37 protein-coding genes and 1 riboswitch (1 of these 38 running past the window's edge) are annotated in these 57671 nt (G+C 36.5%); of the genes, 23 read left to right on the forward strand and 14 right to left on the reverse strand.

Annotated elements, in window-relative coordinates; all coding sequences use genetic code 11:
- Window positions 1–293 precede the first annotated feature (293 nt).
- Window positions 294–1778 (forward strand): hypothetical protein, encoded by a 1485-nt coding sequence (locus AC3WOM_RS11295; protein WP_492446793.1) that lies wholly within the window; start codon window positions 294–296, stop codon window positions 1776–1778.
- Between the two features lie 48 nt (window positions 1779–1826).
- On the opposite strand, the gene AC3WOM_RS11300 is transcribed toward AC3WOM_RS11295, so the two are convergent.
- Together AC3WOM_RS11300 and AC3WOM_RS11305 are read right to left on the reverse strand one after the other, a co-directional pair.
- The gene (locus AC3WOM_RS11300) at window positions 1827–3011 is read right to left on the reverse strand and encodes a CaiB/BaiF CoA transferase family protein (protein WP_492446794.1); all 1185 of its coding nucleotides are present in this window, start codon (window positions 3009–3011) and stop codon (window positions 1827–1829) included.
- Window positions 3012–3498: 487 nt separating this feature from the next.
- Entirely contained in the window at window positions 3499–4407 is a 909-nt protein-coding gene (locus AC3WOM_RS11305; protein WP_492446795.1) for a CAP domain-containing protein, read from the reverse strand.
- 222 nt (window positions 4408–4629) lie between these two features.
- On the opposite strand from AC3WOM_RS11305, the gene AC3WOM_RS11310 reads away from it, so the two are divergent.
- Entirely contained in the window at window positions 4630–6198 is a 1569-nt protein-coding gene (locus AC3WOM_RS11310) for a sensor domain-containing diguanylate cyclase (protein WP_492446796.1), read from the forward strand.
- Window positions 6199–6719: 521 nt separating this feature from the next.
- On the forward strand, window positions 6720–11114 hold the full coding sequence (locus AC3WOM_RS11315) for an S-layer homology domain-containing protein (RefSeq protein ID WP_492446797.1): 4395 nt from the start codon (window positions 6720–6722) through the stop codon (window positions 11112–11114).
- Window positions 11115–11666: 552 nt separating this feature from the next.
- On the opposite strand, the gene AC3WOM_RS11320 is transcribed toward AC3WOM_RS11315, so the two are convergent.
- The 5 genes from AC3WOM_RS11320 to AC3WOM_RS11340 all read right to left on the reverse strand — a co-directional run bounded on the left by AC3WOM_RS11320 (window position 11667) and on the right by AC3WOM_RS11340 (window position 17411).
- Entirely contained in the window at window positions 11667–12467 is an 801-nt protein-coding gene (locus AC3WOM_RS11320; RefSeq protein ID WP_492446798.1) for an alpha/beta hydrolase, read from the reverse strand.
- Window positions 12464–13456 carry an ABC transporter substrate-binding protein gene (locus tag AC3WOM_RS11325; RefSeq protein ID WP_492446799.1) on the reverse strand — a complete coding sequence of 331 codons (993 nt, stop codon included), beginning with the start codon at window positions 13454–13456 and terminating at the stop codon, window positions 12464–12466. The genes AC3WOM_RS11320 and AC3WOM_RS11325 overlap by 4 nt, the downstream gene beginning before the upstream one ends.
- Before the next feature lie 168 nt (window positions 13457–13624).
- Complete coding sequence (locus tag AC3WOM_RS11330; RefSeq protein ID WP_492446800.1) at window positions 13625–14689, reverse strand: helix-turn-helix domain-containing protein; 1065 nt, start codon at window positions 14687–14689, stop codon at window positions 13625–13627.
- Window positions 14690–14724: 35 nt separating this feature from the next.
- Window positions 14725–16356: a helix-turn-helix domain-containing protein gene (locus AC3WOM_RS11335; protein WP_492446801.1), complete on the reverse strand. Its 1632-nt coding sequence runs from the start codon at window positions 16354–16356 to the stop codon at window positions 14725–14727.
- A 98-nt stretch (window positions 16357–16454) separates the two neighbouring features.
- Window positions 16455–17411: an ABC transporter substrate-binding protein gene (locus AC3WOM_RS11340; RefSeq protein WP_492446803.1), complete on the reverse strand. Its 957-nt coding sequence runs from the start codon at window positions 17409–17411 to the stop codon at window positions 16455–16457.
- 315 nt (window positions 17412–17726) lie between these two features.
- Here AC3WOM_RS11340 and AC3WOM_RS11345 point away from each other — a divergent pair, with 315 nt between their 5' ends.
- The 7 genes from AC3WOM_RS11345 to AC3WOM_RS11375 all read left to right on the forward strand — a co-directional run bounded on the left by AC3WOM_RS11345 (window position 17727) and on the right by AC3WOM_RS11375 (window position 26938).
- Complete coding sequence (locus tag AC3WOM_RS11345; protein ID WP_492446804.1) at window positions 17727–18893, forward strand: MFS transporter; 1167 nt, start codon at window positions 17727–17729, stop codon at window positions 18891–18893.
- 127 nt (window positions 18894–19020) lie between these two features.
- Window positions 19021–20019, forward strand: a complete 999-nt coding sequence (locus AC3WOM_RS11350; RefSeq protein ID WP_492446805.1) for an AraC family transcriptional regulator — start codon at window positions 19021–19023, stop codon at window positions 20017–20019.
- On the forward strand, window positions 20016–21614 hold the full coding sequence (locus AC3WOM_RS11355) for a helix-turn-helix domain-containing protein (protein WP_492446807.1): 1599 nt from the start codon (window positions 20016–20018) through the stop codon (window positions 21612–21614). Before AC3WOM_RS11350 ends, AC3WOM_RS11355 begins: the two co-directional genes overlap by 4 nt.
- Before the next feature lie 101 nt (window positions 21615–21715).
- A complete protein-coding gene (locus AC3WOM_RS11360; protein ID WP_492446808.1) occupies window positions 21716–22654 on the forward strand; it encodes an ABC transporter substrate-binding protein in 939 nt (312 codons plus the stop codon).
- Window positions 22655–22928: 274 nt separating this feature from the next.
- Window positions 22929–23300, forward strand: coding sequence for a hypothetical protein (locus AC3WOM_RS11365; RefSeq protein WP_492446810.1), 372 nt, complete (start codon window positions 22929–22931; stop codon window positions 23298–23300).
- A 23-nt stretch (window positions 23301–23323) separates the two neighbouring features.
- A complete protein-coding gene (locus tag AC3WOM_RS11370; protein WP_492446812.1) occupies window positions 23324–24844 on the forward strand; it encodes an AraC family transcriptional regulator in 1521 nt (506 codons plus the stop codon).
- 165 nt (window positions 24845–25009) lie between these two features.
- Window positions 25010–26938, forward strand: coding sequence for an AraC family transcriptional regulator (locus tag AC3WOM_RS11375; protein WP_492446814.1), 1929 nt, complete (start codon window positions 25010–25012; stop codon window positions 26936–26938).
- A gap of 73 nt (window positions 26939–27011) precedes the next feature.
- On the opposite strand, the gene AC3WOM_RS11380 is transcribed toward AC3WOM_RS11375, so the two are convergent.
- On the reverse strand, window positions 27012–28235 hold the full coding sequence (locus AC3WOM_RS11380) for an MFS transporter (protein WP_492446815.1): 1224 nt from the start codon (window positions 28233–28235) through the stop codon (window positions 27012–27014).
- Between the two features lie 346 nt (window positions 28236–28581).
- Between AC3WOM_RS11380 and AC3WOM_RS11385 the strand changes: the two genes are divergently transcribed.
- Window positions 28582–29412 carry an ABC transporter substrate-binding protein gene (locus tag AC3WOM_RS11385; protein ID WP_492446817.1) on the forward strand — a complete coding sequence of 277 codons (831 nt, stop codon included), beginning with the start codon at window positions 28582–28584 and terminating at the stop codon, window positions 29410–29412.
- Between the two features lie 64 nt (window positions 29413–29476).
- Here AC3WOM_RS11385 and AC3WOM_RS11390 read toward each other — a convergent pair whose 3' ends face one another.
- Both AC3WOM_RS11390 and AC3WOM_RS11395 read right to left on the reverse strand, forming a co-directional pair.
- Window positions 29477–30424 (reverse strand): helix-turn-helix transcriptional regulator, encoded by a 948-nt coding sequence (locus tag AC3WOM_RS11390; RefSeq protein ID WP_492446818.1) that lies wholly within the window; start codon window positions 30422–30424, stop codon window positions 29477–29479.
- Between the two features lie 160 nt (window positions 30425–30584).
- Window positions 30585–31886 carry a hypothetical protein gene (locus AC3WOM_RS11395; protein ID WP_492446819.1) on the reverse strand — a complete coding sequence of 434 codons (1302 nt, stop codon included), beginning with the start codon at window positions 31884–31886 and terminating at the stop codon, window positions 30585–30587.
- A 452-nt stretch (window positions 31887–32338) separates the two neighbouring features.
- Here AC3WOM_RS11395 and AC3WOM_RS11400 point away from each other — a divergent pair, with 452 nt between their 5' ends.
- The 3 genes from AC3WOM_RS11400 (at window position 32339) to hepT (ending at window position 34772) form a co-directional block, all read left to right on the forward strand.
- On the forward strand, window positions 32339–33571 hold the full coding sequence (locus tag AC3WOM_RS11400) for an EAL and HDOD domain-containing protein (RefSeq protein ID WP_492446820.1): 1233 nt from the start codon (window positions 32339–32341) through the stop codon (window positions 33569–33571).
- 384 nt (window positions 33572–33955) lie between these two features.
- Complete coding sequence (mntA, locus tag AC3WOM_RS11405) at window positions 33956–34375, forward strand: type VII toxin-antitoxin system MntA family adenylyltransferase antitoxin (RefSeq protein ID WP_492446821.1); 420 nt, start codon at window positions 33956–33958, stop codon at window positions 34373–34375.
- Window positions 34368–34772 (forward strand): type VII toxin-antitoxin system HepT family RNase toxin, encoded by a 405-nt coding sequence (hepT, locus tag AC3WOM_RS11410; protein ID WP_492446854.1) that lies wholly within the window; start codon window positions 34368–34370, stop codon window positions 34770–34772. Before mntA ends, hepT begins: the two co-directional genes overlap by 8 nt.
- 161 nt (window positions 34773–34933) lie before the next feature.
- Here hepT and AC3WOM_RS11415 read toward each other — a convergent pair whose 3' ends face one another.
- Window positions 34934–38008, reverse strand: coding sequence for an ATP-binding protein (locus AC3WOM_RS11415; protein WP_492446822.1), 3075 nt, complete (start codon window positions 38006–38008; stop codon window positions 34934–34936).
- Between the two features lie 117 nt (window positions 38009–38125).
- Here AC3WOM_RS11415 and AC3WOM_RS11420 point away from each other — a divergent pair, with 117 nt between their 5' ends.
- Window positions 38126–39286, forward strand: a complete 1161-nt coding sequence (locus AC3WOM_RS11420) for a response regulator (RefSeq protein ID WP_492446823.1) — start codon at window positions 38126–38128, stop codon at window positions 39284–39286.
- A 167-nt stretch (window positions 39287–39453) separates the two neighbouring features.
- Here AC3WOM_RS11420 and AC3WOM_RS11425 read toward each other — a convergent pair whose 3' ends face one another.
- Window positions 39454–41325 carry an S-layer protein gene (locus AC3WOM_RS11425; protein WP_492446824.1) on the reverse strand — a complete coding sequence of 624 codons (1872 nt, stop codon included), beginning with the start codon at window positions 41323–41325 and terminating at the stop codon, window positions 39454–39456.
- Between the two features lie 252 nt (window positions 41326–41577).
- Here AC3WOM_RS11425 and AC3WOM_RS11430 point away from each other — a divergent pair, with 252 nt between their 5' ends.
- From AC3WOM_RS11430 to thiC, 4 genes are all read left to right on the forward strand, one after another.
- Complete coding sequence (locus AC3WOM_RS11430; RefSeq protein ID WP_492446825.1) at window positions 41578–43728, forward strand: methyl-accepting chemotaxis protein; 2151 nt, start codon at window positions 41578–41580, stop codon at window positions 43726–43728.
- 143 nt (window positions 43729–43871) lie between these two features.
- Complete coding sequence (locus AC3WOM_RS11435) at window positions 43872–44804, forward strand: AEC family transporter (RefSeq protein ID WP_427539714.1); 933 nt, start codon at window positions 43872–43874, stop codon at window positions 44802–44804.
- Between the two features lie 176 nt (window positions 44805–44980).
- Window positions 44981–46732: a methyl-accepting chemotaxis protein gene (locus tag AC3WOM_RS11440; protein ID WP_492446826.1), complete on the forward strand. Its 1752-nt coding sequence runs from the start codon at window positions 44981–44983 to the stop codon at window positions 46730–46732.
- Window positions 46733–46797: 65 nt separating this feature from the next.
- Window positions 46798–46912, forward strand: a riboswitch (TPP riboswitch).
- Between the two features lie 139 nt (window positions 46913–47051).
- The gene (gene thiC, locus AC3WOM_RS11445; protein ID WP_492446827.1) at window positions 47052–48830 is read left to right on the forward strand and encodes a phosphomethylpyrimidine synthase ThiC; all 1779 of its coding nucleotides are present in this window, start codon (window positions 47052–47054) and stop codon (window positions 48828–48830) included.
- 122 nt (window positions 48831–48952) lie between these two features.
- Here thiC and AC3WOM_RS11450 read toward each other — a convergent pair whose 3' ends face one another.
- Entirely contained in the window at window positions 48953–50458 is a 1506-nt protein-coding gene (locus AC3WOM_RS11450) for a catalase (RefSeq protein ID WP_492446828.1), read from the reverse strand.
- Between the two features lie 438 nt (window positions 50459–50896).
- Complete coding sequence (locus tag AC3WOM_RS11455) at window positions 50897–52357, reverse strand: helix-turn-helix domain-containing protein (RefSeq protein ID WP_492446829.1); 1461 nt, start codon at window positions 52355–52357, stop codon at window positions 50897–50899.
- Window positions 52358–52614: 257 nt separating this feature from the next.
- Between AC3WOM_RS11455 and hutH the strand changes: the two genes are divergently transcribed.
- The 4 genes from hutH to AC3WOM_RS11475 all read left to right on the forward strand — a co-directional run.
- Window positions 52615–54129, forward strand: coding sequence for a histidine ammonia-lyase (gene hutH, locus AC3WOM_RS11460; RefSeq protein WP_492446831.1), 1515 nt, complete (start codon window positions 52615–52617; stop codon window positions 54127–54129).
- Between the two features lie 21 nt (window positions 54130–54150).
- A complete protein-coding gene (hutU, locus tag AC3WOM_RS11465; RefSeq protein ID WP_492446832.1) occupies window positions 54151–55821 on the forward strand; it encodes a urocanate hydratase in 1671 nt (556 codons plus the stop codon).
- Window positions 55818–57089, forward strand: coding sequence for an imidazolonepropionase (gene hutI / locus AC3WOM_RS11470; protein WP_492446834.1), 1272 nt, complete (start codon window positions 55818–55820; stop codon window positions 57087–57089). Before hutU ends, hutI begins: the two co-directional genes overlap by 4 nt.
- 253 nt (window positions 57090–57342) lie before the next feature.
- Window positions 57343–57671 carry the 5' portion of a GntR family transcriptional regulator gene (locus AC3WOM_RS11475; protein ID WP_427539738.1) on the forward strand. It continues 388 nt past the right edge of the window, so the window shows 329 of its 717 coding nt (coding positions 1–329); the start codon lies at window positions 57343–57345; the stop codon falls past the right edge of the window.

Here is a 57671-nt window from a genome sequence, read left to right on the forward strand (position 1 = left end):
TGGAACGGAAATCACCTTCATTTTGACTAAATATTCACAAAGAGTCCCTTGACTATTTAATTTTTCAACACTATGAACCCATCTATTAGAAGTTACTATCTAATAGATGGGTTTTTTTGTTGTTGCATTTAGTCGAATTCTGTTGTCGTATTCTTTAGGCATAACATGATTTTTTTAGCATATGTTGGATAAGATTTGTTATATTGAAGAAAGAGAATTAACTTAGGTTGTTAGTATTTTATATGATAGGGGAAGATATCTGTTGGGTGAATTTAATAGGGGGCTCCAATTGTATGCTGTTGGATTGTGATGAGCAGTTATTCATGGCATATAAGCATAGTGGTGAAAAGGGTGCTGAAAAATTGCTGTCAACATGGTTGGAGGCAGAGAACAAGTTACAGGCAGACCCAAAAATATTAGGTTCTGCACTTTCACCAAATTTATTTTTAGTGAATGAGGAAATGGCGATGAACATTGCTTTTTCAACTGCGAGGAAATATTGGGGTCATGTAACTACTGATGCGCAAGCTTTTTTTGATAAACAAGGAATGGATGCTAAGTTTGTACATGATCGTCTGAATGATTTTTTTTATACGCAAAAAGGGAAAGAGTCCTTTTTTGAGCAGCTTTTTGCACAGCATACAATGGACTTTGAGCGGTTAATATGGTTAATATTTGGGAAACGGATGCAAATTACAATGCCAGTGAACAAACTCCAAACTATATTTTTATATAAATTAAACAATGAATATTTTGTGCATATGATTTATAAAGAACATACTCTATTTTGGCATTGGTTGTTTATGAAAAAGATTTATTCACTGTTTATCCACAAACCTTTAGAACAATTCACATTTATTCATGAAATGCTTGGTCATTTTGAGCGATCTGCAAGAAAAACTTATACACATGTGAATAACTTTGTGAATAATTACAAAAAAATTCTGGATAAGTGTATAACTTATGTGGATAACTACAATTCGACGTGCTTAGAAAAAAAACAGTTACATCTTTACCAAATTGTTGTGCATTACCGGTTAGCTGAAGGGGATAATCGCTGTGTTAAGTCATTAATTACTGCTTTTGAAGCGGATTGGCGTTATTCAATGTATGCTTTGACAGAGAAAGAAAAGGTGTTGATTGCCTACCTTCTGTTTCATATAGCATATCAGGAGAAGAATGATGAATTGGTTATCCAGTACGGAGAATATTTATTAGAGGATGAGCGACTTAATAATTATGCAATAGAGATTATGCTTGAATATAAAGAATTACTGCCTAATCGTAAGCCTACACCTCCAGCTATTATCAAAAATTATGAGCTGAATTTTCTAGAAAATTTGTATGCCATTTTGCTTGACCATTACGTAAGAACCGCGCGTTATCAAGAGGGATTAACACTTTTAAAGGAGCATGTACTTGCATCCAATAAAAAAATACATGCAGCATTAGTGCAGAAAAACTATAGTAATGAACAATTTATTGCGATTGAGGCTTATGTTCAGCAAGATATAGCTTTACATGTTAATAATTCATTACAGCATATCGGCTTATCTGTTGAAGAATGGCGTAGAAATTACCGTCAACCAGAAGCTTCCTATTATTTTGTAGCACAGAGCGCATCCCTCCATATATTGAATATTTTAAAAGTCTTATTTATAACAGAGCAGTATGAGCTTTTTGAGAAATTGATAGAAATTTATAAAAAATACTTACTTATTGATGATCATTTTGAAAGTTTACGAGTGTTTATAAGTGCATATGTAGAGCATGAATAGTTAAAAAGAGTGTCTAGTGCATATTTACACTAGACACTTTTTTTATATTTATTCTAAAACGCCCTTGTCTTTTAAATCAGTAATTTCTTCTACACTAAAGCCAAGAGCAGATAACACTTCCTCATTATGCTCTCCAAGTTTGGCACCTACATGTCTATATTCTGGTTGAGCTCCGTCAAATTTAAAGGCAGATGCAATTTGTTTTTGCATCGTACCATCGTATTTGGGAATATCAACAATCATGCTGCGAGCCTTTAGCTGTGGGTGCTCGCATGCTTCAGGAAAAGTTAAAACGGGTTCCACGCATCCCTCAAAATCCTCGTTGAACACTTCTAGCCATTCATTATAGGTCTTTGATAAAAAAGCATCATGAACAGCTTCTTTAAAACGAATTTGTGTATAGTATGAGTCATTAAAAGTATTATCAATGAGCTCAGGAATATCAAGTGCTTCACATAGCAGCTTGCGGAATTGAGGCTCAAGGCTTCCTACTGAGAAAAATCTGCCATCTTTTGTTTTGTAAAAGTCATAGTAGCTGCCACCATTTAAAATTTCCTGCTCTGGCTGAGGCACTCGTCCACCTCCAATGTATGCAGCTCCATACATAGCATTAAGTGAAAATACAGCATCTGTCATACTAATATCGATATATTGTCCTTCACCTGTTTTTTCACGATGTAATGCAGCAGCTAGTACGCCGATTGCAGCATGCATGGTGCCTCCTGCAATATCAGCTAGCTGAATTCCCATTGAAACTGGTTTTTTATCCTTATGGCGAGAGTAGTCCAGTAAACCAGCTAATGATAAATAGTTATTGTCATGTCCTGGACGATTGCTATAGGGTCCCGTTTGACCATAACCTGTAATTGCACAATAAATAACCTTTGGATTTATTTCCTTAAGTGCCTCATAGCCGATGCCCAGTCGTTGCATAACGCCAGGGCGAAAACCTTCGATAATAACATCGTACTCATTAACGAGTGACTTAACGATTTCCACAGCCTCTGGCGATTTTAAATTTAACGTTAATGACTTTTTAGAACGATTTAAATGTTGGTGTATATATGCCTCATGGTCGTCATCATAAGGAGGCATGATTCGTGTTAAATCCACACGCTTCGAAGATTCTACGTGAATAACCTCCGCACCTAAATCGGCAAATATCATTGTCGCCATTGGCCCTGGTAGTAATGCAGAAAAATCGAGAATTTTTAACCCCTTTAAAATACCCAAATCTCCCAACCCCTTTTTGTGTAGGCTGCTAACGCCATCTATGCTAAGAGGCCTAGCAACGCTTTTCTCTTAATCCCATTTGTAAAAAAGCCTGTATTATATCTGTATTAATACAGAGTTGTTTAAATTTATCAGTATTATAACAGAATAAGCAATGGCTTGACTATGCTAAATTTTATTATAAAATAATTAGTCTGAAAATTATATGTCAGAATAACAATAAAAGTAAAAAAATTTTGAATATAGATTTTCTGTCAAATTTCAGAAAATAACAACCTTTTGTTTGAAAATTCCGTTAATTATGAGACGAAAAAATCTCTATGCAATAGATTACACATAGAGATTTTATATTGTTTGAGAAATATTATGTCATTGAAAATCAAGGTGAGTATAGCTCTTCTGCAAATCAAAGGGTTGGTTTCTGTTCCGACAAAGCAAGTAGTCTGGAACGGAAGTCACCTTAATAGTGTAGAAAAAGTGTACGCTATTACTTTGAATAGAAATTCACTGTAAAATAAGGGGAACCATTGTTTTTAAAGCAGATGCCAACAAAAACATGCGTAAACTCTTTTCTTAAAATATTCCTACGATGCCCTATAGAATTCATCAGTGCCTCATGAGCAAAAATGCTGTTGCTTTGACCAGATGCGATATTTTCACCATACCAGAAATAATTTACACTACCAGCAGTAAGTCTATCATTAGAATGATTACCAATATGATCCTCATGGCTAAAAAATTGGTGAGCTATCATATTACTACTATGCTGGCGAGCTATAGGATTGTATCTATTGTCATAAATAAGTGGTTGCAATCCTTCTACGGCTCGTTCATGATTAATGAGTTCAACCATTAAATCTTCAAATCCTGTACGTAATTCATTTGAAGGTTTTCCATAGAAGCCATTTTTATTTAATTCTGTAGCAGCATGGATCCAAAGAACAGAACGAACTATATTGTTTTTGTGTAAGTCATAGAAAAAAGTGACATAGTGCTGATTGATTAAATAGGTACCATATGCTTCTTTGTCTGTACAATCAAGATAATTTAGCAAATAACTTGTATTTTGATAGTGAATAGCTTTGAGAGGAGACCCATATATTTTAGTAACCTCTGTTCGATTAGTACCTATTTTGATACCAAATACACTATGCCCTAACCTTGTTTCGTATCCACCAACGACTTGAGAATTATGCCTTCCTACAAGAGAAAATAGGGAATCGTCCGTCTCTATTCGATGCCATTCCATTTTGTATTCACTTTGAAAGCTACTATTTGAGAAATTTTTTTGCGTAAATGCACTCGAATAAGCTTTTTTATTTAAGCTGATAGAGGCATTAGCCCATAATCCTATACCAAAGCCCAATAAAATTGGAGCTGTTTTATGAATCAACATACTTCAATCCTCTTCTGTTAAAGTAATAAATCTATCAGAAAATAGCGTTTTATTACTATAAAAATACTACATTTTTTATTAAAAAACGAGAGGATAAATTTTGGCACTTACACTATAATGTTACTTTAGATATAATATAGCTTTAAAAAAATACTGTTTCGACAAATTATTTCTAATAAAATAAGAAAATGTACTTATTTACGAAAAATAGGGGTGTGAAAGTTGAAATCAAATCAGTTAAAGTTAAAACATTTAATTATGGGAGTAGCAATGGCTGCCTTTTTCTTGACAAGTATTGGCAGCATCTGGAGCGGTTACCGAATGAATGTTGACTCGATTAAAGAAAACACATTAGAAACGAATCGAGTGTATGCACAAAAACTAGCATCTACCGCAGATGCCTACCTAGAGGAAGCTTTTCAAATTTTAGGTTATAGTGCTGGCAATATGGGTTCAAAGATGAATGATGGAAAGGCATTAGATCAGGAAACGGATCGTTTGAAAATGCAAAATAGTATGTTTAACTCTGTCGTTATAACGAATGCAGATGGTCGTGTACTTTCTATCTCACCACCCTCTATCGAAATAAAGGGTGAGGTTTTAACATCAGTTGGTGCTAAAGAGGCTTTAACTAAAAAGGAGCCGCTTATCTCTAAACCTTATGAGGCGATTACAGGACGTCTAATCATTTTTATATCTTATCCTATATTCTCAGCGTCGAATGAATATCTAGGAATGGTAGCTGGAACTATTTATTTAAAGGAACAAAATGCCTTTAATACTTTATTGGGAGAACATTATAGTCATGATGGCTCTTATGTATATGTAGTAGATGAAGATGGTCGAGTAATTTACCATCAGGACCCAAGTAGAATCAATGATATTGTTACTGAAAATAAAGTTGTGAAAGCTGTGATTTCTGGGAAGAATGGAGCACAGCTTGTCGAGAACACAAAAGGCATTGAAATGCTTGCTGGTTATAGTGCAGTATCTTTAGCTGGGTGGGGAGTTGTCTCTCAAAGACCTTTAGATGTAGCACTAGCACCTTCGTTTGATCGGGTACAGGATGTGGCGATAAAATCCATACCACTTATGCTTGTTTCAATCTTTATTGTACTTTGGGCGGCAGCGCGTATCGCTAGTCCTTTACAGCAACTAGCTACTTTAACAGAGGAGAGTCTAGATACTAAAAATGTTGAAGGGCTAAAATCAGTTAAAGGCTGGTATTTTGAAGCGTATTCTTTAAAAAGTGTCTTAATAAGGAGCTTATCATTTTTACATGGACAGGTAATGTTTTTCAAGGATCAATCAACCACTGATCCACTGACAGGGGTAACAAATCGACGTACGATGGATGCAATGCTAGCAGAATGGCAAGTAAACAAGTTACCTCACGCTATCATTATGTTGGATTTAGATCATTTTAAAAGTGTGAATGATACATATGGTCATGCTGTGGGGGATAAGGTTTTGCAATTCTTAGCGAAAAATATGGAAGCTGTAGCTCGAGAAGGAAATGTGTGTTGCCGCTATGGTGGTGAGGAATTTGTTATGCTGTTACCTAATACTACAGCGGAGGAAGCTGCTTCAGTTGCAGAGAAGCTGCGAAATGTTTTAGCTAACACGATTAGTCCTTGTGGCCGACCCGTGACATTATCGGCAGGGGTGGCTGTCTATCCTCAGATGGCTGACTCGACTGAAGCATTATTTGAAGCTGCTGATGGGGCACTGTATCTTGCTAAGCAGGCAGGGCGTAATCAAGTAATGGTAGCGGGACAAGAAAATCAGTGAAAAATTTATGACATATAGGCATACATTGTTATTTTTAGGGTAGATGATTAATGTAGAAATCATTTGGGCAAGCTACTCTTAAATGATTTGACTTATAACCTCTAAATCATATTCAAATAATATGCAAACTCGGGACACATCTCTTGATCGACTTGACAAGACGTAAGGTTATCCCCCTTTCCCTTATGACAATTACAAGAACGACTAGATGCATGCCTATATATCGTTAAAGCCAAGAGAGCACCGATGCTCCTTGGTTTTTTTGTGCAGGCATTTCATTAGACAATGAATTATGCTCATAGGGATATGAAGGTCGCCCAATTGTGGAGGGTAAATGCACAAAGAGACGTATTCACTACTCAAACGTACACTTTAAATTCACAAAGCACCGATTAATGCACGACTTTCTACTAGTATTTTAGAATTAACTATGAAGGTTTTCTAATTACCTGTCGATATAAAGGGTATGATGAAATTGATATTTGTACGTATCAAAATCAATAAGTGAAAGGATGAGTGGGATGGATAAAACAAAAATCCAAAAAGTGAACAAAGCACTTATTGCAACTGTCTTTGCTACTAGCGGAATTGCTTTAGTAGTGCCACCACCGCAAAAGGCAGAAGCAGCTACTTCACCGTTTAAGGATATCGATCAATATTCAAGTCACTATGATAATATTTTAAAATTACATTCTCAGGGTGCAATTAGCGGGTTTCCAGATAATACCTTCCGACCAAATCAAAATGTAACAAGAGGTCAGGCTGCTAAAATGCTGGCAACTGTATTAAAGTTAGACTTGAAAAATGTACAGGACCCTTATTATAAGGATGTTCCAAAAGGTAGTGAATATTACAAATATGTAGCGGCACTACAAAATGCAGGGATCATGTCAGGATATTCAAATGGAACATTTATGCCAAATGAAGTAATTACGCGTGGTCAATTAGCTAAAATGCTGGTGCTTGGATTTAAATTTGAGGTAGCTTCAAATTATAATCATAGCTTTCAAGATGTTAATAGCCAAACAAGTAATGCCATTTATATTCAAACGTTAGTAGATTTAAAAGTTACAGATGGAACTACGCCAGTTACATTTTCTCCATTTAATCCAGTAACACGTGGTCAGATTGCCTCTTTCATTGTTCGCGCACAAGATAAAAAGGGTAATGCGTCCTCTTACAAAATTACGGGTGTTGAAGATGATGTAGTCTACATAAATGCTGAGCCTTACACTGTACCTGAAAATTTAGCAAACGTTTTTAATGAGTATAATGCACCGGTTTTACAGGGAGCAATTATTGAAGGTAATTTATCCGGGAAAACCATTCAATCTGTATCTAAGTTAACATTGAATGCAAGCGGCACAAGTTCGAAATTTTTAGATTTTGATGGTGAGTATGGTTCATTTGGTGCAACCATCGTAGTCAATGGAAACTATATTGGATTTTCTAATATTACATTGACTGGCACTATGATAGTAAACGAAACAGTGCGTCCGTCCTTACATTTAAATGTTACCGGCTATAAGCCATTATCGATTGGGCGCGTAGCAAGTACTAATTTCTCATTTATCAACTGGTCTAATCCGGAAAATTCCAATGGGGAAAGCTCGTCCTCATCCAATAGCAATTCATCGTCTGATCTTCAAAATTGGACAAATCAAAATTCAGAGAAGAACCCTGATAAAAACAAACCATTTGAAAACTGGTCTAAAGAAAAAGTGACCATGAAAAATGTTGAAAAACATCTTGAATTTTATAACAGTACTGTATCACGTTTAGTTGTATCTCAAAGTGGTACAAAAATTGAAACGAATACTAAGCTACCACGTGTGGATATTATCGGAAGTGTTCGAGAATTTGAGATTCAAGGTGATATCGGAACACTAAACCTTGATACAGAAACAAAGCTGACAATATACGGAGATAGCAATATCGACTGGATTAACTACAATAGCTTTACAGATTTAGAGCTTTATATAGACGGTCGAGTAGGTACACTGTATGTGGATAATGCATACGGCTGGGTGGATATTGGTGACTACACGTATATTGACAAAGTTATTATACCGAAGGGTGAATCGCCAAATAATATCTTCGATGATTTCCTAGAGGATAAAGATAATATTGGCAGTATTACAGATCCAGATGGTAAACCAATCGATAAGGATGATATTGAAAACCAAAAGCCTGCTGATAAAACTAAGCCTGTCGTTAATATCACAAAAGTATCTGTATTGAATGGTAGTGATGTACAGGTAGACTTTACTTCAGATAAAGTCGGCACATATTACTATATAGTTCGAGAAAAGGATGCTGATCCACCAACAAAACGAGAAATGGTTGATCGTGTTTCTACTGATAATGTTGCAAGTGGAACAGGTTCGGCTATATTAAATAACAACACCTTTAAAGTTACCAATCTAGGTGAGAAAAAAGAATATGTTATTTATATCATGGTCGTTGATGGTGCGAAAAATGTTTCTGACCTTAAATCAGAATCCTTCCAGATGAAGGATGCATCACCACCAGTAGTAAAATCTCTAAAAGTGAATCCTTTACATGGTGGAAAACGAGCTGAGTTTACATTTACAGCAAGCGAGCCAGGGGACTATTACTACTATGTTCGGAAAAAGACGACTGCAGCTGATCCAACAACTGCAGATATAGTAGCAAAGCCAACAGGTACAGGTAAGGCTGTTGCAGGTAAGCTAGGAATTACGGAGATTTTATCAGGCTTAGAGGCAGAGGAAGTGTACCAGCTCTACGTGGTGATGAAGGATGCATCGGGTAACTATTCAGTAGACCCTATTCCGAAAGAGGCCATCAAAGAGTTTACGACAAGTGCATTGGATAATATTCATCCTTATGTTGAGCAGACGAAGCTTGAACCGGCAGGAAAAGCAAATCAATTTTACTTATATTTAAACGAGGCATTGGATCCTGAAAGTGCTCGTAATATAAATAACTATGATTTATCAGGGACAGTTATTGTTAACACTCATGGACATAATAAAATTAAACCTTCGGCAGTAGAATATAAAGAAGGAGATAAAAAAGTATTATTAACAATCCCTTCTGAAACAGGCTTTGTTTACGGTGATACATTACGAGTTACTGTTTTACCGGGTGTAAAGGACTTAGCGGATAATGAATTTGAAAATGTCAATACTGTTGATCCTGGCAAACCTGTGCGAAACTATGCGGAATATATCCATGAAAAATCTGATATGCCTGTCATAGAGTTTATAAATGTAGTTAGTAAGCCAGATCAAAATGACAACTATAGACGTGCTGAAGTAGAATTTAAGCCAAGTAAGGCGGGTACTTATTATTATATGGTGCTACCTGATACTGTTGAAGACAATGGAGAAGTAAAAACATTTAAGCAATATTTAACAGACAAGGGCATTACAGAACGTGATTTTGTGAATGAGTTTGCAAATGAAGCATCATTGAAATCAGGTTATTTCCAAATTGGTGGGAAGGATATATATATTGACCGTGGATCAGGTCCAGCTGATTTAGAGGAAAAAACAAAAAAATTCCCTATAACGATTACAAAAGACAAACTGAATCCATTCTTAAGCTATTCCGTGTATATGGTCTTAAAGGATCGTGGTGGGGAAATTTCGAAAATTACCTCTAAGGAAATGATTGGTGATACAAGAGCACCATTAATTAAAAATTTAGTAGTAAAACCTAAAGAAAATGATGATACGAAAGCTATGATTTCCTTTGATACTGATGAAACAACAGAGCTTCATTATTGGTTTGTACCGAAGAAAAATGCAGATGGCACAACAAATGATTCAGCAAATTTAAAAATTGATACACCTGCTGAACGTAAATTCTTAGAGGATAAATTAAGAAATAGCCCAAGCGTTAAGAAAAGTGGAAAGGGATCATTCCCATTATCTGAAGCTACAGGTGTAACTTTAGAGCCGCATAAGGAATATGTTGTATATTTTGGTGCTGTAGATACGTATGGAAATATAACAGTATACAGATCCAACTCCAATTCTGATGGTTACGATGAATCAAGCGCGGGTTGGATGAGAGAAAATTTCTATTCTGATGGTACCCCACCGCGTATTGAAATGACTGTCGATGGTCAAAAGAAACGCAATATTGTTTATCGTAATCCAGATGATACATTTACGATTACATTTAGTGAGGCCATTATGCGCGATGAAAATGGCAATTCTTTAATAACTAATTTAAATTTACTTACAATTACGAATGAATCAGGTCAAGATATTACGTCTCAATATCAATTTGTTAAGTATACACAAGGTACAAAAACAACGGATGAAAGTAAGCTGATTATCAAACCAGTGGCACCAAATACGGCAGATAAAACATTTACAGTGAAGATGAAGAATGAAGCTGTCGATTACAATATTACAGGTTACACAGGTAATAAATTCAAAGTTGAGGATTTTGGAAAATATGTATATCAAAAATCGGGTGTGGCATTCAGATCAGCTACATTAAAGGGGAATATCTCAGTGGGGAACATCCATTCTTACAGAGAGCTTGAGTTTATGTATCAACTTGCAAACGCAGGAGATGATCTGAAATACTATTATGCAGTCCGTGTAAATGTTGTTCCTGGAGACTTAACTGCAGAAGAAATTATCTATGCAGGTGAGCATGCTGACCAAATAGCGGCTGGACAAGCTATTCCTGGTATTGCTAACGGTATTTCAGTTGCAGGCACTGGTAAACCTGAGAATTCATCAGATAACTCCCAAAATTCAACATTAACTACAAAGTCTTCTAATCTGAATAAAGTATTTATGGAAGGTGACCGTATTTACTTTGCAACGGTCGATAAATACGGTAATATTTCCCAAGGTGTGCTAGATACAAACGACCAACAGAAATTTATTAAAATTGAGAGAAAACCTTAATCAAAATCGTATAATAGACATCTAATTAAAGTTTTAGTTCACATTTTAAAGAAGAAAAGTGTTGAATTCTAAATGTTATGATCAATTTATCAATATAATAATTTAGAGAGATATTAAAAGCCAAACAATTGTAGAGAGCTATGGTTGTTTGGCTTTTATTTATAAACTTTAATTTGTTGGCATTGAAAAAAAACTTAACAAAAAAGCTATATGAGAGAGTAATAAAGTGTGAGTATCAGACATTAGTATTGATTAAAATATTGAAACATCAAAATTCATATATCGCTTTTTTATTGATAATTATTATCATTTATAATGCAAGGTAGTAACGATTTATGGGTATAGAAGACCATTATTGCTATGGAATCATGCGTTAATAAAGGTACAGATATTCGCCGTAGGATACTGAACATTGAGGAATCTTTGAACATACAAAGTTCCATCGAGTATGTTTATCGTTGTCACGGAGGAGATGCTCAAATACGACTTCGTTATACATGCTATAAATAACCCCAAGTGTGGAGAAATCGTCACTTGGGGTTTTCATCGTCATTAGGTATATAAAAATCGAGGGAGTCGGCTAAGCATACAGGGAAGGACACTAACATGATCCTCCTCATCGAACTTCACAAAATCGGTGTGAATGTTCTTGTCACTTAAACGCTTCATTCGTTCTGCTGCTTGCTCAGCTCCTTCAAGCATATCGGGCAGTTCATTGGCACCAATTGTGAGCAGGAGATTGATAGCATGATTACCAATCCAAGTTTCACTGAATCTATCTATTTCTTTTAACACAGCATTGTTAGCCCACCAAACAGAGGGACTTCCAGCTACGATGTGCGTGAATAAATAAGGTCTTGCACATAAAGCATATAGAGTGAAAAGACCACCTAATGAATGCCCCACAATGGCTTGTTTACTTTTATTAATGGGCCATTCCTTTGCCACCGTAGGCATCAGTTCATGCTCAATAAAATCTAGAAAATCATTCGCCTTGCCATTAGGAGGCCAAGGTGTACCATCAGGACGTGGTGGCAGATTTTCTTCACTTACAGGTAGTGTAAAATCATGGCAGCGTCGTTCCATATCAAATGGTTCCTTCGAGGGATAGCCAATGCCTATAACAAGAATGGGATCGAAGCCTTTTGGTTTTCTTGTTTGTAACTTTACTGCCTCTGCAAGCGTTGGAAAAAGGGCATCCCCATCTAAGGCGTAAATCACAGCATAGCCATCTTCTGGTGGCCCATCTGCTGGTGGTGCAATCAAAATTCGATAGTCTAATTGTTGTTGGGAAGTCATCGCGTTTTCAAAATAGCCTTCTGATACATAGGGTTTTTTTGTCATTGTTTTCATGGTGTTAAAAACTCCAATACATCATCTATGACTTTTCCTTGTGCATGAATGCCCCCATTTAGCCAATAATCTCCTGATGTTTCGTATACTTGATTGTTTTTGAAGGCAGCTGTACTTTGCCAAATTTTACTTTCCTTAAATTCCTTTAAAAAATCATCTCCAAGATTACCATCATTGATGAGGAAAATATATTCTGCATCAAGCTCTGGTAAAATTTCTAATGACACCTCGAAGGCACCATTCTTCACTAAGCTGCTTTGTTCAAAGCCTAATTCATGTGTTAATACATAACCACTGAAATACTCATCAGTCATAAAGAACATACCTTTCGCATTAAAGCGAATTAAGGCCACCTTTTTCCCTTTGGTAATGGTAGCTAGCTTCACTTTTGCAGCGTCCACTTTTTCTTGATAACTTTGTAATGCTAGCTCAGCCTTATCTGGTTCATTAAGTAGCTGCCCTAATTCTTTAATAGAACCTTCTAAATCACTTGCTGCATTTTTAAACACATATGTTGGGGCGATTTTTGCATATTTTTCATATGTGCCATTTTCAACATAAAAAGAGTTGTGCAAAATAATTAAATCTGGTTTGTTAGCCATAATTGCCTCGGCAGATGGGGGACCACCTGCAAAGCTAATTTCTGGCACACCTTGTAATTGATTTTGCAAATATAGCTGAGGCTTAACGCCATTTGACCATTGCATCATAGGTTTTATGCCTAAAGCAAGCAGCGAATCCTCCATGACAGGCGCAAATATTTTTGTCGGCTTAGCAGGTAATGTCACGTCATTTCCAAGCTCATCCTTTATTGTTAATGGATAAACCTCTTTTTGCTCCTTCGTGCTTTCTGGGGCTGCCTGTGTTTCTACCTTATTACTTGATTGAGCATTGCAGGCAGTAAGTACGCCAATAACAAATAATAAAGAGGCTAACACAAAGACAGGTTTAAAAATTGTTTGACGGTGATTATGACAGTTTTCGTTCATTGTTCATCAAGGTCTCCTTCTACTGATAATGATTCTCAAATAGAATTATAATTCAGTGCTAGATAGGATGCCATGGACGGGAGCAGGAAAGAGATTTGGATTTTTTCCGGTCAACATTAACAATGTTTCATCTAACATTCGATTAATGGCAATAGCAGAGTACTCAAATCAAGGATTCGATGGCAAAACATAGACATGTCCATTTTCTATAGCCTGCAGCTTCTTCCAACTGTCAAGGTATTGTAAAGTGAGCCAATAATTTCGAGTTGCCGCATCAGGGCAAATGATTAATAGCAAACGGTCTGGGTTTATGTCTAATAGCTGTTCAAGGGTAATAAGCTCGTTACATGTTTGTTGCTGAGCATCAATTGGATGAAGCTGTAAATCTGTAAAGAGAACATCTTTAATTCCTTTATTACAATAAATAAATAATTGATCTCCACATAATCGAAGTACAGCAAAAGTATCCTTTTCAACAGCTCGTTTGATCTCTAACTTTGCCTGCAATGCTTTTTGCTCATACGTTTGAATGAAATATTTACAAGTGCTCTGTTTGTTGATGATGTCAGCTATTTCTATTAACTGAGTTTTCCAATCCTTTGCCTTAATAGACACATTTTTGACGCCAATTGATTCAAGCCAATTTAGCATGGATAGGGATGGTTCTTCCTGAAAAATATGAATATCTGGCTTTGCAGCCGCTAGTTTTCTGAAGTTATCCTCTGATTCTGCATCAAATATATTTAAATGCACATGAATTTGATCCTGGTAATGGTTGTAATAATATGGACTCCATTTAGCATTGAGTGGCGCTGCGACAGGTATTATTCCTAGTGCTAATAAATTTCCAGTAGTGGTTACAGAAAAGGTAGAAATTCGCTGGCGAGCTATTTTGCTATAAGAGGATGGCGAAACTCCAACCTCCTTTTTAAATTTTCGACTGAAATAAAACTCATCACTGTAGCCAACCTTTCTAGCAATATCACGTAACAATAAGTCAGTATCGCGAAGTAATTGTTTTGCATGTCCAATGCGTAGCTCTGTTAAATAATCAGTAGCACTTTGGCCGAATGCCTTTTTAAATGCCTCACCAAAATAGTTGGAACTGAGACCAGAAATGAAAGCTAAATGATCAATCGTTAGAGGCTGATGATGGTTTTTCGCAATATAATTTCGAATATCCTTTAAAGATATTTGAGTTGTCATCATATCTGTAGCACTTTCCGTTTTCATGTTAACAAGTCACCTCTTATTTGTTAGTGTGAAAATTACTTTACATTAACCAATAGCTTCGGTAATGCACCTAGTAATTTCTCTCTTGTAAAGGCATCGCTGTAATTCCATTTTGTTGCGTCAATTAAATAAGCATGGTTATTTCGAACAGCAGGGAGTTCTTTCCAACTATCACTATTGAGCAATTCCATAGTAGCTATTTGAGATTCATGCTTGTCAGATAATAGCATAAAGATTCGATCTCCAGCGTACTGAGATAAGTGATCTATTGGTATTTCCTTATAGCCTCTTCCTGCTTGTAGTAATTTTTTAACTTGTCTATGAGGCTGGAATCCGCATGGATGAAAAAGCGCAGGAGATAGACCTGTACAGCCCATAACAAATAGACGTTTACCATGGTCAAAAGTAAAAACTGTAGCCGTTTCACCAGGCTTTACAACCTTTTGTAGCTGTTGCCACATTGTATTTTCTTGAAGTCTAAAATGTACTAGCCAATCTTCTGCTTGTTGTTTTTGGTTAAGCCACTGCCCAAGTAGAAGGATACGTTCATCTAAAGAATCCCATGAATTTAATGTAATGGTTGGAGCAATAGACGATAATGCCTGATATTGCTGCTCGTCATTATTTGTAAAGATAATTAAATCTGGATTCAGCTTTGAAGATTTTTCAACGTTAATTGGAAATGCCACATCTTGCACATAGGGAACGTGGTTTTTATAAAATGATTTACTAATAGATTTTTTGTCCCCACCTATTGGCTGTACATTAAAAATCAACATATCCCCAAATGTTTCTCCATGATAAATAATTCGATGGGGTGAGGCAGGAATTTCTACTTCATGCCCTGTCCAATCTTTAACAATAGTCCTTTGCTTATATTGACGAGCAAACTGCTTTGGTGGAATGCCAACAATCTGTCGAAAGCGGCGATTAAAATAATATTCATCATCAAATCCAACCTGCTGAGCAATATCTTTTAAAGGTTCATTTGTTTGCAGTAGTAATTCCTTTGCGTTTTTTAGGCGTAGATTTGTTAAATAATCCAATGGTTTTTTCCCTGTTAAAGTTTGAAAGATTGCACTATATTGCCATTGAGCTATATGTGCTAATTCAGCAAGTTTTTTAACGGTTAAAGGCTGCTGATAATACTTATGTATATAGTCAATTGTTTGTTCAACAGCCTTTGTAATATTTACTTGGTAATCCATATGAAGCTGATGTTCAAATAATAAATGTAATAATTCATACAAGACTACTTGTTGCTTAAGATAATCCGATTGAGACTTCATATTATACAAATCTTCGGTTAGCCGAATAAAGCGGGTAGTAGGGTATAACGTATATTCCACTTGCTCAGAAAAAATAGGTCCTACATATGGAGAAGGTCCTTGTACTAACTGAAAAACTGAAAAGGAAATTTTATAGAAACGAAAACCTTTAGTTATATCCGAAAAATCAATCATTGAATGAGGCTGTATAAGAAAGATCTTACCTTTAGTCACAAGATAGGGAATTTCATCAATCGTTAATGTTCCACAACCATCTGTAAAAAGAATCATAGTATGATAGGAGGTTGAAATAAACGGATAGCTCTGAGAAATACAGTCAATAGCTTCTAAATGAAAAAGTAAGTCTTTGGTAAAAGAAGTTGAATTTTTGTCTTCCATTAGTGGACTTCCTTTCTAAATGAAAATCATTATCAATTAACTGTATTGTATAAAAAGTAAAGAGACATTTCAACAAAGATGAAATGTCTCTTTACTTTTTATTTTTTTAGCATATTTGGTAGTTCAGTTAGTAGCCATTCTCTAGTTGAGGCATCGCTATCAGCTTTTCGAATGTCAATTGTGTAGACATGCCCATTTTTTACAGCAGGGAGCCCCTTCCAAATTGGACTTTCCATCATTTCCTTTGTAGACTGTTTCGCTTCATCAGGTACTGGCGTAAGGATAAAAATTCGATCTCCTGCATACTCAGGAAGAAGCTCTGTGGAGATTTCAGCAAATCCTGTCCCTTCATCTAGGATTTGTTGTATTTTGTCGCCAGGCTTTAAGACATTGGAGTCGTAAATAACCTGTGAAAGCCCTGCACGTGCCATCACAAACAGTCGATCCCCAGGATAGTAGGTTAAAACAGATGCCGTTTCATTTTCTTTTAAAACTCCTTCGTCAACTAAGGATTTCCACATTGTATCTGCCTTCGCTTTATAATTACTGAGCCATTTTTCTGCTTCTTCCTTCTTGTTTAATATATCTCCAAGTTCCGCTAAACGTTGCTCTAAAGGTGCAAAGGTATCGAATACAATGGTTGGTGCTACTTTGGATAGCTGTTCATAGATCTTTTCATCTGAAGTTGCAACAATAATAAGGTCTGGTTTTAGTTCAAGTGTTTTCTCAATATTGATTGGGAAACCGACATCCTCTACATTTTGTACCTCTTTCTCCCATGCATATTCAGTAATCCAGGAGAAGCCCGCACCTACTGTTTGGGCATCTAACGCGACAATGTCACCATAGCCCTCGCCATGATAAATCACTCGCTTTGGTTCTAGTGGGATTTCCACCTCATGATTTAAATAGTCTTTATAAACACGTACATTACTTGCTGCTGGTTGTTCTTCCTCTTTTTTGGATGCTTCATTTTTTGAGCTACAAGCAGCTAGTACTATTCCTAAAGTTAGCAATACGCTACAAAGAAGCATATATTTATTAAACGTTTTCATACCTAGTCCTCCGAAATAGTAGTTAATAGATAATGAGAATCATTATCGACAATAGTTAGCATAATAGAGCACATTAACTTTTACAATGGAGAAATTAAAGAAGTACATTTAATTTTTATCCAAAATTTAATTGATTATCATGTAGGATTTGGAAATAAAATCCGTCTAACCGTTGAAATATCCGCCAATTGGTGGAGAACGATATTTAAAAAGATTAAACTAACCATGTTTTAAGTGATAACTATTATCAATAAAAGAAAGATTAATTACATTTTAAGGTAATGTAGCTATTAAATGAACTAGGAGGGAAGGGAAATGAGAAATTTTTGGCTGTTTGTTACAACTGGAATGTTATTGATTGTAACAACGACAGGGTTTGCACGTATGGCCTATGGTATTATCTTACCCTTTATGCAGCAAGGGCTTTCATTGTCAACAACACAATCTGGGTTATTAGGAACAATGCTCTTTCTAGGCTATCTACTAACAGTAGGGCTTTCAGGAATGCTAACAATGCGCATTGGTGCAAAAAATGTTCTGCTCGTTGGAGGAGGTCTTGTTATTTTAGGATTGGGAGGTCTAGTATTTGTCACAGACTTTTGGTTGGCTGCCATCACTTTGTTCTTAGCAGGAGCTGGAAGTGCGCTTGTTTATACACCTCTACTATCCATAGCCGTTAGCCTATATCCAAAAAAACGGGGCACTGTGATGGGACTGCTAATGAGCGGAGCTGGTATTGGGATGCTATTTTCAGGCTTACTCGTGCCATTTATGCTAAAGCAATTTCCAGAGTTAGGCTGGAGGGGCGCCTGGTTAATATTTGCAATCATGACCATTGTAGTAGTGTTGTTAGCTTTTTGGGTGATAAAGCAACCGCAGGCTACAGCTGACAAGGATACAACTGGGAATAGTAACACTACTTGGCGAAGTAAGGAGCTATATATGATTGCAGGTATGTATTTTGCAATTGGACTAGTCTATCTTATCCCTAATTTATATCAAACAAGCTATATGAAAGAGCTCGGTATCTCAACTGCTACAGCAGGCTCCATCTATGCTATTGCTGGCATCGTTTCTATTGGGGGAGCTCCATTTTGGGGAATGTTGGCTGATAAAATCGGTGTAAAGAAAGCCTTGATAGCAGCATTGTTATTATCTGTTATAGGAGATCTCCTTCCAATTATGTTAGAAAATACAGGAGGATTTATATTATCCTCCATCATATGGGGCTCTTCACTTGGAGGAGTTCTTGTTTTGATCCAAATGAAGGCTAGCCAACAGGTGGCATCCTCGTATGTAGCAGCTGCTATAGGTTTTATTTCCATTTTCTATGCAGTTGGTCAAATGATGGGACCAGGAATTGCAGGCTGGCTTATTGAGTATGCAGGAGGATTTAAAATGGCTTATAGCTTTGGTGCAATCATCTTTCTCTTTACACTACTCCTGTCAACAGTTCTAAAGGGTGAAAATATACAGGAATGATAAAGCCTCTGATGAATGTAATTATGCTGGGGCGAAATTGATAGCTAAAAGTAACTCCGTTTGCTATACTTTGGTTAATTATTGATAATCATTCTCAATGAAGAGCTGAAGGATGGTGACAACCTTTATGAAAGTTGATTTTCATCAAAATTTTATTCATTTTTATCATGCATTAGAAATACTGAATCCACAGGAAATACCACAGGATAATATGGCTTTTCAGTCAAATGTAAAAGCTGGAGCTATTCATCGACTTAGCCCTCGTCAGGATTTGGAAGTGGTCGTTTCTGATTATTCATTTTATAAAGAGCATCGAATGGATATACTTACAGCCAAGCCTATGGTAGAAGTAAGCTTCTGTCTACAAGGAACAAGGGGAGTTCAAATTTCGGATTGTGCCTATGAAATAACTGCAGGGACATGTTCATTACAATTTATTGAACAAGTAGAAGCAAGTTTTTTATTCAATAAAAATGAATCTTATCAAATGGTTGGTATTGGGATTCCGGTTTCAACCTTTAATCGTTATATGAATAAGATTGATGGTAACGATGGGAGTTTTATGAATTTTCATGAAGTTCTTAAAGGTGCCTCCTATCGCCTGTTTCAGGAAAAAATTGATGCTATTGATACGCTTATTTTGCAACAAATGTTGCATGCTATTGCTGCTAAAAAAATGACAAATTTAGAGCTTGAATATACTGTTTTACAATTGTTAATGAGAACATTTCAAACTTTTCTCAACCAGCCAATCAATTTAACGGAATTTTCAACTAGTGATAGGGAAAAGATACGTCAAGCACAGGTTATAATAATTGAAAATATGATGAATCCACCATCCTTAATGGAATTGTCGCGTTTAATTGGATTAAATGATTTTAAATTAAAAAAGGGCTTTAAAGAAATGTTTGGCACAACAGTATTTGGCTATTTACGTGAGAAACGTTTAGAGAAGGCCAGTTATTTACTGCAAAACGGCTCAATGAATGTAACAGAGGTTGCCAATGCAGTAGGCTATTCCAATCCAAGCCATTTTGCTGCAGCGTTTAAGGGGAAGTATGGAATAAATCCTAGAGAGGTATTAAGGAAATTCTCTCAGCCATTTATCAAGGGGAACAATTTATGAAAAACGTAGAAGATCAGCTTAAAATGTGGGAGCAGAGTGATAGCCTACTTTCCCATATTTTTTATCAGCCTATACAAATACTTCATTTAGAAGATATGCAAGATACCTATAAACACTCTTCCTCATTACCATGTATCATCATCGTTTATGATGGCAATGTTAGCTATACTCTTCAAAATCAGCAAATTGAGCTTCATGCCAAAACCATAATATTTTGGGATCATATTAGTGATTTTTATATTCCCAATAATAGTAATGTGAGTGGAATAGTCATCGAGTATCGCCCGTTTGGAGTAAGAGAGTCCAGCTTGTTTCAAGAAATCACCATGATTCAAAATTGTTCCCATAAGATTATGAGTCTAGCATTGGAAATAGAGAAGGAAGCAAGGGCTATTAAAAAAACACATCCATTCCGCCTACAAAAATTATTCGCCGATTTGTTAGAGAAGCTTTATACAGAATTAAATGAATCTATACAGCAAAAAGAAGAATCATGGATTGAAATTGCACTAGAATATATTCATTTACATTTTCATGAGGAATTGACCCGTGAGCAAATGGCGGATAAAGCTCAAGTGAGTCCAGAACATTTTTCGCGCACATTTCTTAAGCATACAGGTTATCCATTTACTAAATACTTAACTTTACTAAGAGTCCGTGAATCACAAAAGAAGCTATTGTATGAAATGCCGAAATTAGATGACCTTGCGGGAGATGTTGGCTATCGAGAAGGTACCTATTTAAGCAGGAAATTTAAACAGCTCGTAGGTGTATCGCCTTCAGTCTATTATCAAAAGCCGAAACGTGTCATTGCCCTGAACACAAATCATACAGCATGCTTATTAGCTCTTGGGATTATACCTGAATTGGGTGTATTTTCACCATATATTGAGAGCTTAAAGCCAGTTCCTACTGTACATAAGCTAAAGGGCTATGAGCATGATGTTGCCACAAATTATCAGGAAATCATAGCGGCATGCCCAGATGTCATTATTAACTACAGTGGTGAAAGAGAGAGAAAAGCATTGCTTTCGCTTGCACCTGTATTCGAGCTTCCATGTATGCAGTTAAGCTGGCGAGAACAGTTTCGCCTTATCGCCAATATTGTTGGCAAACAGGAATTAGTTGGAGAATGGCTATATCAATATAATGAACAGATAGCAAACAGTAATCATATCCTCGATCAGTGGATTGGTCAAAGAGGCACTGCAATTGTCTGGGAAATAGGTAGCAATGCAGCCTATTGTCTAGATAGTAGCTATGGTAGGGGAAGTCAAATATTATATGATGATCTAGGGTTTAGTCGACCGAATTCAATTGTTGCTCAAAGTATTAGGGAATCTGGTTTTTTTCCAGCAGAAATTGAAGAGCTTGTTTATTTTCCAGCAGATCATATTTTTATCACGGCTATACCTAAGCATGATTTGGGTAAAAAACGCCTTATGCAGTTGCTACACTCAGAACAATGGCAGTCAATGGAGGCTGTACGTAAGAAACAAGTGTATTTTATCAATCAGTATGAATTATTTTATGGATATGACCCATTGTCTACAGCAGCTCAGTTGGAAGAATTGATGAGAGTATTGACATCATAAAAGTGCATGGTGACAGATCACTTTCATACATGGACATTTATAGTATACTCTTCTACAATGAATGAGAATTATTATCATTTAAGCTGTATGGAGGGATAAGATTGCTATTACAAAAAAGAAAAATCATTGCTTCACTTTTTCTTGGGTTACTGCTTTTATTAGCTGCTTGTGGGAATACGACAACCTCAACCACTACGAATAAAGAGAGCAAATCAGCAGATACAAAAAAGGTACAAACTATGAATGGAGAGATTGAAATACCCATAAACCCGAAGCGTATCGTTGCTGAAGAATATATTGCTACTTTAATCGTCTTAAATGTAAAGCCTATAGGTGCACCAGGATTAACACTTGAAAATTATTATTTAAAGGATGCCTTAAAAGGAGTTGCAAGCATTGGAACTTATGGAAAGCCATCCACAGAAAAAATTATAGAATTAAAACCAGATTTAATTATTACAGGAAATGGGGATAATTATGAAGCTTTAAGTAAAATTGCTCCAACTGTTGTGATTCCTTTTGGTGAATTAAAAGATGCACATGAAGAACTTACATACTTTGGTCAATTACTAGGCAAGGAACAGGAAGCAAAGGACTGGCTAGCACAGTATGATCAAAAAATTGCTGATGCTAAAGCACAGGTGGATGCGATAATCCAAGCGGATGCAAGCTTTTCAATTATTGAAGATGCGGGTAAAAAACTGTATGTTTATGGTGATAACTTTGGTCGTGGTGGACAGCCAGTTTATCAGGCACTCGGAAGAAAGCCGCCTGCAAAAATTGCTGATGAAATTATGGAAAAGCAGTGGGCAGAGATTTCAGAGGAAATGCTAACAAAATACGCAGGTGATTATATTGTTTTGACTTCCGATACTCGAACGCTTGAGGATTTTAAGAATGATCCGATTTGGAGTAGCTTACCAGCAGTAAAAAATGATCACTTTTACATCTGGCCAGAGGAACGTTCTTGGTATTATGATCCAACTGCTGTCCTTGCTCAGGTTGAAGAATTAACCAAATGGCTTACAAGTAAAAAATAAGAAAATGGTACTTCCTTGTTGATAAAGCAGGGAAGTATTTTTCATATCACGAAGATAAGGTATGTCTACATGTCTAGAATAGAGAGGTTCAAAGAACAGAGTGGAAAATTTCCCGTAAAAATAGAAAGTGACACCTTCGTTGGAACAGACTCCCGTAGAGAAAGCATTCAGAATTTTATTTTAATACCATTGAGAATGTTTATCATTTATAATGATGACAAAAGTAATCACCTAATTTTTCTATGTTTTCATTAGAAAGGTGTGGAAATGAACAATGAAAATAGAGGATCATTTACTTTTGTGGAAATCTGCTTCCCTTCGCATATTTGATATACGTTTTACAAGGATGGAGCAAGATGAACAGCTTGCCTCTTATCGGTTACCTGCAAGTAGTTTCCTATATGCCACTAAGGGAAGGGCAAATGTAATATTGGATGGAAAGAACTTTAAGCTAGAACGTTCTCATATATTACATAGTGGTAAAGGAGGGTGCCTCCATATCAGCCCTGTAGAGGATGTATTTGAATATTACCTAATTCTTTACAAAGCTAGTATGTCTCATCCTTGCAAAACGGAGATACTGGCATTAATGGAACGCGATAATCCATTTCAATTTCAATATGCGTTTCAAGTCTACATGCATTGACTTTACAGGAAAAGCTTGAAGCTATGCATAGGGAATGGGAAACACAAGGGAACTTAGAGCATTTTCATGTTAAAGCATTGTTTTATCAATTTGTTTACGAGCTTTTACGACAGCTCTATAAACAACAGGTGCATGTTCATAAACCTGATCTAGTTGAGCAAATTAAAGATTATATTGAAGAGTACTACAGTCACTCTATTACGAGAGAATCCATTGCACAAATTTTAAATTATAGTGTGCCCTATCTAGCAAAGCAGTTCAAACGTAAGACAGGTAGAAGTATTATTGATTATCTCATTCATATAAGAATTCAAAAGGCACAGCAATTACTACTATATACTCAAGCAAGCTTGCAGGAAATAGCCATCAGTGTTGGCTATGAAGATGTTTCCTATTTCATTCGTATTTTTAAAAAATACAATGGGTTAACCCCTGTACAATTTAAACAACAAAATCAGCATAAACGTAATGAATCGTATCGTCCTATTCATCGGCTTTCTTTGTCTAATGACAAGAAGTTACTGCAACATTATATTGATAATGATAATTATTATCAATATATACAAAAAGGAGATTTACCGATGAATAAGAAAGCAAAGTCTTCTATAATGGCGACTCTATTTCTCTGTTTTACTTTATTCCTAAGTGCTTGCTCCGGTGGTACAGCAATAAATAGCTCTAATGGAGAGACAAAAGCGCCAACTAATCAATCAACAGAAGTACAGTCGACAACCAAGATCGTATCTACTGTGAATGGTGATGTGGAAATTCCTATTGATCCAAAACGTATTGTAACAGATTATTATCCAGGCTTTTTATTGACCTTAGGCATTAAACCAGTTGGAACACAGGAGCTTTATATGAAAAGTCCTTACTTAAAGAAGCATAATGAAGGAATTGCTTATTTTGAAGAATCTCTTGAAGCAGTCGTTGATTTAAAACCTGATCTTATTATTACTGGGGACGAGAAGAAATACGAAGCATATGCAAAAATAGCGCCTACTGTCTTAATACCCTTTACTTTAGAAATGAATGCAACATTGGAGGAATTTAGTAGAATTTTAGATAAAGAGGAAGAAGTGAAGGCTTGGTTAGATGACTATAATCAAAGGGTAGTTAAAGCCAGACAAACTGTTCAAAATATTATTGGTAAGGATGAAACAGTTACGATTTTAGCTGGTGGAGCAAAAAATGACATAACATTATACGGTAATGGCTATACAGGGCGATCATTTTATGATGGGCTTGGACTAACTCCACCTGCAAAAGTATTAGAGGATATTGATTCTGAAAAGCCTTGGCTGCAATTATCACCTGAATTGCTTACAGATTATGCAGGTGATTATATTTTTATGGCTATTGATAAAGCTGTGGAAACATACGATTATAAAAACGAGCCAATTTGGAAAACATTAGATGCTGTGAAAAATGACCAAATTTTTGAAATTGATGGATGGAGTTTCTGGTTTTCAGACCCTATCTCTATTTTAGGGCAAATAGAGGAAGTGACAGAGCTGTTAGTACAGCATGGTCAAGATAAATAATCCGCCCCTTTTTAAAAGTAAAAATTAATACGATCACTCAAACATCTGATGGTTTGAGTGATTTTTTATGTAAGAAAAAAGCTAGCATGTGAAAAATTAAATTGAGAATTATTATCAATTATAATAAACTGGAAGGTAGTAATGTACTGGGAGGAATGATATGGGATGCTGTCAAAAGAGGAGTTTATACTTCTTTGGAATCATGCAACGATTAAAGTATTGGATATCCGCCGTGTAATATTAAAGCCTGAAGAAATCGGGAATACATATAAATTGCCTGCTAGTATGTTCCTTTATTCGATAAGAGGAGATGCCGAAGTCTCACTAGATTTTACAAAGTATTCGGTTGAGGGCTTCCATCTCATTCATGGAGGAAAGGGGTCTATCCTGAAAATAATTGCTAAAAATGATGGACTAGAATATTATATGATTTTTTACCGTGCCTCCATCCCCTTAACCACTAATAAACTGATAGCAAGAGCTATGCAACAGAATAATCCCTTTAAAACTCAATTCAATCTTGTACCTAACTCATCCATCACAGTTTTTGAAAAAGTACATGCGATGTATAGAAAGTGGAAGAATGCAAATAACCTTGGGAAATTTACTGTTAAATCACTATTTTATCAATTATTAAATGAAATTTTTCTACAATTTTATGGTGAGGATGTAGAGATTCAAAAATGGAGTATATCTGCCCAAATTAAAGCCTATATTGAAGAAAATTATGCACAACCTTTGACCTTAGAATCCATGGGAAAGGCATTAAGTTATAGTCCATCTCATTTATCCATTCAATTTAAGCAACAATTAGGTTGTAGTCCCATTGAATATTTAATACAGCATCGAATTGACAAGGCCACAATTTTACTTGTAAAGACGGATGCGAGCTTACGTGAAATTGCTATGAGTGTAGGATATAGCGATGTTTACTATTTTAGTAAATTGTTCAAAAAAAGAGTAGGTATTTCACCCACACAATTCCGTCAAAGAGAGCAAGCCAGTGGTTTAGTAAAGGATAGTCCTTCAATGTCTGAAAGATACTCCATTGTTGATTTTAGTTTCCAACATTATATTGAGAATGGTTATCAATATAGAGAGAGGAAGTATGAATCAATGAATAAAAGAGGAACTTCAACTATTGCGACACTTTTATTGTGTCTCACACTTTTATTAAGTGCCTGTACTGGCGGAGCTACCACTAATACGGCAAGCGGAGAAAATCAAGCGTCTACCACGCAAACAGAAGCAGCTGCATCCCAGACGAAAATTGTCTCTACTATTAAAGGAGATGTAGAAATCCCGATTAATCCTGAACGAATAGTTGTGATGTATTATACAGGCGATGTGCTAGCTTTTGGTGTAACACCTATTGGCTCTTCAAAAATCCAAGAGGGAGCTGCATTTGAGGAAGAATTAAAAAATACTCAAAATTTAGGTGAATGGTTTGAACCTAATGTCGAGGCTGTGATACAACTAAAACCAGATGTTATTATTGTACCAAGTAATGAGGAGCTATTTGGACAAATGGAAAAAATTGCGCCTACAATCGTCATAGATGATGCAACAACGTCATTAGATCAACGCTTAACAAAGATTGGTGAAGTTCTAGGGAAAGAAAAAGAGGCAAAAGAGCTTTTGGCTAATTTTTATGAAAAAGTAGAGGATAGCCAAGAAAAGCTAAAAGAGGCAGACATTTTAGATAAAACCGTTAGTATTATGGAAGGCGGCAAGGGGAAAATGTCAGTTGTGACAAGCTATACCTTTGGACGTGGTTCACAAATAATATATGAGCATTTGGGATTGAAGGCTCCAGAAATTATTCAACAAAAGATTGATGATAAAGATAATAAACAGCAGGCAATGGATGTTTCTTTAGAGACATTAACGGATTATGCAGGTGATTATGTTTTTCGTTCATCCTATGAGGGAATGGCAGATTTAACGAAGCATCCAGTATGGGTTAATATTCCGGCTATTAAAGAAGGTAGGTTTATAGAAATAGATTTTGGTTTTTGTTATTACAATGACATTTATTCATTAAATAAACAATTAGATTTCATTGTGGATCGTTTATTAGCCACAACAAAATAAGCATGATAAAAGCTGCTTACTAGTTTTAGTGTTACTAGAAAGGCAGCTTTTTTTAATAGACATGATGAAATAATTATACAAGAGATGCTTTGTTTTCTCTTGCTTCTTTCTTTACAGTGTGGTCAATGACTAAGCCCTTATGTGAAGAAAATACATATATAATTAGTAGAAGACTAATTGTAATGCAAATCCAATAGGGTGTATCTGGATGTATACGATATAACTCTGTTCCAACAATTGGTGCAACTAATGAACCAATTCCAGTAGCAATAGCTGTTAAACCGCCAGCAGCACCCTGATTCTCCTTTCCGGCTGCCAAGGAGATGCCAGTTGTATAACCTGACATTAGAAAACCTCCACCAATGCCAAATAGCATAAAGGCAATCACAAATCCAGCTAAATGATTCCACTCGATTAATAGGACAAATCCTAGTAGAAGTATTGGCAGGCCGATACGTACCAGCCTACGTGGTGAATACTGACGTTTTTGAATAACTGTCATTTGCACAAGTGCCATCATTATACCAACGGCAAACATACCAATACCTACCCAGATTGCCGTTTCCTTAGCGTTTAATGAAAATCGATCTTGTATAAAAAAACCAGATGTTACTTGAAGCATAACAATCATTGACATGACACTCGTAGCAATAAGTAGATAGGGACGAAGACCACTAGTTGTTAATTTAATTTTAGTGCGTTTATTGGCTACTACAGTCGGCTCTGTTTTAGGAATTTGCACGGCTATCAAAATGACAGCGATTAATGCAAGGATAGCTGTGATAATAACTGGGAAAATTAGATTGATCGTTGATAGAAATGCTCCTAGGGCCGGACCAATAATAAAGCCAATCCCTGTGGCTGCACCTATCATGGCCATACCTGCTGATCTCTCTTGCACAGATGTGAGATCTGCCATCAATGCCTGTGAGGATGATGAAATAGCCGGGAAAAAGAAGCCAAACATAATTCTCGAGCTAAGTAATAGGATGAACACAACATTGATTGGTAATAAATCCTTCATGCCTATCCATCCTAAAAAGGCGAAAAAGGCTAAGCTAAATGAGAAACCAACAAATCCAATCACCATGACCTTTTTCCGACCTATACGATCACTTTGTGTTCCCCAGAAAGGAGCTGCTAGTAATAATACTAAGGCAGCGATAGAAATAACAATTCCAGCATGCCTTTCCTGAAGCCCTATCTCGCGAATTAAAGGTGCAAGAATTGGGATTATAACCCCAAATCCGATATAACAAATAATCATTGATAAAAAGATAACTTTTTTTGGCTGCAAGTCAATTCCTCCTTTATTGATAATAATTATCAATGTGTATTGTATGAGCTGCTACTCAGTAAGGGATTTTCTTTAACGGCAAATGGATTTTTTAACAACAGTTTTGACGAAAAAAATCCGTATACTAGTATAAATAATCCCGGAAATGGTAGAAAAATAAAAATTTTTATATAAACTTAATAATGATATTGATTATCATTTTCAATAATTAAGGAGGAATAAATAGATGTGTAGATTGAAAAATTATAAATGTATTTTTGTTTTTCTTTGTTTACTACTCATGGTGACAGGATGTTCTAGGAACATAACAGAAGTAGATATGAAGAAGGAGGCTCCTAATTCTACAGTGGAACAGACTCAGTATCCAAAAATAATTCACCATTTAGAAGGCAGTACAACTATTGATAAAAAGCCCGAAAGAATTGCGACACCCTACATATCCTTTGTAGATTATTTAGCTGTTTTAGGTGTATTTCCAATTGCTGGTCAAGGGATTGGTACTATTCAGAGAAATTTCCCTTACTTAAATGAGTTAATAAAAGATCATACAATTATAGATCTTGGTCAGGAAGTAGATATTGAAAAGGTACTTGCTGTTAAACCAGATTTGATTATTGCAGCTGATGATATGAGCGACAAATACGAACAATTATCTAAAATAGCTCCAACAGTGATTTTGCCACAAGCAGGCGATTGGAGAGAAACATTAATGCAAATTGGTGAAATTGTTGGAGCTGAAGAAAAAGTAAGAGAAGTGCTAGTAGATTTTGATGAAAAAACGTCTAGGTATAAACAAGAACTTAGTAAGCATAGTAATGAAACTGTATTGTTTACAATGTACCAGGGGAAAGAAAAATTTGTCACATGGGATATAGAAAGATTTGAACCCTTTTATAATGGATTAGGATTAAAGCCAGTTCCAGAGGCTGAAAAAGGGGGAACCATAAGTCTAGAAGGCCTAGGTAAACTAAATCCAGATCATATTTTCGTTGTGAATAATTGGCAAACACCAATTGCAGGTGGTGTTCAAAAAGATTTGGAACATAGCGCCGTTTGGTCAAGTTTAAACGCAGTTAAAAATAAGCAAGTTTATTACTTAGATGATCCATCTTTACCTGGTCCATTAGCTCTTGCCAAAATAAAAGGAATTGAAGATATTTATAATGCATTAAAATAGGACAATGTAAAAATTCTCTCAATGATTGAAAAATCTTGAGAGAATTTTTAAGAATGACTATTTTTTATTTTTTTAATATTTCACTAGGGTTATAACCAAATGTTTTGCGAAATAATGTAGCAAAATGACTTAAATTTTGATACCCAACCATTAGCGCTGTTTCGCTGACATTTGCCTTCCCATGCTCTAAAATTTTTCGAGCTTCTACCATACGTAAATCTCTAACATAGCCGAATACGGTTGTACCAAATATTTCTTTGAAGCCATATTTTAATTTATAGTCATTTAAGCCAATCATTTTGGCTAGTGCTAAAATACTTGGAGGCGTTCTCCAGCAGTTGTTTAAAATCTCCTTAGCATGATAGAGAGCATGAATATCAGTTTCATTAAGCTTCGAAGCGGCTTTCTTCTTATTCTCTTCAAGCTCTATTCCGTTTAAATGAAGGGTTAATAATTCAAGTGCTTTTCCCTCTATATAGAGCTGTTTCAGCATGCCAGTATAAGGACAATTCTTTATTTGCTCGATTAGTCTATGAATGTGAGAGGGCTCGGATATTTGCTGACAAAAAAACGACTGCTCAAAAAGATGTTTATTTTCTATTAATAGTTGTTTGAAGTGCCTTAAATCTATGCGTAATTCCATCATGACTACCTTTTCCTTCGGCGTCAGCTCAGAATATATTTTCGTGTTTTGGACAAATAGAAAATTGGAGGTATTGGCTGCTAAGCTAAATTCCTTGCCATTTGTTCCCCAAAATCCATCCCCAGATAGCGGATAGAACAATTCAAGATGAGGATAACGAACGTCGCAGCTTAAAGATATAGGTTCATTCGTTTGAGCCTGAAACCAATTCATTTCCATCCCTACTCTTAAAAGCTGTCTTTCAATGGTGCCTGAGCCATTATGGATGGGTAAACTATAGGCTTTTTGATTGGACGGCAGAATCAGCTGTCTGCATTCAATTTCGTTATAGAGTGAGTCTAAATCATTGGTATCGATGTTTAAATTCAATTCTTGAACGCTCCTTAAGTAATAAGATATGTTAAAAATTTCTTATTATATCCACTATAAATGAGAACGATTTTCATTGCAAATAAGAATGCCAATAACATGAAGCACGCTAGGTGGATACTGCGCCTAGCGTGCTTTTATTTCGTTTATAAAAATCATTTTAGTTTCTAACAATTTGGAATGTACCAGATGTAGTTGTTTGAATATAAATTCGATTGCCATCAATTGTATAGTCGGCTGGCATTCTCTCTCCGAATTCATCGATACGAACAATATAGGAGTTGGAAGGTATATTTTCAATAACGATTTCCATATCAGCGTCGTATTTAACAGGTTTTTTATTTAATGTTGCCTGGAAATTGATACGATTCAAACTTCGTGTAACTTGAATATCCATCACGCCACTATCCTCATTTAGAAGAGTTTCTAGCGGTGGAATGATGACCGTCATATTGGCTTTAGTTGTTAGCACGTAGCGTTCTGTATCTATTTCAGAGTCAGCCACATTTATTTTAGCTTTATAGGTATTTTTGCTTTTAGTCATTTCTGTAGTTTTACCTGGTACAGCGGCTGTATCTGATAAAGTCGGCGTTTTTGTCCCTTTTCCATTCGCCGATAGTGAATATTTGCCATTTACATAGTCTACTAATGTCCAGACATTTGGAACAAGCTGCTGTTGTACAGGTGTCAAGGCTTCGAATGCTGTTTTGACTGTTTGAACATCTTGAGAAGTGGAAGTTTTAGGTGATAGACCTTTAATGGCATTTTCTACTTCCTTCGCTACTGTTTTATCTTTTGCAACAAGTTGCTCAGCATCTAGTAAAAGCTGTTCGATCCCAGAAGGTAAGGAGATGTTCGAATATTTTCGTAACGCATTCAGCTCAGCTCTGGCATCAGCGACATCTTTATGGAAGTTAGTACGAGACGAGTTTAATAATTTAATTTTATTGACTACTTTATCGGTAGAAGTATTCGGCAAGATAGAAGATGTCAATGTCTTTTGTGTTTGTGCGCTTACATAGGTTTTTTGTGCAGCATTCAACGTATTATACCAATCTCTTGTTTCTAAGACATTTTGATAATAGTTTACAGAAGTCGATTCAACAGAAGCTAATTTCTCTTCAATCTGCGCAGCAAGCCTGCGATAAGCAATTCTCGTTTGTTGATGATAAGAAAGAGTAGCATAATTGGTTACATATTGTTTCTCGTTTTCATTTAAGGCGTTATAGGCTTTAAGAGCAGATTCTAACGATGTTTGGAAAGAAGCTGTTGTGTTATTGATATTTGAAATAAGCTGAATAACATTGGCGACATTTGAGTTATAATTTGCAACATTGTATATGTAGGCTGCTGTAGGCTGGTTTGAGATATCGGTAGCAGCAGCTGTTGTAGTAGGTGTCGTATAAATAAGTGAAGGGACTGCAACTAGAGCTAGTAATGCTAGTCTTTTTTTGTTTGTCATAATATAAGAAAACCTCCTATTGGAAAAGTTTGATGGTGAATTAGTTTGAGAAAATTTTGATGCATGGCTAATTAAACTTATAAAAATTTTTGTTATCCATCCCAAGATATGGTGATAAATCAATTTTATCATAGCTTAGGATCTTTTTATTCGTATTTTGGAGGAATAGGTAGATAGTTTGTATGTTTTTTTATGGTGATATGACTTATGTACTTAGCTTAGGGAAAGTTTAAAAAATTAGCATGAAACGATATTTTATTGATTGGAGTATTAAAGCCACTACTATAAAAAATGGTGGATAGAATGTTTGGACTGAAGGATCGCTCAACGACCTTGCAAAATTCGTTCGAGGTTTGTTCAGAAACTGTTTAGAACGAAATGTTAATGTATAGATATGGAATGATGAAAAATGTTCCATTTATTCATTAATTACACAAAAACGGAGGATTAAAATGGAAGTATTTATCGGTAGACAGCCAATTTTTAACCTTCATGAACAAGTCGTTGCGTATGAATTATTATATCGTAGTAAAAGCGGAAATACTTTCCCGATGGTTGATTCAGATGCGGCTACAGTTGACGTACTAGTAAATTCATTTCTTTCAATTGGTATTGAAGAGGTAACAAAAGGTAAGCCTTGTTTTGTGAATTTTACAGAAAACTTGCTCATGGGCTCAATCAATGAATATTTGAATCCATCAGAGGTTGTTATTGAGATATTAGAGGATGTCCCTCTTACACCACAATTAGTAGAGAGAGTAATTGAGCTGAAGCTTTATGGATATAAAATAGCATTAGATGATTTTATATTGGATGAGCATGTTCAAATTTATGATGAACTGTTTGCCCATATTGATTATATAAAAATTGATTTTTTATCGTCACCATTACGCAAGAGAATGGAAATTGAAAATAAAGTGAAGGAAAATTTCCCACATATTAAGCTGCTCGCAGAAAAAGTGGAGACACGTAATCAATTTGAAGTTGCAAAACACTCAGGCTATGAGTTATTCCAAGGCTATTTTTTTGAACAACTCCAAATAATTAAAGCTACAGATATACCAGCGAATACCCTTCAATATTTCTACATTATTACTCTATTAAAGGAAGAGGAACCTGATATACAGCTACTAGCTGATAATATTGAGCGTGATCTTTCATTAACATATAAATTATTGCAAATGATTGATAGTTCTTCTAGACGTTCTAAATCTAAAGTGCGCTCTATAAAACAAGCGATAGTATTACTTGGGATATCAAATTTACGCAAATGGATTTACTTATTAGCTATGCGGGAAATTGATATTAATACTGATACGGATCTCTTTAAAGAGGTTATGCGTACATCATTATTCCGGGCGAAGGTATGTGAAAAATTGGCGAAGCTCTCCAATAAGCAAAACTTCTCTGAATACTTTTTGGTAGGCATGTTTTCATTAATAGATACTTTGCTACAAAGACCAATTGACGTAATTTTACAACAGCTACCATTTTCTGAAGACATAACGAACACGATTTTTGGTCATCAAACTGAGATGACACCATATCTTGAATTCAGTATCGCCTTAGGTAAATTAGATTGGTCAAACTTAGAGGAATTAGCTCCTCAATTAAATATTGATCTGGCAAACATTGATCTTTTATACCATGAAGCAATGGAATGGGCGGAAAAATCATCATTATAATAAGCTTTCTTAAATGTTCTGAATCGCGACCTATAAAAGGGTACTATACAGCAATCAGATGTTTTTGTGTATGGTTGTAATATTCATATAGATTCCCTCTAAGCCCGTTAATTTTTCTAGATTTTTTGAAAAAGAAAAGTGTAGCCATTTAGTTTATGGGGACAAACGAGATGGATAAATCACACGGTAGGCATCATTAATGGTTTCCGAGATGGCGATTTTGCACCAACTGCTTAATACTAATACGTGGTAAGCTATTATGACGATGGATTGAATGTCTGAACACAGTCTATTAAATGGTGTAACAATGCAATAATAGAACCTCCAAAATAACGAATAGAGTCATCAAACAAAGGGTAGAGTTTGTTATAATGATTTTAATGAATGGAGGTGTTTGATTTGCAGCAAAATTGGCAGAAGATAGTTGTAGAAAAGCTAGAATCAGCTGTAAATCCGACCTTTATTATTGTTTTTGGTTCGTTTGCGCAGGGTTCGGAACGGGAAGATAGCGATTTAGATATTGCGTATTTTGCAGCAAGACAGCTTTCGGCTTATGAACGTTTTCTTTTAGCAGGAGAGCTTGCACAGTCTTGTGATGTAGATATTGATTTAGTTGATATTAAAACGGTTGATACAGTGTTTGCAGCACAAATTTTTTCAAGTGGTATTGTTATTGATTGCAAAGATGAAAACACCTTTGTTAAAGAACGTATGAAGGCATTGTCCATGTATGTGACGTTAAATGAACAACGTGCAGAAATTCTAAAGACAATTGAAGAAAGAGGTAGTGTCTATGGTGAATAATGATGTTGTTTTAAATAAGGTTGCAACAATTGAACGATGTGTGAATCGTGTTAGGGAAGTGTATGGCGATAATCCTAAAAATTTAATGGATTTTACCAAGCAGGATAGTATTATTTTAAATATTCAACGAGCGTGTGAAGCTAGTATTGATTTGGCCATGCATATTGTTAGTGATTTAAAGCTTGGTTTGCCCAAAACAAGTCGAGAAGCATTCAAGCTGCTCGAGGAAAATAATATTATAAATCATGCATTAGCAAAAACATTAATGAATATGGTTGGATTTCGGAATATTGCTGTACATGATTATCAAACAATTGAATTAAATATACTTCAGGCAATCATCGAGAATCATTTAAATGATTTTAAGATCTTTACAGCAGAGATATTGTTTATGTAACGTAAAAACAACAGGCAGTAAAGATCTATGCCTGTTGTTTTGTTTATAAAACGGATAGAATGGTCGAACTGATGGATAGTAGCTTAAAAGTGACGGATAGAACCTCTAAAGTAATGGATAGCCCTTCAAGATCAACGGATAGAGCCTAATTCGCTCTATCCTTATTTTTTAGGAATTGGGAGTGAGATGGTTGTACCTTGTCCAATCGCACTTTCAATGGTTAGTTCTGCGTTAAATAATTGTTTTAGGCGTTGTTGGGTATTAACAAGACCAACGCTTGTTTTCTTTTGGGGTATGGTATTATCAAAGCCAACGCCATTATCGGAAATGGCTATAGTAAAATATTGCACTGCCTCTGTAATACGGATTGTCACGCTTCCACCTTCGCATTTTGGTAAAATGCCATGCTGGATGGCGTTCTCAACGAGTGTTTGAATTGATAGAGGAGGAACGGACAGCTCTATATTCTCCGGGATATCCCAGATAACCTTAATTCTATCACCAAAGCGAATTTGCTCAATGGCAAGATAAGAGCGCACAAGCTTTAATTCATAGTCGATAGGTACGGCCAAATCGACATTTTGAAAATCGAAGCTCATTTGTAAATAGTCACTAAATGCTAGTAAAAGCTTCTCCATTTGCTCATTATCCACGCCATGCAACGAAATAATCGAGTTTAGTGTGTTAAAGAAAAAGTGGGGCTGAATTTGTGCCTGTAGCCAAGCTGCTTCGATTCGTAGGCGTTCCTCACTTGATTGTTTTACGCGAACGAGTGCATGGACCCTTGACTTAAGCTCCACATATTCCATTGGTTTTTTGACATAGTCATTCGCTCCACTTAAAAAGGCAAGCTGTATATCCTCTCTTTGCTGACGAGCTGTTAGGAACAAGATTGGTAATTCAGAAATGGAGAATTGTTCACGGATATTCTTCGCCAATTCATAGCCTGACATATGTGGCATCATAATATCGGAAATGACCAAATCAAAGCTATTATTTTGTAGTTTTTCCAGTGCTTCGGGTCCACTTAAAGCCGTTTCAATATCATAAGCCTCCGTAGAGAGCACATTGGCAAGTACTTGCAGGTTTACTGCATCATCATCAACAATTAAAATTCTCGAATGGCTAGTCACTAGTGTTTCTTTTTCAGTAACCGCTGCTATTTCGTTTTCAAATTTTGAGAGATTATTTAGTAATGAGATATATTTAGAAAGAGAAGCATCATTGTCAACGTTTATCCTTGCCTCATTGTCCACTTGTTCATTAGTAATAGGTAATGAGAAAGTAAAGGTAGAGCCTTTGCCAACAGTGGACAACAATGACATTTTTCCTCCATGTAGGGTTACTAGCTCCTTGCAAATACTTAAGCCTAGTCCAAGTCCACCGCTAATAGATGTCATACTGGAATCCGCTTGCTCATATGGTTCAAATATGCTCTCCTGTATGTCTTTCTCGATGCCGATTCCCGTATCTGTAACTGAAATATACATTTTTTTACCGACCAATTCAGCATCTATAGTAATAGAACCTTTTTCTGTAAATTTAATAGCATTGTGAATTAAGTTGGTGAAAATTTGAATAAGTCGAGTCTCGTCTGCTAAGACAGGCGGTAAATCCTTTGGCATGTTAATAATAAGCTCTATAGGCTTTCCTTTTAGCATAAAAAGGAAAATACTGCTTACGCCACTTGCTAGATTATACACATTAATGGCCTTTGGATGCAGACGGAGTGTTTTCTCCTTTAATTGCACTAAATCGAGTAGATCATCCAGCATGTAGGACATATGATTGCCGATTGTCAGAAGTAGCTTTACATCATCACTATTTTTTTCAGGAAGATCAGAATTTTGCTTCACCAATAGTGTTTGGGCAATGCTCATCATACCGTGGAGAGGATTGCGTAGCTCATGTGAAGTATTCGCCAGAAAATCGTCCTTTGTATTGATTTCTTTTTGCAGCTTAACAGAAAGCTTTTCGGTTTGTAGCGTTGTCTGGAAGTAACGTGTAAACCAATAAGCTGATAATGCTGTGATGGCAATTAGGAGATCAAAGGGATAATGACTGTAAGGTAATGTAGAATTCTGCTTTATTGGAAGAAATAGTGAATTGCTGGCAACTGATGTACCTGTTAATAATAAAAACACAATTCCCTTTTGTCCTTTTATTACTATATATAGTATGAAAACAGTTATAATAATAGGAGAAATAATAAAAATTGCTGTAAAAATTATTTTTGTTTTAAAAATATATTCGACAGGAGACAGAATAATAAATGCTAAATAAGTAATACACAACACTGGGATACCATTTAATATTTTAGGCGGCTGTGAGTATTCCTTCACTAATTCTCGTAGGAATAAAAAGAAAAGCAATATATTTATAATATAAGAAAAATAATACAGCTTGTTTGCCCAAATCCAATTAATAGGTAAATACATATAAATAATTTTATTGCTAGAAACAAGTACAGTTATACAAGTGAAGATAATAATCATGGCAAAATATATGAGTGATTTACTCCTAATACCAATTCCAACAAGTAAAACAGCAAAGAGAAGATAAAATAAAAAAACCAGACATACAGCTATCTGAGTAGCAATGGAAAAGAATTTTGATTTTTCTATCGAGTGCAAATCACCAAAAATAACCTCTTTTGTAAATCCACCCTGTGAATAACGGTTTGTTTGAACGCCCTGTATAATAATCTCACTTTCGTTCGAATCTAGGGTAAAATAGTAGGTAATAGGTCTACTAATCGGGGCAGTCAGTTCGTTGTCTGATTTCAGATTTCCTAGTCCGCCAATTAGTTGCCCATTTACATACAGTTCGTAAGGTGCTAATCCTTCAGGTATTGTCATACCATACATTTGAGGTGCATTGTGTTGTTTTAAAATTGTTAAACGATAAGAACCGTATTGTACTTCACCAAGTTTTTTAAAGTATTTATTCCAGGACTCAGGTTGGTTGGAATATACTTTTTGTTTGTCATATGCAGATGATTTTTCTGTTGCGAGTAAAGTGTCTGGATATAATGCCCATTCTCCTTGTAGTCTAATTTTAAAATCATTGCTTGTATTTATAGCTCTTAAATCAACGGTTCCTTGTTTTGCAGTGACTCCTTCCGGAACATTTGTTAAATCCAACCAGGCGAAACGGAGTAATGTAAGCAAGCAAAAGAATATACCAGCGATTAGAAAAATCGTTAAATTTTTTGAGAGGATTTTCTTCTTCATCATAAAGAATTAATTTCGACAAAATGCTTAAAACTCCTTCAAAAGTAACGGATTTTCTATCAATTCTTTCATAAATATAACGATATTAATACTATGACTAGTTTTTAAGGAGGAGATGTCATGAGGATCGTGTTAGTAGATGATGAACATTTACCATTAACGAGACTGAAAACCTTACTTGAAAAGAGTAAAGTCCCGAAAATTGACATAGTTGGGGAATATACAGACTCTCTAGATGTCATTGCTCAAATACAAGCACTGCAACCTGATGTTGCATTTCTAGATATTGTCATGCCAGATATGGATGGTCTTGCATTAGGAGAAAAGCTTCAAGAGCTATTGCCAAATATTGAGATTGTCTTTACCACTGGTTATGACAAATTTGCTATAGATGCTTTTAATTTGCATGCAATAGACTATCTATTAAAGCCTGTGCAAGAAATGCGCTTACAAAAAACATTGGAACGGCTCCAAAGGGTAATCGAAAATAATCAGCAAATGGCAACGAAGCAAAAAATGATTCAGTTGCTGGGCGGTATTAAAGTTATAACATCTGAGGGTAAGGTTCAATTAATGAAATGGCGGACATCGAAAGCGAAAGAGCTGTTCGCTTATATGCTTAGTAATCGCAATGAAATTATTTATCGAGATACCATTTTAGAGCTATTTTGGCCGGAATCGGATATGGATAAAGCGTCCAAGCAGCTTTATACAGCTATTTATACCATCCGTCAAACATTAAAAAATTATGGATTAGAGGGCGTTCAAATATCAAGTCCATTGTTAAATTCGGGTTATAAATTACTGGTGGAAAATGTAGTAATTGACGTAGAACAATGGTTAGATCAGTTAAAATCTTTACCCCCTCTACAAGAAAATACGGCAGATAAACATGAACGGGTGTTCCAAGCGTATACAGGAGATTATTTAGGAGATAGCGATTATCTTTGGTCTGAGGGAGAAAGAGAACGGCTTAGACGATTATGGTTGCGCCATGCACAGCAATTAAGTGAATTTTATATAAAAAACAAAAAATACGCTGCTGCAGTAAGAGTGCAGGAGAGGGTACAAACCTTCTCTCCAGATGAAGAAGAAAGCTATTTCACCTTAATGAAGCTATACGATCTGCTCAATAATGCCGCTGCTGTAGAAGAGCAATATTGGCAACTTAAAAAAATGCTACAAGAGCAATTAGCCGTAGAGCCAAGTGTGGAAATTGAAGGATGGTATAGAAATTGGAGAAAGATCAGTACGATACCACAGGTTGATGTGTTGAATTGAAGTTTCAAAGGGGCTATCCCAAAAGGGGTTCTTTAACCAAGAATGAATAAAAAGTGAAAGGCAGAAACATTGTTAAATCAATGTTTCTGCCTTTTCAATTTCATATGATTTTACTTCAAAGGGGACTTATGAGACAGCCCCTTTGAAATTTTCAAATACACTTTTATTTAATAAGATCTATTATAAGCATCAATAGCATTATTTAAACTAGTAATAGCACTATTAACGTCATATTGTGTCGAAGTATAACTATCTACAACCGATTGTGCTGAATAGATAGCTGAAGACAAATTATTTTTAGTTGCTTGGCTTTTATATGAATATGGATCTGAATGCAAGCTCCAAGCATAATTAATAAGGTTTGTTAGTTGAGTTTTATCAACATTATAATATCCATTCGTACTATTTCCTTGAGCACTTTTGTAAGTCGTAATAGCATTATTTAAATTATAGGTTGCATTGGAAATATCGTTTTGAGAAGAATAATAATTATTCACCACTGCTTGTGCAGATGAAACGGCTGACTCCATTGCAGTTCTCGCAGTTGGAGTTGTCCAAGGCGTGTTATTTGATAAGTTATAACCGTCCCAAGAAGTTGTAACATACTGAACAGAATTGATTAGTGCTTGTAATGATGTTTTATCTGTACCGTATCCAGCAGTCCTATTTCTTTGAGCATTTTTGTAAGTCGTAATAGCATTATTTAAATTATAGATGGCATTAGAGATATCGTTTTGAGTAGCGTAATAATTATTCACCACTGCTTGTGCAGTTGAAACGGCTGACTCCATTGCAGACCTCTCAGTAGGAGTTGTCCAAGGCGTGGTATTTGATAAATTATAACCGTCCCAAGAAGTTGTCACATATTGAACAGAATTGATTAGTGTTTGTAATGATCCTTTATCACTATTTCCATACCCATACTTCGTTCCATTTTTCTGCACAGCTTGATAGTTTGCTAATGCAGTTTTATATTGTGTAAGAGCATTGTTCACTTGCTCCTGTGAAGCACTTGTATTATTAGCTACTGCTTTAGCATTTGTAACGGCTGCTTCAAATGCGTTGCGATCTGTCTGTGTTGTCCATCTTTCAGTTGTTAAAACGTCATTTCCATAAGCAGAAACTGAAACATATGGAAGGGAAGCTAGTATTTTATTTAACTCAGCTTTATTTGCTATAGGCAATGTTACAGAAGCTTTGTTATCATCTACCTGTACTTTAGTAACAATATGTCCTGAATCTAATGCTACCTTTGCACCGCCATTAACCGTTATTTGCTCAATTTTACCTTCTCCATAAAGGCTAAAATCTTTGTCAACATCAATGATTAATTTGTCAACATTCGATGAAACTTCAAATGCAGCCACTTTATCAACGACTTTGATAGTTGAAATTGTTTGGTTAGAGGATACATCCACTTTTGTACGTTCTACGTTTAGTGTTGCTGATTTAACGTCATTTAGGGAAACATTGAGCCAATTAATTTTTCTTGCCGTAAGAGGTTTAAAGGTAATTTCATCCCCAATTGTTACTTTATCAAGTGAGAATGATTTTTTTACACGACTTGTAACAATCAGCTCATCCTCGATAGCTACATTTTCAACCTTCACATAATCAGCATCGACAGTTAGACTTCCTTCAATCTTCGCGTCTCCACCATCAAAATACACCGTCTTTTTGTTAGTGCCAGCTTTTTTCAATGTTAGTGATGTAACGCTAGTAATTTCACCCTTTTTTACGACTATTGTAGCTTGCGCATTTGTTAATGCCGTGCTATTTGCAGTTTTAAAGAGTGATTTAAGAGAATCACTAATATTATATTGTCCGTTAGAAGTACGCACCTTATCTTTTGTAATATTAGTAATGGTAACTGCATCTCCTGCTGGAACTTTCGTTTTTGTAGCAGCCAATCGTTCCCCAATTTGAATTGACTGGTTTACAGATGAATCACTAGAAGCAGCGTTTACAGGCGCCACTGGCAATACTAAGGTTGCTGTAAGAGCCGTTGCCATCAAAGTTGATAACGCTTTATTTTTCATTTTGGTCACTCCAATCATCGTATTTAGTAGCTAATATATCATATATTTCAATAATTTAGTATCCAAAGGGCATGTTTTACTAGGTTTGATATGTTAAATAAACCAAAAGTCCTTTTTTTATCTTTCTTGTTTTTTGTGATAAAATCCTAATATTTCTCTATAAATATGTAAAATTCTACTTTATTCGATAAATCTATTGTTGTGATACAGTGTTCCATCCATTATTATTATGTATAAAAGAGGGGTGTTGTCATGAGAAAATCTAGAAGTATCGCTTTAAAGCTATCTTCTCTAATAATAGGAATATTTTTACTATTATTTTTTGCTTATACGATGATAACAGGCATTATTTTAAAAAATCAGAGTGTTGATGATGCAGAAAATGCAACGCTTGAAACTGCTGAATTTTCTGCAGCAAAAATGAGTGAACGCTTTAAGAAAGCAAATACTACCTTACTTACAACAAAACGTATTGTTGAAAGTATGGAGAAGAAAGGCGAGGTTTCCGCACATGATATTTTAGATATTATGGAAACTAATTTAGTGAATAATGATGATTTACTTGGCGTAGGCGTTATCTTAGAACAAAATATTGCAAACGTAAAACCGATAGCTCTTACGACTTTATTAGAACAGAATACTATGAAAATAGATTCATCTACATATGCTGCATTAACTGATTCAAAAAATCGCTTTATACCTTATTTAAGTAAGGATGGTGGTGGTATTACTGCTGCTGCCATTGAAGGCATTGATGATAAAAGTGTGTCCGAATGGTATTGGGTACCAAAAGACGAAGGACGATCAGTTCTAACAGAGCCCTATGATTATAATGTCAATGGAAAGACGGTCCTAATGACAACTATTTCTGTTCCATTAGTGAATGCTTCAGGGACATTTTTCGGCATATTAACGGCTGATTTATCCATCGATTATCTAACTGAATTGACAGAATCGGTCAAGCCAGATGGCGGTTACGCTGCGATTATTACAAATAAAGGTATTTTAACAGCCAATAGCCTTGGTACTACATTAGATGGATTAAACATGCAGGATCATTTAGATTGGACAAGCATCAAACAAACGATGGATAGTGGCGAAGTAAAAAGCATGTATATGGACTCTGAAGAATTGAAAGAAAATTCATTTAATGTTTTTTCGCCGATGACACTAGAGGGACTTGATGAAACATGGACTGTACAAATGGTTCTGCCTAAATCAAAAATTTTAGAGACTTATAATCAGGTATTTATTTTTACAATCGCTGCCTCTATTATTATAGTGGTTTTAATGTCTGCTGCTAGTGCCTTATTTATTTATAGACAATTGAAGCCATTAAAGTTTTTACGTGCATCTATTGAAACGGCGGCTGATGGTGATTTAACACAAAGGGTTGATGAGAAATATATTAAAGCTGATGAGATTGGAGCTGTTGCATTGGCTTATAATAATATGCTGGATCAAACGAATAGTGCTATAAAGACAGTGCTAAATTCTACAACACTATTAAACCAATCATCCAATCATGTTCATGAGGCATTTAATGAAATAGTGGCTTCGAGTCAAGAGGTCTCTGTAGCAATAAATGAAATTGCCCAGGGCGCATCTAAGCAATCTGAGGATACAGAAGAGACAAACTATCGAATGATTGATTTATCCGATCAAATTGATGCTATTACAGCTTTATCGAATGAAATGGATGAGCTATCAAATAAAACAAGAGCTACTACTGATAAAGGGATGCAAGAGGTTGAAAGCTTACGTGACCGTAACGCAGAGACAAATGCTATGAATGGTCGTATTCAGCAGCAAATGGAGTCTCTAGCATCTAATATTGCCAATATTAATCATATAATCGCATCTATTCAAGGTATTACGGAGCAAACTAATTTATTAGCCTTGAATGCCAGTATAGAAGCGGCTCGTGCTGGTGAGCATGGTAAAGGCTTTGCAGTTGTTGCAGAGGAAGTGCGAAAGCTAGCAGAGCAATCAAAAAATGAAACAGATATAATTAAGCAAACAGTGGATAGTATACTTGCAAACTCTCAGCAAACTGTTGCTGTTATTGCTTCAAATGCAGGACTTATGCAGTCACAAAATGAATCTGTACAAGGGACAGAGGTAGCATTTAAAGATAACAGTGAGCTGTCACGCTCTATCGCTTCTTCGATCAATAAGCTAATGGACAAGCTATCGAATATGCTGGAGCATAAAAATCAAGCAATTATGGCAATCCAAAGTATTTCTGCTATTTCAGAGGAGACAGCGGCATCAGCTGAACAGGTAAGTGCCTCTGCTATCGACCAACAAGCGGAGCTACAAAAGGTGGCGGAATCCATCAATAATATGAATGAGATTTCAAAGGAATTACAAGAGGTTGTTAATCGATTTAAGCTAGCTTAATAATGAAGAACTGTCTAAGAGGTAATGAATGTTACTTAAGACAGTTCTTTTTTATTGGGGAAGGCTAGTTCTATTCTCTCTTTTGGACAGATTGACCTAGCGAAAAAACAGCACTACTATAAGAAAGGAAAGGAGGGCACATTATGATATATCTCGGTATGATTTTCTTCCAGATTGTTGCTCCTATCTTAGTGCTTCTTGTGCTTGGCGCGATGTTGCAAAAGAAATTTTGCTTCAATCTAAAAGCACTCTCTCAGCTTATTACCTATTGCTTCATGCCCGCTGCTGTTTTTGTTAATTTATATGAAACAAGCGTGGAGTTCTCTGTGCTGGGAGAAGTTGCGATATTTATTGTACTTTTTATTGGCAGTCAAATGGTGCTAAGTCATTTCTTAGCGAAAGGGCTTGGTTTAGTTAAAACAGAGGCTGCGGTGTTTAAAAATAGTGTCGTCCTTATTAATTCAGGAAACTACGGAATTCCTGTGGCACAAATGATATTCGTGACACAGCCAATTGGTGTAGCGATACAGGTTATTCTTGTGATATTCCAAAATATGACTACCTATACATATGGCTTATACAACTTAATTTCCTCAACAAAATCAGGTATGTCTATTGTAAAGGATTTCCTTAAGATGCCTATCATTCATGCCCTTATTATAGGGGTAGCGATGAACTATTTCGATATTGCAGTGCCACAATTTATTAAAATTCCTATAGATCATGTGGCAGACGGTTTTATTGCTGTGGCATTAATCACGTTAGGTGCACAATTATCACAGCTTGAAATTAAATCTATGTTTAATAAAACCGTTATCATTAGCTGTTTTACAAGACTGATTTTGGGACCAGCAGTTGCTTTACTCATTATTTATTTACTCGGCTTAGATGGGGTAGTGGCACAATCATTATTTATCGCTAGTGCTTTTCCAACATCCCGAAATAGCTCAAGTTTAGCTTTAGAGTATGATATCGAGTCAGCAACAGCCGCTCAAACTGTTTTATTTTCAACAATAGTGAGCTGTATTACAGTAACAATTGTTATTTATCTTGCGGAATTATTATTTCTTTCATAACATATCACGTAAAAAAAGGAATAGGCTTAAGGCTTATTGCTTTTTTTTATGCTTCAAAAGTAAAATGAAGAAAATAATTAGAAAATAAAAGGATGTTTGTTAGTTATTGTAATTTTAAATATATACATAGGGTAAATAGGTTTTTGATAATAATATTGAAAGGGGCGATCATAGCTTTGCGTAAGGGTATAGAGTTATGGAAGAAATTCATTATCTTATTAATCGTTATTATGATTGTTTTTAGTGTTGCTCTTGGACTTATTGTCTATAAGAGCACAAATAACATAGTGGAGTTAGCGTTAAAAGAGAATAGTATGATTCTAGCAAGAAATGTTGTGGGACAGCTTGATTCAGAGAGATATGAGTTGCTAGCTAAAAATCCAGATAATCGCTCGCTGTATCTTGATTTACAGAAGGAGCTTACGACAATACTGAATACCAATTATGTAACGTATATCTATGTATTCAAGGGAACACCTGAGGGTAAACAATCAATGGTGCTGGTGGATGCTGGAGATCTCACTAGTGAGGAAACCTATCAAATTGGGGATATTATGGAGGATGTTCCATATGAAAGTGTTGTAAAAACAATCTCCAATAATGAGGATGGCTTTAGTGAGTTTGTTTCTGTAGAGGGGTGGGGAGATTTTATTTCTGCTTATGCACCTGTTAGAGCAGAAAATGGTGAAATTGTTGCATATGTTGGACTAGATATTGAGAGCTCCATTATTTATGGCATTCAAAAATCTGCTGTAACAAAGTACTTGCCTATACTTTTAGGCATTGTCATTTTATTGAGTGTCGTTATGATGACGACATTGTATTTGTATATGCGAAAATCACTGAAGCCAATATTTATCATGAAACGAGCAACAATAGCCTTTACAGATGGAAATATGGCAGAAGCTCAACATATATTGGATGAAATAAGCTTTGAATCAAATGATGATATTTCTGATTTTAGCAGCAAATTTAAAGAGATGATGCAATCCATGCATCAAATTATATTTAACCTTTCGGGGATTGGCACAGATATTTCTAAGGCCACTGATAGTTTACAGGAGGTAGGGAATAATGTGCAGCACTCAAGTAACAGGCTGATTGAAAGTGCAGGGGGAATAGAGGAGAGTGTGGATCGACAAAGAGACCTAGCGACACATTCCTTTAAAACAATTGAAGAGATGACGGCAGGAATTATGCAGATATCAGCCTCTGTTTCTTCCGTTATGAAAAGCTCCTCCAATACAGCGAATCTTGTGAAACAAAGTCAATCGGAAGCGACAATGATTACGGATCGTATGAATGGCGTGGCAGATTTGGTGACGCATACGGCAAATAATGTGAATATTCTTGGTGAAAGATATAGCACAATCGAAGAAATGATAGGTGTTATTCAAAGTATTGCCGATCAAACAAATTTATTGGCGTTAAACGCGGCGATTGAGGCAGCGAGAGCAGGTGAACATGGTAAAGGCTTCGCTATTGTCGCGGAAGAGGTGAAAAAACTGGCGGAAATGACAAAGCTGTCGGCAGAAGATATTCGTCAGCATATATATGAATTTAAAATAGTGACAGAGACGGTGTTAAAAGAAATGGACCATAGTACTGTTGAAGTTAAAGAGGGAGCTCATTTAGTGATGGCTATTAGTGATGAGCTAGATCATTTGTTTGAAGCAGTAAAAGTAGTTGAGGAAGATGTTCAAAATGTTTTTGAGGTTACAAACACAATGTCCAAAAACACGAACGTCGTTTTATCGGCATTAGAGCAAACTAATGAGGCATCCGAGGCTGTTTTGTTGGAAACAAAAGAAGTAGCCGATGCATCTAAGTTGCAAGAATTATCATTGGGTCAACTAAGTAGAACGATTCATGAATTAACGGAGCAGGTAAAGCGTTTAGAGTTTATGAAGCAAAAATATAAACTCTAAAGTAAAAAATAGTAATGAAGCTTCCATCTCTTAGCAATATCTGTTACACTAGCATCAAACTTAATAGCATTAACTAGGGGAGTCTGATGAGTCAGGCTGAGAGGGAAACGCATAGAGGTTTCTTGACCCTTTGGACCTGATCTGGCTCATACCAGCGTGGGAAAGTTAAGAAATTATTGCGAGCTCTTTACAATGCGATAATTATACCTTTTACAATCATAGCCGGATCCAAAATTTTTTGGATTCGGTTTTTTTATTTTTATTGGGTGAGCTAGATTCGGTCCTTGTATGAATTTTCTATAAGGGAGAGAAGCGGGTCATGACAACAATTAGCGAAAAGAACATTACCATTATGTCAAGCTTTGATGGTAGCAAAAAGGTTTATGTAGAGGGATCAAGATCAGATATTTTAGTGCCGATGCGTGAAATTGCATTAAGTCCAACGACAGGAAGCTTTGGAGAAGAGGAAAATGCACCAGTCCATGTGTATGATACGAGTGGTCCATATACTGACCCTGCCTATAAGGTAGATATTACGAAGGGCTTGCCAGCGTTGCGAAGTGAATGGATTAGAGAACGAGGGGACGTAGAGGAGTATGTGGGGCGTACTATTAAACCAGAGGATAATGGTTTCCGCAAAGCGGATGATCCGCGTATAAAGGAAAATACCTTTCCGGATTTATCAAGAAATCCTCTGCGAGCTAAAAAAGGTAAAAATGTAACACAGCTTCATTATGCACGAAAGGGAGTTATTACACCTGAAATGGAGTTTGTAGCTATTCGCGAAAATATGGATCCTGAATATGTTCGCTCGGAGATTGCGGCGGGGCGTGCCATTATGCCTTCTAATATTAATCATCCTGAGGCAGAGCCAATGATTATAGGACGTAATTTTCATGTGAAAATTAATGCCAATATTGGGAATTCAGCAGTGTCATCATCTATTGCAGAAGAGGTAGAGAAAATGACATGGGCAACACGCTGGGGCGCTGATAATATTATGGATTTATCGACTGGTAAGCACATTCATACGACACGTGAATGGATTATCCGAAATGCTGCGGTGCCGGTTGGAACAGTGCCAATTTATCAAGCGCTTGAAAAGGTAAATGGTATAGCTGAGGATTTAACGTGGGAGGTGTATCGAGATACGTTAATCGAGCAAGCAGAGCAAGGGGTTGATTACTTCACGATTCATGCGGGTGTACTATTACGTTATGTACCGCTAACGGTAAATCGTGTGACAGGTATTGTGTCACGGGGAGGTTCAATTATGGCCCAGTGGTGCTTATATCATCATCAAGAAAACTTTTTATATACACATTTTGAAGAAATCTGTGAAATCATGAAAACATATGATGTTGCCTTCTCGTTAGGGGATGGTTTACGTCCCGGATCAATTGCAGATGCCAATGACGAGGCACAGTTTGCAGAGCTTGAAACGTTAGGTGAATTAACACAGATTGCCTGGAAGCATGATGTACAGGTGATGGTGGAGGGACCGGGGCACGTGCCAATGCATTTAATTAAAGAAAATATGGACAAGCAGTTAGAGGTGTGTAAGGAGGCTCCTTTCTATACTTTAGGACCACTGACAACAGATATTGCACCAGGCTATGACCATATTACATCAGCTATTGGTGCTGCAATGATTGGATGGTTTGGTACGGCAATGCTATGCTATGTGACACCAAAAGAGCATCTGGGCTTACCAAATCGAGAGGATGTTCGTGTAGGGGTGATTACGTATAAAATTGCTGCACACGCTGCTGATTTAGCGAAGGGGCATCCAGGAGCACAACAGCGAGATGATGCGCTTTCAAAGGCACGCTTCGAATTCCGCTGGCGTGATCAATTCAACCTGTCTTTAGATCCAGAGCGTGCAGTTGAATATCATGATGAAACATTACCAGCAGAGGGGGCAAAAACTGCTCACTTCTGTTCAATGTGTGGACCCAAGTTCTGTAGTATGAGAATCTCACAAGATATTCGTAATTATGCTAAAGAAAAAGATGTAAATACGACAGAGGCAATTCATCAAGGGATGCAGGAAAAGGCTGATGAATTTAAAAAAGCAGGTAGTCAAATTTACCAATAATGAAAGCAAAGGCTTATGTCAAAATACAGACATAGGCCTTTGTTTAATCAAAAAAACTCCATGTGAATGGTAGATTCACATGGAGTAAAAGTTGGATTTGGATATCAATAATAAGTGGAAAATTAAACGTTAGTTGGTTGTTTTACATATGGGTTAGCAAGATCCATACCTTCTAATGAAAGACCCATTGCTTTTGCAACACCCTCACCATATGCTGGATCAGCTAAATAGCAGTGAAGAATGTGGCGGCGCTTGATGAACTCTTCAACAGATGCCATATCATTTGCTGTATTTTCGAATAGACGTTGTTGTTCTTCTGCAGTCATAAGGCGGAATAGTTTACCTGGCTGCTCGAAATAGTTGCTATCATCTTCACGGAAATCGTGGATACCTGCGTGACCATCAATACGTAATTCTGGCTCTTTATAATCTAAGTTGTGCTCCCACTCACCGTAGCTATTTGGTTCATAGCCTAAAGTTGAACCAAGGTTGCCGTCAAAACGCATAGCGCCATCACGATGGAAAGTACGGAATGGACACTTTGGTGCATTTACTGGAAGCATATAATGATTCACACCTAAGCGGTAGCGTTGCGCATCTGCATAAGCAAAGATACGTCCCTGTAACATTTTGTCTGGTGAGAAGCTAATACCAGGAACAATATTAGATGGCGCGAATGCTGCTTGCTCAACTTCAGCAAAATAGTTGTCTGGGTTTTTATTTAATTCGAATTCACCTACAGGAATTAATGGGAAGTCTTTTTTATACCAAACCTTTGTTAAATCAAATGGGTTATATGGTAGTTCACGAGCTTGTTCCTCAGTCATTACCTGAATGTACATCTTCCATTTAGGGAAATCGCCTTGTTCAATGGCACCATATAAATCACGTTGGGACGATTCACGGTCTTTACCGACTACATCCTCTGCTTCAGCACCTGTTAAATTTTTAATGCCTTGTTCTGTGCGGAAGTGGAATTTTACCCATACACGCTCGTTTTCAGCATTGATAAAGCTATACGTATGAGATCCAAAACCGTGCATATTACGGTAACCAGCTGGAATACCACGGTCAGACATTACTATTGTGACTTGGTGGAGTGCTTCTGGTAATGAAGCCCAGAAGTCCCAGTTTGAGTTTGAGTTTTTCATATTTGTACGCGGGTCACGTTTTACCACGTGATTTAAATCTGTAAAATGTAATGGGTCGCGGAAGAAGAATACAGGCGTATTGTTCCCAACTAAATCCCAGTTACCTTCTTCTGTATAAAATTTAAGGGCAAAGCCACGAATATCTCGCTCAGCATCTGCTGCACCACGTTCACCTGCAACTGTAGAGAAGCGTGCAAACATTTCTGTTTTCTTCCCAACCTCAGAGAAGATTTTTGCTTTTGTATATTGAGTAATATCATGCGTTACAGTAAAAGTACCAAATGCACCTGAACCTTTTGCGTGCATACGACGCTCAGGAATAACTTCACGGTTGAAGTTTGCTAATTTTTCAACTAACCATACATCTTGAAGTAAAAGAGGACCTCTTGGACCTGCTGACATAGAGTCATGGTTGCTTACTACTGGAGCGCCACCTGCTGTTGTAAAACGACGGCTACGATCATTTGCGTTTGTCATAATAGTTTACCTCCTGAAAAAAATTGTGAGTCAAACTCTTCATCAATAACTATAACAAATACAAACTAGAATTGCTAGTACATTATAATAATTATCGTTAAAGAATTTTTATTGTAAGATATAAACTATTATTTTATGTGGAGAGTAGTAGAATTATGCAAAATTACATTACCCAAAACGCAAATTTTTGAAACAATATTAGAATTAAGAAAAGGAGATGAAATGCTTTTAAATCGTAATTAGGATGATTTTTTTCTCTATTATGCTCAATTAAAGTAGACTGTAATCTAAAATTGCGCATTACACTTCCATCACACAAACACATTCTATTGAAATATCATTCTCGACTTTTAGTGATGCATCAAAATGCTTGTATACTAAATATAATGTGAATAAATCACACAGAATTGAAAATAGGGTATGCTAAATGAAAATTCATTAATAAGTTTTCCGATAGCGATTGGGTGTTATGCCTATCTGCTGTTTAAAAATCTTAATGAAATAATTTGGATCTTCAAATCCATTTAATTGTGCAATCTCACTAATAGCAAAATCTGTATCCACAAGCATTTTCGTAGCATTATGAATTCGAGCCTGCTGTAGGTAACGTTTAAAGGGCAAGCCTTGCTTCTTTGAAAAAATCGTACTTAAATAATTGGGGCTAATGCCTAATTTATGGGCAACGAAGGGTAAAGATAACCTGCTATCCTGAAATTGTTGATTGATAATTTCTATTGCCAGCTCTACATAATCAGTTCTTTTCTCCACTCTTGCCTCATGAGCCAGCTCAATAAGCCTTTGTGTAAATGAAATGATGCCATTTAGTATGGTATAAAAAATAGGATGTTCGATAATTAAATGAAAAAGTTGTCGGTAATGTTGCTCGATAGCTGCTTTCTCATGCAATTTATACTTCAGCATGAAGCGGCGAATTTGCGCTAAGACACTAGTTAGATGAATACGTAAGTCATCTTGCTCATAATAAATTCCTTCATTGGATAGCTGATATAAAAATGTTTTAACGGTCTCAAGATCGCCTTCCTCTAAACTACTAATCAGTAACTGCTGCTCCTCTGGTGTTAACAAAGGATCAAATGGCTGTGCTTCGAGTTGTTTACTCGCATAAAAAATATGCCCGAATCCCTCGTAAAAGCTTTGATGAAGGGCACGCTTTGTGAAGATATACATATTTTTAAGAGTTGTAGGTTCTCCATCATATATCCCAATATTTATGGAGCTATTGCTTGTTAGGCGCCATTCCTTTATCAGCGTACGTACATCCTTTTCCACAATCTTCATATCATTTGTTTGAAATAAGCAGACGATACTATCAGATAATGGGTAGACTTGCATATGATAGTGAATTGCTGTTTGCTGCAGCCAGTTAAATAGCTTGTTCAATGTTTCTAACTGTTCAGGCTCAATCATTGTAAAATATATAGTCGCCTCAATGGAGCTAGGCTTACTATCTATAAATAACTGATAATAGAAGGATTCTTCTGAAGTTTCCTCAACAGTAGCATTATTTACTTGTGGTGTACGAAGGGAGATAGTTGTAAGCTTTTGCTTCAATACCTCTAAATCAATAGGTTTTACAAAAAGGTGCTGTACCTGTAGATCAATGGCTTTTAACGCATTTTTAAATAAGGGCTCTGTTGTCATTGCTAAGATCGCCCCAGAATATTTCTGAAAAACATGATTTAGAGCAGTTAAACGATTATTTGGGAATAAGTCAATATTCAATAAGATTACATCAGGCTCGAATTGCTGAATGCATTGTGGTGCCTCCGACATACTGGCGCACATTTCAATTGATACATCTCCAGGAAAATATGTATGTAAAAACCAACGAATACCAGAAAGCTCTTCAGGGTCTCGATCTATTAATAACAGCCTCATCACAATCAACCTTTCATAAAATAATCCTGTTTCGTAAAAAAGTACGATTATATTCATAAAAATAACATAAAAATCTGAGGAAAATCATGTTTCTTGCATTAAAATTCTCTATTTTCTGAAAAAAGTAGTTAGTACAATGTAAATAGAGTAATCTCCATTTAATCTTCTTACAGAAATCGTTTTCAGCGTGAAAGTGAAAAGAGTTAATGGATTAAAAATATTTTTACACAGCCATAAAGGGAATAGGGGGATGTCATATGAAGTCAATCATCGAGCTTGATGGCAATACATTAACTAGAAAGCAAATAGAGGGAATTGTTAAAGGTCATGCAACGGTAACGCTATCTACAGAAAGTGTGGAGCGAATCCGTTTGAGTAGAGAACGAATTGAAAAACGTTTAGCTGAAGGGCAAACGATTTATGGTGTTAATACAGGATTTGGAAAACTAAGTAATATAAAAATTGAAGAGGAAGATATTGAGCTTTTACAGCTGAATTTATTGCGCTCAGATGCAACAGGTGTTGGTGCACCGTTTCCAACGGATGTTGTACGTGCAATGATGGTTTTGCGTGCCAATGCTTTAGCACGTGGTTTTTCAGGTATTCGTCAAGAAACAGTCCAGCTATTAGTGGATTTCATTAATAAGGGTGTGCATCCAATTGTACCGTCTCAAGGTTCAGTTGGAGCCAGTGGGGATTTAGCACCATTATCGCACCTTGCATTAGTGCTTGTAGGTGAGGGTAAGGCTGAGTTTAATGGAGAGGTACTGAGTGGTGGTAAGGCATTAGAGAAAGCCGGATTAACGCCTGTTCGACTACAGGCGAAAGAAGGGCTGGCGCTTGTGAATGGCACTCAAGCAATGACAGGTATTGGTGTGTTAACAGTCAACGAAGCTGAGCGCATAGGGCTAGCGGCAGATATGGCAGCAAGTTTAACGCTAGAGGCCTTAAAGGGGATTACATCAGCGTTCGATCCGGCGCTTTTAGCAGTAAGACCACATCCAGAATTAGAGCTGGTAGGTGGAAGAATTCGTAAGTGGCTAGAAGGAAGTAAACGGGTGACAAAGCAAGGTGAGATACGTATGCAGGATGCCTATTCATTACGCTGTATCCCACAGGTACACGGTGCATCCTGGCAATCATTCTTCTACGCTCAAGATCGTGTGCAAACAGAAATGAATGCAACGACAGATAATCCAATTGTTTTAGAAAATGGGGAGGTACTATCTGGGGGACATTTCCATGGTCAACCGATTGCCTTAGCAATGGACTTCTTAAAAATTGGTGTGTGTGAGTGGGCTAATATTTCCGAACGTCGAACAGAACGGATGGTAAACCCACAATTGAATGAAGGCTTACCGCCATTTTTAGCGACAAATCCTGGTATAGAATGTGGTTTAATGATTGCTCAATATACAGCGGCTTCAATTGTATCTGAAAATAAAGTATTGGCACATCCTTCAAGTGTGGATTCTATTCCAACGTCTGGTAATCAAGAGGATCATGTGAGCATGGGAACAACGTCAGCCCGTCAAGTCCGACAAATTGTGCACAATGCTGCTCGAGTGATTGCCATAGAAATGATTTGTGCATCACAGGCCATTCATTTAGATCAAGCAGAGGAGCAGTTATCTCCGACAACACGAAAGTACCTAGAAAAAGTGCGTGAATTTTGTCCACCGTTATTAGCCGATCAACCAATTGGTGATGAAATTGAGGCATTAGCGAAATATTTATTAGATAGCGATGATTTAGTGGAATTATCTAAATAAAACCAAAGGGGATGGATCGTTATGAAAACAACAACAAATATTCGTGCACCACGGGGAACGACATTATCGTGTAGAGGTTGGACACAAGAAGCTGCAATGCGTATGCTAATGAATAATCTAGATCCAGAAGTAGCAGAGAATCCGGATGAGCTAATTGTTTATGGTGGTATTGGGAAGGCTGCCCGAAATTGGGAAAGCTATGAACAAATTATTGCTTCTTTAAAAGAATTAGAAAATGATGAAACACTTCTGATTCAATCTGGGAAGCCAGTAGCTGTGTTCCGTACACATGAGCATTCTCCACGTGTGCTAATTGCCAATTCGAATCTAGTACCTGCATGGGCAAATTGGGATCATTTCTATGAATTAGAAGATAGAGATTTAATGATGTATGGTCAAATGACTGCGGGCAGTTGGATTTATATCGGTGCTCAAGGAATTTTACAGGGCACTTATTTATCATTTGTAGAAGCAGGGAAAAAAGTATTTGGCACTGCGGATTTACGTGGCAAATTCATCCTTACAGGTGGTATGGGCGGTATGAGTGGTGCACAGCCATTAGCTGGGAAAATGGCGGGAGCTGTGATTCTAGTAGTAGAAGTGGATCGCGCCCGCATTGAGCGTAAAATAAAAGAAGGTTACTGCGATTACATTGTAGAGACAGTGGACGAAGCGATAGCATTAGTCAATAAATTACGTGATCAAAAAGAGCCAGCTTCTATTGGTCTTGTTGGTAATTGCGCAGACATTAATCGTGAACTACTGAATCGAGGGATTATTCCAGACTTTGTGACGGATCAAACATCTGCACACGATCCGATAAATGGCTATGTACCAAACTGCATGACATTTGAGCAAGCGCTAGAGCTGCGTAAAACAGATGTGAAAACATATGAGCGAAAAGCGAAGGAAACTATGGCAGAGCATGTTCGTACAATGCTAGAGTTCCAAGAGGCTGGTGCAGAAGTATTTGATTATGGCAATAATATTCGAGCATATGCCAAAGAAATGGGTGTAACAAATGCCTTTGATTTCCCAGGCTTTGTACCGGCTTATATTCGTCCATTGTTCTGTGAAGGAAAAGGGCCGTTCCGCTGGGCAGCGCTTTCAGGGGACCCTGAGGATATTTATAAAACAGACGCACTTGCAAAAGAGATGTTTGCTGAGGATGAAGGTCTAGTCAATTGGATTAATATGGCTCAAAAAATGGTGAAATGGCAAGGGCTACCTGCACGTATTTGCTGGCTAGGCTATGGAGATCGTCATCGCTTTGCATTAAAAGTAAATGAAATGGTGGCGAATGGTGAATTATCTGCACCGATTGTTTTTGGACGTGATCATTTAGATTCAGGATCAGTGGCATCACCAAATCGCGAAACAGAGGGAATGCTGGACGGTTCGGACGCTGTTTCAGATTGGCCGATTTTAAATGCCCTTGTTAATACAGCGAGCGGTGCCAGCTGGGTAAGTGTTCATCATGGTGGCGGTGTAGGAATGGGTTATTCACAGCATGCAGGTCAAGTGTTAGTAGCAGATGGATCAGAGCTCGCTGCAGAGAAAATTGCACGTGTGTTAGTTTCAGATCCAGGGATGGGTGTTGCCCGTCATGCGGATGCAGGCTATGATATTGCAATACAAACAGCGAAAAACAAAGGTGTGCATATACCAATGTTAAAGGATGATGTGAAGTGACCATTTTAATCAAAAATGCCAATGAAGTCATTACATTAAAAAATAATGTTCAAGGACCACGCGCAAAGGAACAAATGCGAGAAATTGCTGTTGTTGAAAATGGCAGTGTCCTTATTGAGGAAGATCGTATTATAGCTGTTGGGGCATTTGACCAGCTGGCAGTAAATTTCCCTGATTTAGTCAAGAAAGCAGATATCGTTGATGCTTCTGGTAAGATTGTTATGCCAGGCTTGGTGGACTGTCATACGCATTTAGTACATGGTGGGACACGCGAGCAAGAGTTTAATATGCGACTCAATGGTTCTACCTACATGGAAATTATGAATGCAGGTGGTGGGATTCACGCCACAACAAAGCGTACACGTGAAACTAGTTTTGAAGATTTATATGCAAAGACGATGCAACACTTAGATGTATTTTTAAAGCATGGTGTGACAACAGTTGAAGCAAAATCGGGCTATGGCTTGGATTGGGAAACGGAAAAGAAACAGCTGGAGGTAGCCAAAAAATTACAAGCAGCTCATGATATTGATGTCGTTAGTACTTTTATGGGAGCACATGCAGTACCGCGAGACTATAAGGGGCGTGAGGATGAATTCGTTGATATTGTGATTCATGACATGCTACCTAAAGTAGCGGAGCTAAAACTGGCTGAATTTAATGATGTATTTTGTGAAAAAGGCGTCTTTACACCGGAGCAATCACAGCGTATTTTAGAGGCTGGAAAAGCATTTGGTTTAACGCCAAAAATTCATGCTGATGAAATTGAGCCGTATAAGGGAGCAGAGCTTGCTGCACAGGTAGGAGCAATTTCAGCCGAGCATTTGCTGGTTGCCTCTGATGAGGGGATTCAAAGTATGGCTAAAGCGGGTACGATTGCTGTATTGTTGCCAGGAACTGCATTCTTCTTACGTGCACCATTTGCAAGGGGGCGTCTAATGATCGATGAAGGGGTACCTGTAGCGATATCAACAGATTTTAATCCTGGATCATCGCCAACAATGAGTCTACCTTTTATTATGAATTTAGCTTGTATGCATATGGGAATGACACTGGAGGAAGTATTAACTGCAACAACGATTAATGCTGCATACGCAATTAATCGAGGCGAACAAATTGGTTCACTTGAGGCAGATAAACAAGCTGATGTTGTTATCTTAGATGTTGCTAACTACAAACAACTTCAATATTTCTATGGCATGAACCATACAAATACTGTTATTAAAAACGGGCGAATCGTTGTGCGAAATGGTATTTTTTTAAATTAATAAATAAATGGAGCATTGATTAAGTACGTTATTAATGCTTCCAGTATATACTTTTTACAAATAAATAAGATGTTTTAATCCCTTCAGTTTACTACTGGAGGGATTTTTTTAATGATTAAATTTAAAAAATAACTATAATTAATTAATGTACCATGCTTAGTATAAAAATATACCCTTATGTATACTTAGTATTATAAGTATTTGTAAAAATAATGAATTATAGGGTATTATATTCTAAAAAGAAGTGGGGTAGATGATTATTCAAACGAAACCTGCATATCAAAAAATTTATGACACAATTAAGCAAGAAATTGCAGAGGGCAAATATCTTGTTGGTGATATTTTACCTTCAGAGGCTGAACTGGAAAAAATGTTCAAGGTAAGCCGTACACCAGTAAGAAATGCGCTAAAGCAGCTTGAAAATGACAAAATAATTCATAGAGTTCAAGGGAAGGGTTCTTTTGTAAGCAACCAACAGCCGAAACAAACATGGACTAGTATGTCTGGCTTTAGAAACCATTATTCAAACGATTGGGAAAAAATATCTGTACGGACAATTGAAATTAAAAAGGTGGTCAATCC

Source organism: Lysinibacillus sp. FW301-JW8 (assembly GCF_058788755.1).

Coding starts and splice junctions, on each gene's coding strand:
- AC3WOM_RS11425 (WP_492446824.1), bottom strand. CDS start 41,325: ATGAAAAATAAAGCGTTATCAACTTTGATGGCAACGGCTCTTACAGCA.
- AC3WOM_RS11330 (WP_492446800.1), bottom strand. CDS start 14,689: ATGAAAACGGAAAGTGCTACAGATATGATGACAACTCAAATATCTTTA.
- AC3WOM_RS11325 (WP_492446799.1), bottom strand. CDS start 13,456: ATGAACGAAAACTGTCATAATCACCGTCAAACAATTTTTAAACCTGTC.
- AC3WOM_RS11395 (WP_492446819.1), bottom strand. CDS start 31,886: ATGACAAACAAAAAAAGACTAGCATTACTAGCTCTAGTTGCAGTCCCT.
- AC3WOM_RS11315 (WP_492446797.1), top strand. CDS start 6,720: ATGGATAAAACAAAAATCCAAAAAGTGAACAAAGCACTTATTGCAACT.
- AC3WOM_RS11345 (WP_492446804.1), top strand. CDS start 17,727: ATGAGAAATTTTTGGCTGTTTGTTACAACTGGAATGTTATTGATTGTA.
- mntA (WP_492446821.1), top strand. CDS start 33,956: ATGGAGGTGTTTGATTTGCAGCAAAATTGGCAGAAGATAGTTGTAGAA.
- AC3WOM_RS11355 (WP_492446807.1), top strand. CDS start 20,016: ATGAAAAACGTAGAAGATCAGCTTAAAATGTGGGAGCAGAGTGATAGC.
- AC3WOM_RS11370 (WP_492446812.1), top strand. CDS start 23,324: ATGCATAGGGAATGGGAAACACAAGGGAACTTAGAGCATTTTCATGTT.
- AC3WOM_RS11335 (WP_492446801.1), bottom strand. CDS start 16,356: ATGGAAGACAAAAATTCAACTTCTTTTACCAAAGACTTACTTTTTCAT.
- AC3WOM_RS11375 (WP_492446814.1), top strand. CDS start 25,010: ATGCTGTCAAAAGAGGAGTTTATACTTCTTTGGAATCATGCAACGATT.
- AC3WOM_RS11455 (WP_492446829.1), bottom strand. CDS start 52,357: ATGAGGCTGTTATTAATAGATCGAGACCCTGAAGAGCTTTCTGGTATT.
- AC3WOM_RS11400 (WP_492446820.1), top strand. CDS start 32,339: ATGGAAGTATTTATCGGTAGACAGCCAATTTTTAACCTTCATGAACAA.
- thiC (WP_492446827.1), top strand. CDS start 47,052: ATGACAACAATTAGCGAAAAGAACATTACCATTATGTCAAGCTTTGAT.
- AC3WOM_RS11435 (WP_427539714.1), top strand. CDS start 43,872: ATGATATATCTCGGTATGATTTTCTTCCAGATTGTTGCTCCTATCTTA.
- AC3WOM_RS11450 (WP_492446828.1), bottom strand. CDS start 50,458: ATGACAAACGCAAATGATCGTAGCCGTCGTTTTACAACAGCAGGTGGC.
- AC3WOM_RS11365 (WP_492446810.1), top strand. CDS start 22,929: ATGAAAATAGAGGATCATTTACTTTTGTGGAAATCTGCTTCCCTTCGC.
- AC3WOM_RS11430 (WP_492446825.1), top strand. CDS start 41,578: ATGAGAAAATCTAGAAGTATCGCTTTAAAGCTATCTTCTCTAATAATA.
- hutU (WP_492446832.1), top strand. CDS start 54,151: ATGAAAACAACAACAAATATTCGTGCACCACGGGGAACGACATTATCG.
- AC3WOM_RS11295 (WP_492446793.1), top strand. CDS start 294: ATGCTGTTGGATTGTGATGAGCAGTTATTCATGGCATATAAGCATAGT.
- AC3WOM_RS11415 (WP_492446822.1), bottom strand. CDS start 38,008: ATGATGAAGAAGAAAATCCTCTCAAAAAATTTAACGATTTTTCTAATC.
- AC3WOM_RS11420 (WP_492446823.1), top strand. CDS start 38,126: ATGAGGATCGTGTTAGTAGATGATGAACATTTACCATTAACGAGACTG.
- AC3WOM_RS11305 (WP_492446795.1), bottom strand. CDS start 4,407: ATGTTGATTCATAAAACAGCTCCAATTTTATTGGGCTTTGGTATAGGA.
- AC3WOM_RS11350 (WP_492446805.1), top strand. CDS start 19,021: ATGAAAGTTGATTTTCATCAAAATTTTATTCATTTTTATCATGCATTA.
- AC3WOM_RS11320 (WP_492446798.1), bottom strand. CDS start 12,467: ATGAAAACAATGACAAAAAAACCCTATGTATCAGAAGGCTATTTTGAA.
- hutH (WP_492446831.1), top strand. CDS start 52,615: ATGAAGTCAATCATCGAGCTTGATGGCAATACATTAACTAGAAAGCAA.
- AC3WOM_RS11340 (WP_492446803.1), bottom strand. CDS start 17,411: ATGAAAACGTTTAATAAATATATGCTTCTTTGTAGCGTATTGCTAACT.